Annotated in this window: 50 protein-coding genes, 1 tRNA gene and 1 riboswitch (2 of these 52 cut by a window edge); of the genes, 31 read left to right on the forward strand and 20 right to left on the reverse strand. The window is 69.1% G+C overall.

Features of this window, described 5'->3' with window-relative positions; all coding sequences use genetic code 11:
• From pknB to AB0B61_RS10930, 7 genes are all read right to left on the reverse strand, one after another.
• Positions 1-901: the 5' portion of a Stk1 family PASTA domain-containing Ser/Thr kinase gene (gene pknB, locus AB0B61_RS10900; protein WP_358430673.1), read on the reverse strand. Its footprint begins 965 nt before the window's first position; the window shows 901 of its 1,866 coding nt (coding positions 1-901); it begins with the start codon at positions 899-901; the stop codon falls past the left edge of the window.
• 82 nt (positions 902-983) lie between these two features.
• Positions 984-2,465, reverse strand: coding sequence for a serine/threonine-protein kinase (locus tag AB0B61_RS10905; protein ID WP_358430676.1), 1,482 nt, complete (start codon positions 2,463-2,465; stop codon positions 984-986).
• Between the two features lie 21 nt (positions 2,466-2,486).
• A complete protein-coding gene (locus AB0B61_RS10910) occupies positions 2,487-3,950 on the reverse strand; it encodes a penicillin-binding protein 2 (RefSeq protein WP_358430678.1) in 1,464 nt (487 codons plus the stop codon).
• On the reverse strand, positions 3,947-5,365 hold the full coding sequence (locus tag AB0B61_RS10915; RefSeq protein ID WP_358430680.1) for an FtsW/RodA/SpoVE family cell cycle protein: 1,419 nt from the start codon (positions 5,363-5,365) through the stop codon (positions 3,947-3,949). The genes AB0B61_RS10910 and AB0B61_RS10915 overlap by 4 nt, the downstream gene beginning before the upstream one ends.
• On the reverse strand, positions 5,366-6,667 hold the full coding sequence (locus tag AB0B61_RS10920; RefSeq protein ID WP_358430682.1) for a Stp1/IreP family PP2C-type Ser/Thr phosphatase: 1,302 nt from the start codon (positions 6,665-6,667) through the stop codon (positions 5,366-5,368).
• Positions 6,664-7,134, reverse strand: coding sequence for an FHA domain-containing protein (locus AB0B61_RS10925; protein ID WP_214635377.1), 471 nt, complete (start codon positions 7,132-7,134; stop codon positions 6,664-6,666). Before AB0B61_RS10925 ends, AB0B61_RS10920 begins: the two co-directional genes overlap by 4 nt.
• Positions 7,135-7,151: 17 nt before the next feature.
• Positions 7,152-7,892, reverse strand: a complete 741-nt coding sequence (locus AB0B61_RS10930) for a DUF3662 and FHA domain-containing protein (RefSeq protein ID WP_214635378.1) — start codon at positions 7,890-7,892, stop codon at positions 7,152-7,154.
• Positions 7,893-8,091: 199 nt separating this feature from the next.
• Here AB0B61_RS10930 and AB0B61_RS10935 point away from each other — a divergent pair.
• Positions 8,092-8,174 (forward strand) — tRNA-Leu (locus AB0B61_RS10935).
• A gap of 453 nt (positions 8,175-8,627) precedes the next feature.
• Here the strand turns inward: AB0B61_RS10935 and AB0B61_RS10940 are convergent.
• Together AB0B61_RS10940 and AB0B61_RS10945 are read right to left on the reverse strand one after the other, a co-directional pair.
• Positions 8,628-9,644 (reverse strand): hemolysin family protein, encoded by a 1,017-nt coding sequence (locus AB0B61_RS10940; RefSeq protein WP_358430684.1) that lies wholly within the window; start codon positions 9,642-9,644, stop codon positions 8,628-8,630.
• Positions 9,641-10,987: a hemolysin family protein gene (locus tag AB0B61_RS10945; RefSeq protein ID WP_358430685.1), complete on the reverse strand. Its 1,347-nt coding sequence runs from the start codon at positions 10,985-10,987 to the stop codon at positions 9,641-9,643. The genes AB0B61_RS10940 and AB0B61_RS10945 overlap by 4 nt, the downstream gene beginning before the upstream one ends.
• 260 nt (positions 10,988-11,247) lie before the next feature.
• Here AB0B61_RS10945 and AB0B61_RS10950 point away from each other — a divergent pair, with 260 nt between their 5' ends.
• Positions 11,248-12,510 (forward strand): LCP family protein, encoded by a 1,263-nt coding sequence (locus AB0B61_RS10950; RefSeq protein WP_358430688.1) that lies wholly within the window; start codon positions 11,248-11,250, stop codon positions 12,508-12,510.
• 7 nt (positions 12,511-12,517) lie between these two features.
• On the opposite strand, the gene AB0B61_RS10955 is transcribed toward AB0B61_RS10950, so the two are convergent.
• Complete coding sequence (locus tag AB0B61_RS10955; protein WP_358430690.1) at positions 12,518-13,171, reverse strand: GPP34 family phosphoprotein; 654 nt, start codon at positions 13,169-13,171, stop codon at positions 12,518-12,520.
• Between the two features lie 23 nt (positions 13,172-13,194).
• Here AB0B61_RS10955 and AB0B61_RS10960 point away from each other — a divergent pair, with 23 nt between their 5' ends.
• The 5 genes from AB0B61_RS10960 (at position 13,195) to AB0B61_RS10980 (ending at position 17,148) form a co-directional block, all read left to right on the forward strand.
• Positions 13,195-13,800 (forward strand): transcriptional regulator, encoded by a 606-nt coding sequence (locus tag AB0B61_RS10960; RefSeq protein WP_358430693.1) that lies wholly within the window; start codon positions 13,195-13,197, stop codon positions 13,798-13,800.
• Positions 13,801-13,843: 43 nt separating this feature from the next.
• Entirely contained in the window at positions 13,844-14,722 is an 879-nt protein-coding gene (locus AB0B61_RS10965) for a DNA-formamidopyrimidine glycosylase family protein (RefSeq protein ID WP_358176594.1), read from the forward strand.
• A gap of 199 nt (positions 14,723-14,921) precedes the next feature.
• On the forward strand, positions 14,922-15,356 hold the full coding sequence (locus tag AB0B61_RS10970) for a helix-turn-helix domain-containing protein (RefSeq protein ID WP_358430696.1): 435 nt from the start codon (positions 14,922-14,924) through the stop codon (positions 15,354-15,356).
• Positions 15,353-15,676, forward strand: a complete 324-nt coding sequence (locus AB0B61_RS10975) for a rhodanese-like domain-containing protein (protein WP_358430698.1) — start codon at positions 15,353-15,355, stop codon at positions 15,674-15,676. Before AB0B61_RS10970 ends, AB0B61_RS10975 begins: the two co-directional genes overlap by 4 nt.
• Before the next feature lie 25 nt (positions 15,677-15,701).
• Positions 15,702-15,814, forward strand: a riboswitch (TPP riboswitch).
• Positions 15,805-17,148: a cytosine permease gene (locus AB0B61_RS10980; RefSeq protein ID WP_358430700.1), complete on the forward strand. Its 1,344-nt coding sequence runs from the start codon at positions 15,805-15,807 to the stop codon at positions 17,146-17,148. It overlaps the preceding riboswitch by 10 nt.
• 9 nt (positions 17,149-17,157) lie before the next feature.
• Here the strand turns inward: AB0B61_RS10980 and AB0B61_RS10985 are convergent, their stop codons facing one another.
• Positions 17,158-17,724 carry a methylated-DNA--[protein]-cysteine S-methyltransferase gene (locus AB0B61_RS10985; protein ID WP_358430702.1) on the reverse strand — a complete coding sequence of 189 codons (567 nt, stop codon included), beginning with the start codon at positions 17,722-17,724 and terminating at the stop codon, positions 17,158-17,160.
• 96 nt (positions 17,725-17,820) lie between these two features.
• Between AB0B61_RS10985 and AB0B61_RS10990 the strand changes: the two genes are divergently transcribed.
• Both AB0B61_RS10990 and AB0B61_RS10995 read left to right on the forward strand, forming a co-directional pair.
• A complete protein-coding gene (locus AB0B61_RS10990) occupies positions 17,821-19,689 on the forward strand; it encodes a PAS domain-containing sensor histidine kinase (protein WP_358430704.1) in 1,869 nt (622 codons plus the stop codon).
• A gap of 142 nt (positions 19,690-19,831) precedes the next feature.
• Positions 19,832-20,263 carry an ATP-binding protein gene (locus AB0B61_RS10995; protein WP_357938397.1) on the forward strand — a complete coding sequence of 144 codons (432 nt, stop codon included), beginning with the start codon at positions 19,832-19,834 and terminating at the stop codon, positions 20,261-20,263.
• Between the two features lie 3 nt (positions 20,264-20,266).
• Here AB0B61_RS10995 and yidC read toward each other — a convergent pair whose 3' ends face one another.
• The 3 genes from yidC to AB0B61_RS11010 are packed head-to-tail and all read right to left on the reverse strand — an operon-like array spanning position 20,267 to position 21,364.
• Positions 20,267-20,920, reverse strand: coding sequence for a membrane protein insertase YidC (yidC, locus tag AB0B61_RS11000; RefSeq protein ID WP_358430707.1), 654 nt, complete (start codon positions 20,918-20,920; stop codon positions 20,267-20,269).
• 52 nt (positions 20,921-20,972) lie between these two features.
• On the reverse strand, positions 20,973-21,194 hold the full coding sequence (locus AB0B61_RS11005) for a DUF6412 domain-containing protein (protein ID WP_357938401.1): 222 nt from the start codon (positions 21,192-21,194) through the stop codon (positions 20,973-20,975).
• Positions 21,191-21,364 carry a hypothetical protein gene (locus tag AB0B61_RS11010; protein ID WP_358430709.1) on the reverse strand — a complete coding sequence of 58 codons (174 nt, stop codon included), beginning with the start codon at positions 21,362-21,364 and terminating at the stop codon, positions 21,191-21,193. Before AB0B61_RS11010 ends, AB0B61_RS11005 begins: the two co-directional genes overlap by 4 nt.
• Before the next feature lie 94 nt (positions 21,365-21,458).
• On the opposite strand from AB0B61_RS11010, the gene AB0B61_RS11015 reads away from it, so the two are divergent.
• Together AB0B61_RS11015 and AB0B61_RS11020 are read left to right on the forward strand one after the other, a co-directional pair.
• Positions 21,459-22,169, forward strand: coding sequence for a response regulator transcription factor (locus tag AB0B61_RS11015; RefSeq protein WP_358430711.1), 711 nt, complete (start codon positions 21,459-21,461; stop codon positions 22,167-22,169).
• Positions 22,166-23,278: a HAMP domain-containing sensor histidine kinase gene (locus AB0B61_RS11020; RefSeq protein ID WP_358430713.1), complete on the forward strand. Its 1,113-nt coding sequence runs from the start codon at positions 22,166-22,168 to the stop codon at positions 23,276-23,278. The genes AB0B61_RS11015 and AB0B61_RS11020 overlap by 4 nt, the downstream gene beginning before the upstream one ends.
• A 55-nt stretch (positions 23,279-23,333) precedes the next feature.
• Here the strand turns inward: AB0B61_RS11020 and AB0B61_RS11025 are convergent, their stop codons facing one another.
• Positions 23,334-23,633: a hypothetical protein gene (locus AB0B61_RS11025; RefSeq protein ID WP_358430715.1), complete on the reverse strand. Its 300-nt coding sequence runs from the start codon at positions 23,631-23,633 to the stop codon at positions 23,334-23,336.
• A gap of 325 nt (positions 23,634-23,958) precedes the next feature.
• On the opposite strand from AB0B61_RS11025, the gene AB0B61_RS11030 reads away from it, so the two are divergent.
• From AB0B61_RS11030 to AB0B61_RS11075, 10 genes are all read left to right on the forward strand, one after another.
• Complete coding sequence (locus AB0B61_RS11030) at positions 23,959-24,306, forward strand: STAS domain-containing protein (protein WP_214635395.1); 348 nt, start codon at positions 23,959-23,961, stop codon at positions 24,304-24,306.
• Entirely contained in the window at positions 24,303-25,025 is a 723-nt protein-coding gene (locus AB0B61_RS11035; RefSeq protein ID WP_225301800.1) for a glycosyltransferase family 2 protein, read from the forward strand. Before AB0B61_RS11030 ends, AB0B61_RS11035 begins: the two co-directional genes overlap by 4 nt.
• A gap of 368 nt (positions 25,026-25,393) precedes the next feature.
• Positions 25,394-25,834 carry a PaaI family thioesterase gene (locus AB0B61_RS11040; protein WP_358430717.1) on the forward strand — a complete coding sequence of 147 codons (441 nt, stop codon included), beginning with the start codon at positions 25,394-25,396 and terminating at the stop codon, positions 25,832-25,834.
• Positions 25,835-26,233: 399 nt separating this feature from the next.
• Positions 26,234-27,049, forward strand: coding sequence for an SAM-dependent methyltransferase (locus tag AB0B61_RS11045; RefSeq protein WP_358430719.1), 816 nt, complete (start codon positions 26,234-26,236; stop codon positions 27,047-27,049).
• A gap of 471 nt (positions 27,050-27,520) precedes the next feature.
• The gene (gene sigK, locus AB0B61_RS11050; protein WP_358431379.1) at positions 27,521-28,048 is read left to right on the forward strand and encodes an ECF RNA polymerase sigma factor SigK; all 528 of its coding nucleotides are present in this window, start codon (positions 27,521-27,523) and stop codon (positions 28,046-28,048) included.
• On the forward strand, positions 28,045-28,860 hold the full coding sequence (locus AB0B61_RS11055; RefSeq protein WP_358430721.1) for an anti-sigma factor: 816 nt from the start codon (positions 28,045-28,047) through the stop codon (positions 28,858-28,860). The genes sigK and AB0B61_RS11055 overlap by 4 nt, the downstream gene beginning before the upstream one ends.
• 177 nt (positions 28,861-29,037) lie before the next feature.
• Positions 29,038-29,559, forward strand: coding sequence for a DUF305 domain-containing protein (locus AB0B61_RS11060; protein ID WP_358430723.1), 522 nt, complete (start codon positions 29,038-29,040; stop codon positions 29,557-29,559).
• 2 nt (positions 29,560-29,561) lie between these two features.
• Positions 29,562-30,140: an MFS transporter gene (locus AB0B61_RS11065; RefSeq protein ID WP_358430725.1), complete on the forward strand. Its 579-nt coding sequence runs from the start codon at positions 29,562-29,564 to the stop codon at positions 30,138-30,140.
• 65 nt (positions 30,141-30,205) lie between these two features.
• On the forward strand, positions 30,206-30,940 hold the full coding sequence (locus AB0B61_RS11070; protein ID WP_358430728.1) for a YcnI family protein: 735 nt from the start codon (positions 30,206-30,208) through the stop codon (positions 30,938-30,940).
• Between the two features lie 171 nt (positions 30,941-31,111).
• Positions 31,112-33,346: a polysaccharide lyase 8 family protein gene (locus AB0B61_RS11075; RefSeq protein ID WP_358430730.1), complete on the forward strand. Its 2,235-nt coding sequence runs from the start codon at positions 31,112-31,114 to the stop codon at positions 33,344-33,346.
• Between the two features lie 32 nt (positions 33,347-33,378).
• On the opposite strand, the gene asnB is transcribed toward AB0B61_RS11075, so the two are convergent.
• Complete coding sequence (gene asnB / locus AB0B61_RS11080; RefSeq protein WP_358430731.1) at positions 33,379-35,193, reverse strand: asparagine synthase (glutamine-hydrolyzing); 1,815 nt, start codon at positions 35,191-35,193, stop codon at positions 33,379-33,381.
• A 144-nt stretch (positions 35,194-35,337) separates the two neighbouring features.
• A complete protein-coding gene (locus AB0B61_RS11085) occupies positions 35,338-35,706 on the reverse strand; it encodes a hypothetical protein (RefSeq protein WP_357938432.1) in 369 nt (122 codons plus the stop codon).
• Between the two features lie 135 nt (positions 35,707-35,841).
• Between AB0B61_RS11085 and AB0B61_RS11090 the strand changes: the two genes are divergently transcribed.
• Positions 35,842-37,962 carry a tetratricopeptide repeat protein gene (locus tag AB0B61_RS11090; protein WP_358430733.1) on the forward strand — a complete coding sequence of 707 codons (2,121 nt, stop codon included), beginning with the start codon at positions 35,842-35,844 and terminating at the stop codon, positions 37,960-37,962.
• On the opposite strand, the gene AB0B61_RS11095 is transcribed toward AB0B61_RS11090, so the two are convergent.
• Entirely contained in the window at positions 37,959-39,524 is a 1,566-nt protein-coding gene (locus AB0B61_RS11095) for a hypothetical protein (RefSeq protein ID WP_358430735.1), read from the reverse strand. The genes AB0B61_RS11090 and AB0B61_RS11095 overlap by 4 nt on opposite strands.
• A 572-nt stretch (positions 39,525-40,096) precedes the next feature.
• Here AB0B61_RS11095 and AB0B61_RS11100 point away from each other — a divergent pair.
• On the forward strand, positions 40,097-40,426 hold the full coding sequence (locus tag AB0B61_RS11100; protein ID WP_358430737.1) for a hypothetical protein: 330 nt from the start codon (positions 40,097-40,099) through the stop codon (positions 40,424-40,426).
• A gap of 147 nt (positions 40,427-40,573) precedes the next feature.
• Here AB0B61_RS11100 and AB0B61_RS11105 read toward each other — a convergent pair whose 3' ends face one another.
• Positions 40,574-41,191 (reverse strand): TetR/AcrR family transcriptional regulator, encoded by a 618-nt coding sequence (locus AB0B61_RS11105; RefSeq protein WP_358430738.1) that lies wholly within the window; start codon positions 41,189-41,191, stop codon positions 40,574-40,576.
• Between the two features lie 130 nt (positions 41,192-41,321).
• Here AB0B61_RS11105 and AB0B61_RS11110 point away from each other — a divergent pair, with 130 nt between their 5' ends.
• The 6 genes from AB0B61_RS11110 (at position 41,322) to AB0B61_RS11135 (ending at position 55,112) form a co-directional block, all read left to right on the forward strand.
• Positions 41,322-42,296, forward strand: a complete 975-nt coding sequence (locus AB0B61_RS11110) for a Gfo/Idh/MocA family oxidoreductase (protein WP_358430740.1) — start codon at positions 41,322-41,324, stop codon at positions 42,294-42,296.
• Positions 42,297-42,443: 147 nt separating this feature from the next.
• The gene (locus tag AB0B61_RS11115) at positions 42,444-43,394 is read left to right on the forward strand and encodes a hypothetical protein (RefSeq protein WP_358430743.1); all 951 of its coding nucleotides are present in this window, start codon (positions 42,444-42,446) and stop codon (positions 43,392-43,394) included.
• Positions 43,387-52,500 (forward strand): fibronectin type III domain-containing protein, encoded by a 9,114-nt coding sequence (locus tag AB0B61_RS11120; protein ID WP_358430745.1) that lies wholly within the window; start codon positions 43,387-43,389, stop codon positions 52,498-52,500. Before AB0B61_RS11115 ends, AB0B61_RS11120 begins: the two co-directional genes overlap by 8 nt.
• A 91-nt stretch (positions 52,501-52,591) precedes the next feature.
• Entirely contained in the window at positions 52,592-53,131 is a 540-nt protein-coding gene (locus AB0B61_RS11125) for a hypothetical protein (protein WP_358430747.1), read from the forward strand.
• A 140-nt stretch (positions 53,132-53,271) separates the two neighbouring features.
• On the forward strand, positions 53,272-53,940 hold the full coding sequence (locus tag AB0B61_RS11130) for a hypothetical protein (RefSeq protein ID WP_358430750.1): 669 nt from the start codon (positions 53,272-53,274) through the stop codon (positions 53,938-53,940).
• A gap of 209 nt (positions 53,941-54,149) precedes the next feature.
• The gene (locus AB0B61_RS11135; protein WP_358430753.1) at positions 54,150-55,112 is read left to right on the forward strand and encodes a sulfotransferase; all 963 of its coding nucleotides are present in this window, start codon (positions 54,150-54,152) and stop codon (positions 55,110-55,112) included.
• 68 nt (positions 55,113-55,180) lie between these two features.
• Here the strand turns inward: AB0B61_RS11135 and AB0B61_RS11140 are convergent, their stop codons facing one another.
• Positions 55,181-56,086, reverse strand: a complete 906-nt coding sequence (locus AB0B61_RS11140; protein WP_358430756.1) for a hypothetical protein — start codon at positions 56,084-56,086, stop codon at positions 55,181-55,183.
• A 260-nt stretch (positions 56,087-56,346) separates the two neighbouring features.
• On the opposite strand from AB0B61_RS11140, the gene AB0B61_RS11145 reads away from it, so the two are divergent.
• Positions 56,347-57,387 carry a hydrogenase expression protein HypE gene (locus AB0B61_RS11145; RefSeq protein WP_358430759.1) on the forward strand — a complete coding sequence of 347 codons (1,041 nt, stop codon included), beginning with the start codon at positions 56,347-56,349 and terminating at the stop codon, positions 57,385-57,387.
• 18 nt (positions 57,388-57,405) lie between these two features.
• Positions 57,406-57,671: the 5' portion of a nickel-dependent hydrogenase large subunit gene (locus AB0B61_RS11150; RefSeq protein WP_358430762.1), read on the forward strand. Its footprint extends 1,528 nt past the window's final position; 266 of the gene's 1,794 nt are visible here — the first part of the coding sequence; it begins with the start codon at positions 57,406-57,408; its stop codon lies off the right edge, out of view.

Consider the following 57,671-nt stretch of genomic DNA (forward strand, 5'->3'; position numbering starts at 1 on the left):
TCATCATGCGGGTGCCCGCGCCGTAGTTGCTGGTCATCGCCATCGTCTGGGCGTCGACCGGCATGCCGGACATCGCCCGCTGGATGTCGGCCCGCATCTCGCCCGCGTTCTGGTAGCGGTGCGCGGGGTCCTTGGCCATGGCCTTCAGGACGATCGCGTCGCACCACGCGGGGATCTCGGGGTCGATCTGCGACGGCGGGATGGGCTCTTCGCGTACGTGCTGGTAGGCGATCGCCACAGGGGAGTCGCCGGTGAACGGCGGCTGGCCGGTGAGCAGCTCGTAGAACACGCACCCGGTGGAGTAGATGTCGCTGCGGGCGTCGACCCGCTCACCGCGCGCCTGCTCGGGCGACAGGTATTGGGCGGTCCCTATCACCTGCGCCGTCTGCGTCATCGTCGCGGCCGAGTCGGCCATCGCGCGGGCGATGCCGAAGTCCATCACCTTGACGTCGCCGGCCCGGGTGATCATGACGTTGGCCGGCTTGATGTCGCGGTGGACGATGCCGCCGCGGTGGCTGTAGTCGAGCGCCCGCAGGATGCCGTCGACCAGCTCGGCCGCCCGCTCCGGCAACAGCCGCCGGTCGGCCCGCAGCAGGTCGCGCAGCGTCCTGCCGTCGACGTACTCCATCACGATGTAGGGCACCGGGGCGCCCTCGCTGACGTCCTCGCCGGTGTCGTAGACCGCGACGACCGCCGGGTGGTTCAGCGAAGCCGCGGACTGCGCCTCACGGCGGAAACGGGCCTGGAAGGTGTGGTCCCGCGCCAAGTCAGAGCGGAGGGTCTTGATCGCGACTATGCGGTCCAGCCGGATGTCTCGGGCGCGATAGACCTCGGCCATGCCGCCACGCCCGACGACGCCGTCGAGCTCGTAACGACCTCCGAGTCGCCGAGGCTGAGTCATTTCCTGCACTGTCCCTTACCGTTCATCTTGGGTACCGGCCTGCTCGCGGGCCGCCGGTGTCCATCATCGACCCCGTGGCGCATCACGTCTCCTCCTTCGGCGGGTTTGTGACACCCGGGTCAGGCGAAGCACTTGGTGTCGGACTTGTCGGTGTAGTGGTGCGCCTGGGGGTCGGTGTAGGAGTCGGGGTACGGGTTGTCGGGGTGGACTTCGGGGTTGGCTTCCTGGTTGGAATTGCCGTCACGCTTACCGTAGCCGAACGTGAGGGTACCGGCCTCTTCGACTTCCCCGTAACGACGGGAGGTCGGCGTGTGTGAGGCGTCTTGGCCCGGGACGGCTTCCATATCGGGGTCACACTCACCGACTCCGACGGGTCGGTGATGCCGGCCGGGCCGGGCACCGGCTCGCGATCCATGTAAGTGAAGGCGCTGAGCCCGACGGCGGCGGCGCAGCCCGCGCTGGCGAACAGCGCCAGCGTCAGCCTGCCCCTGCGGCGCCGGGGTCTGACGGGCGGCCTGGCGGGTGCCGCACCGGGCCGCCCGGCGAGCGAGCCGGGGGACGGCGAGCGCAGCGTCGTGGCCGTCGGCGCGGCGAGGTCGTCGGTGACGGCCCCCTCATTCCGCCCCCGAAAGCCCTTCTGCTGCCGCCGCTCCTGGAAGCCCTCCTGCTGCTGCCGTCCTCGGAAGCCCTCAGCCTGCTGGCGTACGCGGAAGCCCGCCGGGTCGGTGAGCATGCTGAGCTCGGCACCCGACTTGTTGGCGGCCAGCGACTGGCGCAGCCGCTGGGAGCGGTCGGCGACCTCCATGGCCGAGGCGGGCCGCTGCCGCGGATCCTTGGACAGCAGCACCATGACCAGCTCGCGTACCGCCGCGGGCACGTCGACGCCGAGCGGTGGGGGCGGCTCGTTGAGGTGCATGAGCGCGATGGCCACCGGACCTTCGGCCTGGAACGGCGTGCGCCCCGACAGGCACTCGTAGGCCACCACGCCCAGCGAGTAGAGGTCGGTCGACGGGGTGAGCGGCAGCCCCTGCGCCTGCTCCGGGCTGACGTATTGGGCCGTGCCGAGCACGGTGCCCGTCAGCGTCACCGGCGCCGACTCCATGGCGCGGGCGATGCCGAAGTCGGTCACCTTGATGATGCCCTCGGGCGTCACGAGCAGGTTGCCCGGCTTGATGTCGCGGTGGATGACCCCAGCCGAGTGGGCGGCGTGCAGCGCCTTGGCCGTCTGGTGCACGACGTCGAGCGTCACTTCGGGCATGAGCGAGCCGTTGCGGGTCAGGATGGCGGACAGCGGCTCGCCGTGCACCAGCTCCATCACCAGATAGGCCAGGTCGCGCTGCTCGCCGTAGTCGAAGATCTGCGCGATGCCCGGGTCGGCCAGTGCGGCCGTGATCCTGGCCTCGTTGCGGAAGCGGCCGCGGAAGGACTGGTCGTCCTGGATGTGGCTGCGCAGCACCTTGACCGCGACCTCACGGCCGAGCAATTCATCACGAGCACGCCAGACATCCCCCATACCGCCCGAGGCGATGCGGGAGAGCAAGAGGTAGCGGTTACCGAGCCGCATGGTCCAGCAGAGTAGCGGTCATCACTTGTTCAGCACCGCCTCCATCACGGCTTTGCCGATCGGCGCGGCGGTGTGGCCGCCCGTCGCCTCGGCGCCGACGTTGGCCGCGCCCGACTCGACGATGATCGCGACCGCGACCTTCGGGTCGTTGGCCGGCGCGAAACTGATGAACCAGGCGTGCGGCGGCTGGCCGTTGGACGTCTCAGCGGTGCCGGTCTTGCCCGCCACGTCGACGCCGGGGATCTGCGCCAGGTTGGCGGTGCCGTTGTTGACGACGCTGACCATCATCTCGCGCAGCTTGCCCGCCGTCTCGGAGCTGACCGCCTCCGACAGCTCCTCCGGCTTGGCGTCCTCGACCGAGTCGCCCTTGGAGTCAGTGATCTTGTTGACCAGGTACGGCTTCATGACCTTGCCGTCGTTGGCGATGCCCGCGGCGATCATGGCCATCTGCAGCGGCGTCATCTGGTTGCTGCGCTGGCCGATGGAGGACATGGCGATGGCCGCCTTGTCCTCCTTGGGGCCGAAGGAGCTCTGGGCCACCGACATCGGAATGCCGATCTGCGTCCCCATGCCGAACTTCTCCGCCTGCTTCTGCATCTTGTCGTAGCCGAGGTCCATGCCGATCTGACCGAACGGCGTGTTGCAGGACTTCTCCAGCGCGTAGACCAGCGGGACCTTCCCGGCTCCGCAGGCCGCGCCGCCGTAGTTGGGCAGGCTGATGTTGGTGCCGGGCAGCGGGAGGCGCTGCGGGGCGTCCACGACCGTCTGGGGGCCGCGGCTGGAGTCGTCTTCGAGGTAGGCCGCCGCGGTCACCACCTTGAACGTGGAGCCGGGCGGGTAGGTGCGGTCGATGTTGCGGTTGAGCAGCGGCTGGCCCTTGTCCTTGGCCAACTTGTCGTAGAGGGGGAAGACCTTGCCCTTGTCGGTGCCCGACAGCTCGGCCGGGTCGTAGGTGGGCAGCGACACCATCGCCAGGATCGCCCCGGTCTTCGGGTCGAGCGCGACGACCGCGCCGCGCTTGCCGCTCTCGCGCAGCGCGTCGTAGGCCGCCTTCTGGGCCTTGGGGTTGATCGTCACGTCGACGTTGGCACCCCTGGTGGGCTCACCGGTGAACAGGTCGATGCTCCGGCGCAGCAGCAGGTCGGAGCTGGAGCCGTCGAGCAGTTTGTTCTCGGACCGCTCGATGTTGGACTCGCTCTCCGGCGAGAAGAAGCCGGTGATATGCGCGTAGAGCTTGCCATCGGGGTATTCCCTGAGGAAGCGGAAGTCGCCGCCCTTCTTCTCCACCGACTGCGCCAGGATCACCTTGCCACCGGCGGTGATGCGACCGCGCTCCACGGCGTAGCGCGCGTAGTAGTTGCGCTGGTTACGGGAGTCTGCGCTGTATTGCTCTGCTTTTACGGCCTGCACGTAGTTCACGTTGATCATCAGAAGTGCGAACATGGCCAGGCAGGCCACGGCCGCACGCTTCAGAGTGCCGTTCATCGCTGGAACACCTGCGTCATTCCCTCGTTCTGGATCGCCTGGGGCGGAGGTCGCCGTGCCGAGTCTGACATGCGTACCAATAGCGCGATAAGGATCCAGTTAGCCAGCAATGCCGAGCCACCCTGGGACATGAACGGGGTGACCAGACCGGTCAGGGGGATGAGGTTCGTCACGCCGCCGACGATGATGAACACCTGCCAGGCCAGGATGAACGACAGGCCGCCCGCCAGCAGCTTGGAGTAGGGGTCGCGGGCCGCGAGCGCGGTGCGCAGGCCGCGCTGGACCAGCAGGGCGTACATCATGAGCAACGCCATCAGCCCGGTCAGGCCCAGCTCCTCGCCGGCCGCCGCGAAGATGAAGTCGGAGAACGCCAGCGGGATCAGGTAAGGGTGGCCCTGGCTGAGCCCGGTGCCCAGGATGCCGCCCGCGCCGAACCCGAACATGCCCTGCATGATCTGGAAGCTCTTGCCGCACATTGGGTCGCCCGGAGGATCCTGCTGGCAGATGTCGGCGTTGCCGTAGTAGACCGTGTTGGTGGGGTCGAGCCAGACGTCGAAGCGGGCGCCCACGTGGTCGAAGATCTGCCCGGCGAGGAAGGCGCCGCCGACGAAGAGCAGGATGCCGATCAGCACCCACGACGTGCGCTGGGTCGCGATGTAGAGCATCGCGATGAACGTGCCGAATATCAGCAGCGACGTGCCGAGGTCCTTCTCGAAGACCAGCACCAGCAGGCTGAAACCCCAGGTGAGGAGGACCGGACCGAGGTCCCTGGCCCTGGGCAGGTCGATGAAGAGCAGCCGCCGCCCGGCCAGGGCCAGAACGTCGCGCTTGGCCACCAGGTAACCGGCGAAGAAGACGACCAGCGCCAGCTTGGCGAACTCGCCGGGCTGGATGGAGAAGCCGCCGATGCGGATCCAGATCTTGGCGCCCTGCACCTCGCTGAGGCTGCCGGGCAGCATCGCGGGGATGGCGAGCAGGACCAGGCCGACGGCGCCCGCGGTGTAGGTCAGCCGCTGGAGCATGCGGTGGTCGCGCAGCACGATCAGAGTGATCGAGAACATGACGACGCCGAGACCGGTCCACATGATCTGGTTGGCGGTGGACGCGCCGCGCATCCCGGAGGCCTCGAGGCGGTAGATCGTCACCAGGCCGAGGCCGTTGATCAGGGTCACCAGCGGCAGGATCAGGGGATCGGCCCAGGGCGCGAACTTGGCCAGGACGAGGTAGGCGGCCAGCATCAGACCGCCCAGCCCCAGGCCGTACGTCAGCGTCCCGGAAGGGATCGCGCCGTCGAGAGCCAGCCCGACATTGGCATAGGCGCCCATGACGATCACGACCGCGAATGCGAGCATGGCCAGCTGGGCCCCACGCCGTTTGGCCGGCATGAGGACGGGGGCTTCCGCCACTTCACTCATTTACTGCGGTTTCGCCTTCGTCTTCGTCGCGCTCGCGCTGGGCGAGGCGGTCGCGGTCGGGGTGGCGGCCTTCTGGTCGGTCGGCTCCGCGGTGGCCTTGAAACCGTTGATCTTCGTCATGCCCTCCGCCAAGGTCGTGACCTCGATGCCGCCCTTGATCAGCGCCTGGTCGGGCTCGGAGAGCTGGGAGAGCGGCTTGCCGGTGTGCTGGGCGACCGAGAAGAACTGGAACGGCCCCACCTCCTGGCGGATGCCCCGGAACACGACCACCTCGTCGCCCTTGGCCCCGACGAAGAACTGGTCCTGGGTCCACTGCCAGCCGAAATAGCCGCCGGCGCCAATGGCGACGACGGCCACACCCAAGACCGAGACCAGCATGGGCCAGGCCCGGCGCCGCTTGACCGGCCGCCGGGCCGCCTGCGGGCCCGGCTCGTCGAAGTCGTCGTCGGTGAGCACCGGCTGGGGCGCGGTCACCGCACCCGGCCGCCCTGGCGAGGTGTCGTGCGCTTCGAGCCGCAGGCGCGTCATGCCCGCCGCCCCGACGGTCGCCGACTCGGTGGTGGGCGCCTGCTGCCCCTCGGCGAGCTCCAGCACGTCGGCCAGGACGCAGGTGATGTTGTCGGGCCCACCACCCCGGTTGGCCAGGTCGATCAGCTGGCGCACGACCTCTTCCGGGTCGTCGATGTTGGTCAGCGTGGCATGCAGGGTCTCCGCGCTCACCACTCCGGACAGGCCGTCGGAGCAGAGGAGATAACGGTCGCCCACCTGCGCCTCGCGCAACGTGAGGTCGGGATCGACCTCGCCGCTCCCGTCGAGTGCCCGCAGCAGGATCGAGCGCTGCGGGTGTGTCGCGGCCTCCTCCGGCGTGATGCGCCCGTCGTCGACCAACTGCTGCACCAGCGTGTGGTCGTGGGTGATCTGGTAGAGCTCCCCGCGTCTGAGCAGGTAGGCGCGCGAGTCGCCGACGTGCACCAGGGCCACCGAGGTGCCGTTCCAGAGCATGGCGGTCAGCGTGGTGCCCATGCCCTTGAGGCTGGGGTCCCGGCCCACCATCTCGTGCAGCTTGCGGTTGGCGTCGCGTACGGCTGCCTCGATGGCGTTGAGCAGGTCACCACTCTGCTGGGCCTCGTCGAGAGAGGCCATTGCGGCGATGGCGACAGAACTCGCCACCTCACCGTGTGCGTGTCCGCCCATACCGTCTGCGACGGCTAGCAGACGGCCGCTTGCGTACGCCGAGTCCTCGTTTCCTTCGCGGAGGAGGCCGACGTCCGAGCGGGCGGCGTAGCGGAGTGCGATGGTCATTTGCGCAATTCAATGACTGTCTTGCCGACGCGGATCGGAACACCGAGCGGCACCGGGGTCGGGCGGGTGACTTTTGAGCGGTCGAGGTATGTGCCGTTGGTCGAACCGAGATCTTCCACGATCCACTGACCGTCCTGAGGGAAGAGCCGGGCATGCCGGCTGGAAGCGTAGTCGTCGGTGACTACCAGCGTGGCGTCGTTCGCCCGGCCAATGGTGATGGGCGTCTCCGTGAGATTAATGGTGGTGCCTTGCAGCGGGCCACCCGTCACAACGAGCTGGCGTGGCTCGCCCTTCTTATTCTTCGGCTTAGCCGCCGGTTTGGTGGGCTTGATGCCCTTGCGTGGACCCGCGGGGGCCGTACGTGATCCGAACAAGTCAGTCCGGATCACGCCGACTGCGGCAATGACGAAGAACCACAGCACAGCCAGGAAGGCGAGCCGGATCAGCAGCAGCGTGAGCTCGGACATGGACCGTCTGTCTACCCCTAATCGCGCCGGAACACCAGTGTCGTACGCCCCAGGGTCACTCGCGTGCCGTTCTGGAGCTCGACTCTGCGTACCGGCTGGCCATTGACGAACGTGCCGTTCGTCGATCCGAGATCGACTAGGGCGACAAGCTGACCCTCGACGCGCAACTCCGCGTGGTGGCGAGAGACGCCGGGGTCTACGAGACGAAGATCGCAGTCGGTGCCCCTGCCCAGCAAGGTCACCGGAGTGGTGAGCTCGTAGGAGCGGTCGCCCTGCGGATCGTCCTGAGTGGACACGAGCAGCCGGGGCCGCCCGTTGAACGCGTTGGGCCTGGATGGTGGCAGATCACTCGCCGGCTGGCGAATCTCGTCCTGCTCCACCGTGGCGCCGCGGATGACTCCCGACCTGATGCGGAACAACCCCACTGCCAGGTCGGCGGCGGTTTCGAAACGAACCCGGACCGGTCCCACGAAGGAGTAGCCCTGTTCTTTGGCGTACTCCCTGGCGAGGTTGGCCAGCTCGTGGCTGATGCTGTCGGCATAGACCTCAAGCCGCTCGCTGTCGGTCGTGGACAGTTCAACCACGAAGTCGTTGGGCACGAGCGTCCGACCTTGAGCGACGATCGCCGCACGCTCATCCATCTCCCGCTGAACCGCGCTGGCGACCTCGACCGGCTGAAGGTCAGATTTGAACGCCCGCGCAAAGGCCCCCTCAACCAAGCCTTCGAGCCTTCGCTCGAAGCGCTGAAGGACTCCCACCGGGTACCTCCCTTCCTCCGTGCATATGATCGCGGCCACCAAACGCGCACCGCGCCTGGCCTCCGCTCCTCCCACGTCGCGGGTGGTCCCGGCGCTCGTCGGCTGTCGCGCCCAGCTCCTCCGCTCCCGTGTCTTATGCGATCGTATCCGGGTTCAGTACCAGCGGCTGTTCCGTGCTACTGTTTCTCCGCACCCACAAGGGCGGGTGGCGGAACGGCAGACGCGCACGGTTCAGGTCCGTGTGTCCGAAAGGACGTGAGGGTTCAAATCCCTCCTCGCCCACTCGTTGACGGGGACCCTATGGTCGCCAGCCCCTCTGGGGCTTGCTTCCCTCGGGTCCCCTCGTCGTTTACACCGGGGGGCGACCCCCGGACCCCCAGCAGGAAACCCGCTGGTGGTTGCTCACCGGTTGAATCCTCGCCTTAACCCGCTGGTGTTTGGCCACCGGCCGGTTTCTTGCGTTAAACCGTCTGTGGTGCTCTTCGGGCGGTTCCTCGCCTTCACCTGCCTTGGCGGCGGGTTCTTGCGTTAAACCGCATGTCGTGCTCTTGGGGCTTGAATCCTTGTGTACGCGGCAGACCCACAGTGGCGAAAGAGGGGCCGGATCGCAAGGGGCGGGGACTCCTGTTTTTGGGAACCTTGTGGGCCGCGTTGGGAACGGTAGGCCCGGCCGGTTGCAGATCGCTTTCGGATGGCTTTCCGGCCGGGCGTGTGTTATTGCCCACACTCGTGGGGTTAGGCGGCCATTGCTCGGGTGTCGAGGAGTTCGCCCACCAGGTCGGTCAGGCTGACCATGCCGATGACCGTGCCGGCCTGGTCCGTGACCAGCGCCAGGTGGGCGTGGGCCTCCTGGAGTGCGGTCACCGCCTCGGGGACCTGGGTGACGCAGGGCAGGCGGGGGACCGGGCGGGCCAGGTCGCCCGCTGCGCGGTTGGGATTGATCAGGGCGTCTCGGGCATGCAGCACGCCCTGTACGTCCTCTGGAGCGCCCACCAGGAGGCGTAGGTGGCCGCTCTCCGCCGCCGCCTGCTTGATGCGCGCGGCGTCGGCCGACGCCGGGACGGTGATCACCCGGTCGATGGGGACCATGAGGCGCTCGATGCCTTCCGCCTGGAGGCGGAGGGCTCTTGTGAGCAGGTCATGCTCCTCTCTGTCCAGGAGGCCCATCCGGCCCGACTCTCCTACGAGCATGGCGAGCTGGCGCGGGGTTCTGGTGGTGGCCAGTTCGTCACGGGGGACCACGCCGAACAGGCGCAGTATCACGTTGGTCAGGCCGTTGAGCGTTGACAGAAGTGGGCTCATCAGCGACGTGAAGCCGCGGAAGGGCAGCGTCAGCACCAGGGCGGCCCGCTCGGGGTGGGTCAGCGCCCAGGACTTGGGCGCCATCTCGCCCACCACCATGTGGAGGAACGTCACCAAGGCCAGCGCGATGGTCAGCGCGATCGGCATCCGCATCGACTCGGGCACGCCGACGGCGGCGAAGACCGGCTCCAGGTAGTGCTCGATCGCGGGCTCGGTGACCTGGCCCAGGCCCAGCGTGCAGAGCGTGATGCCGAGCTGCGCGCCGGCCAGCATCAGGGACAGCCGGCGGCCGCCGCCCACCGCCGACTTCGCGGTGATCCGCACCAGGCGGTTGCCGTTGGCGGCCATCTCCTCCAGGCGGTGCCGCTTGGCGGAGACGAAGGCGAACTCGGCCGCCACGAACAGCGCGTTCAGCAGGAGCAGAGCCAGGCTGATCAGGATCATCGTCATCGGACGGCCTCCGCGTGCTGGACCGGTGCCAGCCGTACCCATTCGGGCACGCGGCGGTTGAGGGACATGACGGTGAGTTCGGCCTTGTGCTCCTGTTCGTCCTCGGCGAACGGGTCCGCCTCCGGAATGACGGGCACGGTCACGGTGTCACCGGGGTCCGGCATGCGTCCCAGCCTGGCGAGGACCAGCCCGGCGAGCGTGTCGTAGTCGTCGCTCTCGGGCAGTGAGACGCCGGTGGCCCGCTCGACCTCGTCGAGCCTGAACCGGCCAGGCACCTCCCAGATGCCGCCCGGCCGCTCGACCGCGCCGTCGGGCTCCGGGTCGTTCTCGTCGATGAGCTCGCCGACCAGCTCCTCCGCCAGGTCCTCGACGGTGATGACGCCGGCGAGGTCGCCGTACTCGTCGATCACGCATACCAAGTCGTCCTTGGCCGAGCGCATCTGGTTCAGTACGGCGGGCAGCGGCAGCGAGTCGGGCACCAGCACCGCGGGACGGGTGATGCCGATGATCGCGCCGTCTTCGAGACCGGAGGTGATCAGCTCGCGCACGCCCGTCACGCCCACCACGTCGCCGTCGGCGCCGAGCACCGGGTAGCGGGAGTGGCCGCACTCGCGGATGACCTCCACGAGGTCGGAGATCGGCTGGGAGTCGCGGAGCACGACCACGCGCGGGCGCGGGACCATGATCTCCTCCGCGTTGCGGTCGCCGAACTCCAGCGCCCGCTCCAGCAGCTCCGACAGGCGCGGGGGCAGCTCGCCCGCCAGGGTGGACTCGGCGATGATCCGCGAGAGCTCCTCGGGGGTCGCGCCGTGCTCCACCTCCTCGACGGGCTCGATGCCGATGCGCCTGAGCAGTCCCGTGGCCGCCGAGTCGAACAGGCGGACCACCGGGCCGACCACGGCCAGATAGACCAGCGTCGATCCTGCGAGGAACTTGGCGACCGGCTCCGGCCTGGCGATGCCGAGATTCTTGGGCGCCAGCTCGCCGAGGACCATCTGGACGACGGTCGCGGCGAACACGCCGATGGCCACGGACAGGCCGGTGACGACACCGCCGGGCATGCCGGTGTCCGTCAGCCACGGACGAACGAGCGTCGCTATGGCGGGTTCGGCCAGGAAGCCGACCAGCAGCGCGGTGACGGTGATGCCGAGCTGCGCGCCGGAGAGCATGAAAGACAGGCGGGAGGTCACCTGGAGGGCCTTCTCCGCGGCCTGGTCGCCGGCGGCGGCCTGCTCGCGCAGGAGGCCCCGGTCAGCGGCCACGAAGGCGAACTCCTGCGCGACGAAGTAACCGGTCGCGGCGGTGAGCAGGAAGAGGGCGAGCAGCCCGAGGTAGGCGCTCACCGTGACAAGCTCCGAAGAGGTGAGCTATCAGGGGATCCCGTGCGTGTGCACGGGCGAATATTCCAAGGGTCCGGGGCGGACACGATCATCCTTTCGATGGCGGAAGTCCATAAACCGTAACGATGCAGATGGCAGCAATGTTTCCGACGTGACGCTCCGCTAGTTCTGCGTACTTTTCCGTGGGAAAACCTTGGCGAGACGTCTTCACTGGTGGGGGGTTGGACGTAGCGTCTATGACAACCGAAGGGGAAAGAGGCCAAGTGTCTGAGGAAGACCGGACGCGAGCCATGCGCTCGCCGGGCGATGGCCGCCCGCTGCCCGGCAGGAACGGCGACGGTCCGCGGTCGGGCGGTGCCCCCGCGCATCGGATTCCGTCGACGCAGCAGGTCCCGCCGCCGGTTCAGCAGGCGCCGCCGACGCACCAGCAGCCCGCCGAGTCGCCCTCCGACGCGCCGCGCGCCGGCAGTTCGCGCGTGTACGGCCGGGAGCGCTCAGGCGGCAGCCCGATCAAGCCGTTCACGCCCAAGGCGGAGGCCGGCCCGTCGGGGCCCAAGCCGCCGCGCGGGCGGATCAAGGGCCGCACCATCCTGAAGATCGTCGCCGCCGTGGTGGCGCTGCTGCTCGTGGTGGCCGTGGGCCTGTTCTTCTGGATCGACTCGCGGCTGACCGGGATCCCCGGCGTGCTCGACGACTACCAGGGGCGTCCCGCCGACTCCCCGGGCACCAACTGGCTGCTCGTCGGCTCCGACAGCCGCAAGGGGCTGTCGGCGGCCGACCGCAAGAAGCTCGCCACCGGTAAGGCGGCCGGCCAGCGCACCGACTCGATGATGTTGCTGCACATCCCGGCGGGTAGCGACAAGCCGACCCTCGTCAGCCTGCCGCGCGACTCCGCGGTGACCATCCCCGGCAAGGGCCGCAACAAGCTCAACGCCGCGTACGCCATCGGCGGCCCCAAGCTGCTCGCCCAGACGATCGAGACCGTCACCGGGGTGCGCGTCGACAACTACATGGAGATTGGTTTCGCCGGGTTCGTGGACATCGTCGACGCGGTCGGCGGTGTCGAGATCAACGTCCGCGCCGCGGTCGACGACCCCAAGGCGGGGCTGAAGCTCAAGAAGGGCGTCCAGACGCTGACCGGCGCGCAGGCGCTCGGCTACGTCCGTACCCGTAAGGGCGGCGCGCTGCCCGACTTCGAGCGGACCAAGCGGCAGCGCCAGTTCCTCGGCGCGGTCGTGAAGAAGGCGGCCAGCCCCGGCACGCTGATCAATCCGTTCACCTCGATCCCGCTGGCCATGAGCGCCACCGACGCGGTGGCCGTCGATTCGAGCACGGGCGCGTTCGACATGCTCTCGCTGGGCCTGGCCATGGGCGACAGCCCGGTGACCACGGTCGTGCCGTTCGGCGGCAACGAGATCGCGGGCGGCGGCAGCGCGGTCAAGTGGGACAGGGAGAAGGCCACCGCCCTGTTCAACGCGATCAAGGAGGACAAGCCGGTGCCGAAGGAGATCCTCGACGCCGGCTGATCCGGCACTAACTGCCTGTGGTGCTGGCGCCGATGGCGGCGCTGGTGGCGGCGATCATGATGACCGAGTTGATCGCCGCGATCGTCTTGGCCACCGCGTCGCCCGCCCAGTCGCCCTCGGCGATCTCCTTGATGCGGGCCTTGTCCGCGCCGGGGAACGCCTTGCGGTCGAGCTTGGCGGCGTGCATGACGGCGATGAGCACCGCGGTGCGCCCGTCGGGGTCGGCGCCCGCCAGGACGCCGCTCACGCGCTGCCTGACCTCCGCCTCGACGCTGCCGTCGGCCTCCGGCCAGCGGGTGGTGGGGAAGATGCCGAGCACCTTGCCGCGCTCCTCGGCCAGCACACCCGTCTCGGCGAGCCGGGTGAGCAGGCGCCGGCGCAGCTTGGTGGAGTGGAGCCGCTGGACCCACCAGTCGGGCTTGCGCTCCTTGCCCTCCTCCGCGATGCGGGTCAGCGCGGCGTCGAGTTCGTCGTCGCCCAGCGGCGTGGCGTCCTCGACGGACACCTTCTTGCCGGACAGGGCCACCCGTTCGTTGATCGCCAGCTCCGCGAGGATCGCGCCGCCGAGCGCCGGATCGAGTTGGGTGCCGCTGATGAGCTGCTTGCCCTCCTCCTCGCTGTAGGCGAGCAGGAGGAGTTCTTCCGCGATCGTCACACTCATTCCCTGACACTAACCTGCCGCTCATGGGTATCTCCGAGAAGTTGCACGCGGCCGGGCGTCCCCTCCTCGAGGCGCAGCTCGCGCATCCCACGGTCGTCGGCATCGGGCGCGGCGATCTGGCGGAGCCGGTGTTCCGGTCGTGGCTGGAGCAGGATTATCTGTTCCTGCTGGACTATGTGCGGGTGTTCGCGCGGTTGGCCTGGCAGGCGCCGGCCGCGCATCTGGGCGACCTCGTGGACCTGGCGCACACGACCTTCCATGACGAGCTGAGCCTGCACCGGGAGCTGTCGGCCTCGTTCGGGGCGGACCTGGAAGGCGCGCGGAAGGGGCCGGCGTGTGCGGGCTATACGGCGTTCCTGCTGGAGTCGGCCGCTGACTACGGCGAAGGGTTGGCCGCGCTCTATCCCTGCATGTGGGGATATTCGCAGCTTGGTCAGCAGCTGGCGGCTCATTTGCCCGCCGAGCCGCGTTATCGGAGGTGGGTGGAGACGTACGCCGATCCTGGCTTCGCGGCGCTGACCGTGCGGATCGCCGAGATGATCGATCAGGCCGATCCCGAGCCCGCGCGGGCGGAGGCGTTGTTCCGTGAGGGGATGGCGCACGAGCTGGCGTTCTGGGATGTCTCATAGTTATCCACAGGCTGTGGATGAAGGTGCGTCGTACCCTGGTGGCATGCCTGAACTCCCCGAAGTGGAATCGCTCGCCGGTTTCCTGCGCGAGCGGGCGGTCGGTCGCACGCTCCTGGGCGTCGACGTGGTCGCCTTCTCGGCGCTCAAGACGTTCGACCCGCCGGTCACCGCGCTCGGCGGGCTGACCATCACGGGCGTGGCCAGGCACGGCAAGTTCCTCGACTTCGACTGCGACGGCCTGCACCTGGTCATCCACCTGGCCCGCGCGGGGTGGCTGCGCTGGCGCGAGGACCTCTCGGGCGCGAAGCCGGTCCGTCCGGGCAAGGGCCCGCTGGCGGTACGGGTACGCCTGGCGCCCGATGACGAGGGCCTGGCGCCCGGGTTCGAGCTGACCGAGGCGGGAACGCAGAAGCGCCTCGCCGTCTATGTCACGAAAAATCCGGATGACGTGCCGGGTGTCGCCGCCCTCGGCCCCGACCCCCTCGACGACGCCTTCACCGTGGCCACGCTCAAGGCCATCCTGAACGGCAGCCGCACCCAGGTGAAGGGCCTGCTGCGCGACCAGAAGGTGATCGCGGGCATCGGCAACGCCTACTCCGACGAGGTGCTGCACGCGGCCAAGATGTCACCGTTCAAGATCGCCTCGACCCTCACCGACGCCCAGATCGCCGACCTGCACGAGGCCATCGTCACCACGCTGCGCGAGGCGGTCGAGCGGGCGCACGGCCTGGCCGCCAAGGACCTCAAGGCGGAGAAGAAGTCCGGCCTTCGTGTCCACAACCGTGCCGGCCAGCCGTGCGATGTGTGCGGTGACACGATCCGCGAGGTGTCTTTCGCGGATTCCTCGCTTCAGTACTGCCCCACCTGCCAGACGGGCGGCAAGCCGCTGGCCGACCGCCGCCTGTCCCGCCTGCTGAAGTAACACCTGCTGATGTCAGGCCTCCGCGCCGGTGGTCACGCTTTGAGCTTCTCATCGCCACGTCGGTGCCCTCGATGAAGATGGCCCCGCACAGCACGATCAGCATGCCCCAAGCGCGCCTGGACGTGGTCAACTCCCGGTTACTTATCGATATTCGGTTATTCCTGGTAACCGCCCAAATCATCCGGCAGTATGAAATGTCATGGAAGACGGCACTTCTAAGCCACCCGGTTACTGCGAGAGCACCGTGGACGACGACTACGACGTGTGGCAGTGGGACACCAGGGAGGACTGCGAGGTCCGGCAGATACTCGACCGCGTCGCCGACAAGTGGTCGCTGCTGGTCATCGCGCTGCTCGACTGCCAGAGCCTGCGCTTCACCCAGTTGCGCCGCGAGATCGACGGGGTCAGCCAGCGGATGCTCAGCGTGACCCTGCGCCACCTGGAGCGCGACGGCCTGGTCAGCCGCACGGTCCACCCCGTCGTGCCGCCGCGGGTCGACTACGCGCTCACGCCGCTCGGCCGGACCCTGCACCAGACGATCAAGAGCCTGGTCACCTGGACCGAGGAGCACCGGCAGGAGATCGCCACCGCGCGTGCTGCCTACGACCAGCGACGCGAGATGATGGAGGCATGACGGTTCCAGAGATCCCGGCAAACGACGTTCCCGCCGACGGCTACCTGCTCGACGTGCGCGAACAGGAGGAATGGGTGGCCGGGCACGCCCCCGAGGCGGTGCACATCCCGATGTCGCAGATCCAGGGGCGGGTCGAGGAGGTGCCGGGCGACCGGACCGTCTACGTGGTCTGCCGGGTCGGCGGCCGGTCGTTCCAGGTCGCGGCCTGGCTCAACCAGCTCGGGCGCGAGGCGGTCAACGTCGACGGCGGCATGCAGTTGTGGGCGGCCGCGAGCCGCCCGATGGTCAGCGAGACGGGGCACCCGCCGTTCGTCGCCTGACGGATGGCATAATCCGCTCGACAACTACACAAACCGCGGGAGCTCGGGGTGCACCGGGCTGAGAGGGCGACTGACCTGTCGCCGACCGCATGAACCTGTCCGGGTAATGCCGGCGTAGGGAGTGTGAGATGACGCATGTCGTCGACGAAGTCCCGCTGACCCTCGAAGGGACGCCCCCCAAGACGCTCGGGCTGCTCGACCAGGGCGCCCTGTGGGCGAACCTGGCCGTGAGCCTGCTGGGGTTCAGCGGCGCGCTGTTCCTGCTCGACCCGCTCGGCGGGAGGCCGCTCAGCCTGACCGCCGCCCTGCTCGCGGCCCTCGTCGGCAGCCTGGTCGGCACGGCCATGGTGGGGCTGTCGGCCATCCCGGGCACGCAGACCGGGCGGCCGGCGATGGTGCTGCTGCGCGGGTTGTTCGGGGCACGGCTGTCCTACATCCCGACCGTGCTCAACATCGTCCAGATGATCGGGTGGGGCGCCTTCGAGCTGTGGGTGATCGCCAAGGGCGCGATGGCCATCTTCGGCGCCGTGGTGCCGTACCAGGTGTGGGTGGTGGCGGCGGGGGTGCTGACCACGTCGCTGACCATCTGGCCGCTCGGGTCGGTCCGGCTGCTGCGGCGCTACGTCACCATCGGGGTGATCATCTCGCTGGTCTGGTTCGCGGTGGCGTTCCTGTCGAAGGCTCCGCCGCAGGGCGGCGGGTCGTGGACGGCGTTCGCGCCCGCGGTCGACTACGTCATCGCGCTGTCGGTCTCGTGGGTGCCGATCGCCGCCGACTTCGCCCGGCACTCCAGGTCGAGCCGGGCGGCCTTCGCGGGCGTGGTCGGCGGCTACACGCTGGCCCAGGTCGCCTGTCTGGGGCTGGGCGTCTACGCGGTGGCGATCGCCGGGTCCGCGGCGGTGGCCGCCGACGGTACGGCCGTGTTCGGGGCGTTCGTCGCGGTGCCGCTGGGCGCGCTGTTCTTCGCGATCCTGGTGCTGCGGGAGGCCGACCAGTCGTTCGCGAACGTCTACTCCACGACCATGTCCCTGCAGAACCTCATGCCGCGCGTCGACCGGCGGGTCTTCTCGATCGCCATCGGCGTGCTGACCACCGCCATCGCGCTGGTGGTCGACGTGAACTCGTACGGGGCGTTCCTGGGGGTGATCGGGGCGGTGTTCGTGCCGATGTTCGCGGTGCTGGCGGTCGACTACTTCCTGCTCGGCGGATCCTCGGGGTGGAACACCGACGAGGACGCGCCGGCCCGCTGGTCCATGCTGGTGCCCTGGGCGCTCGGCTTCGTGGCCTACTGGATGACCACCTCCACGCCCACGGTCGAGCGGTGGGACGGCCTCTGGGCGGCCGTGCGCGAGGCCATCGGGTTCACCAGGCAGCCGTGGATGAACGGGGCCCTGGGCGCGGCTCTGGTGGCGGCTCTGGTGACGCTGGTGATCGGCTGGGCGACCCGGCGCGCGTCGATCACGCGTCGTTGAGTACGTACCTCAGGCCCGTGAGCGTTTTTCGATGGTGAGGAGATGACGCTTGGCGGCCTGGCCGCCCGCGTAGTCGCCGAGTTCGCCGTCAGCCGGCACGATCCGGTGGCACGGCACGACCACGCAGACGGGGTTGGCGTTGAGCGCGTTGCCGACCGCGCGCAGGGCGCGCGGCCGGCCGATGCTCTCGCCGATCTCGTCGAGGGTCGCCGTCTCCCCGTAGGGCACGGCCATCGTCTTCTGCAGCACCGTGCGGGCGAACGTCGTGGCGATGGACAGGTCGACCGGCGTGGCGAAGGTCCGCAGGCGCCCGGAGAAGTAGGCGTCGAGCTCCCTGCGCACCGGGTCGAGACGCCCGGGGTCGGGCCCGACGAAGGCGCCCACATGCCGGACGACCAGTTCGAAGACGGTGTCCTCCGACTCGAAGCTGCACGCCACGATGCCCTTGCCGCTCACCGCCAGCACCAGCCGGCCGACCGCGCCGTCATAGGTGCCGAACGCCACATCGGGCGGCACCTCGCCGCGATAAGTGGCGGAAGTCACCCGCAGCAGGGCATCGAGGTCTCCACTGGACATACCCGCCACCCTCTTCCGCCGCCCTGAAAGGCCGTGCCCGCAGCGTATCGGACGGATCGCCCGACGAACGCCGCACGCCACAGGCACTATGGAGGTGTGGGTGACGACAGAGCAGGCAGTGACGATGAGATCGCTCGCGCGGTGCTCGCCAGCTCGCCCAACGCCGTGGTCGCGCTCGACAGGGACCAGACCGTACTCGTCTGGAACCGGGCGGCTGAGCGGCTCTTCGGCTGGTCGGCCGAGGAGATGCTGGGCCGCAGGGCGCCGATCGTGCCGGGGGAGCTGACAGCGGAGCACAACGCGGTGCTCGAACGGGTGCGTACGGGCGGCCAGGTGTCGCTGCGCACCAAGCGGTTGCGCAGGGACGGCACCGTGCTCGACCTGAGGGTCGACACCAGCGCGCTGCTCACGGGCAGCGCCGTGGCGGGCTACGTCTTCGTGCACCATCTGACCGAGGCCGACGAGGCCGCCAGGAACCGTATGGCGCGGCGGGCCAGGCTGGTACGCCGGCTCACCGACGTGGTCGGCGACATCAACGCCGAGCTGGAGCTGTCCACGGTGCTCGACCGCATCGCGGCCAGCCTGACCGAGCTGACCGGCGCCGACGCGGGCGGCTTCGTGCTCATCGAGGGCGAGCGGCTGCGGCTGGTGAGCGCGCACCAGTTGCCCGACTCGCTCAAGGACGTGACGGCCGACCTGCGTACCAGCCTGGTCGGCAAGCTCTTACGCACCGGGAAGACGGTGATGCTGGAGTCGCAGGGCCTCGGCGACCTGGTGTGGGCCGAGCTCGACGGGCTGCACACGATCGCGCTCGGGCTGGCCGCGGTCGGCGGCCGGCCCTACGGGGCGCTGTATGCGCTGTTCGCCGAGCGCAAACCCGGCCACCTGGAGCTCGAGCTCCTGGAGCTGCTGGCCGGGCACGCCGGCATCGCGGTCGGCAACGCGGTGGCCTATCAGGAGGCCGTACGGCAGCGGGCGCACGAGCGCGCGGTGTTCGACGCCAGCGCCGACGGCATCGCCGTGCTCGACCGCGCCGGGCGGGTCAGCCAGTGGAACCCGGCCGCCGCCGAGCTCACCGCGACACCGGGAGAGGCCGTCATCGGCGGGCCGCTGCCCTTCCCGCTGCCCAGCCCGGGCGAGAAGCTCACCTACCAGCTGGAGAGCGGGCGCTGGCTGGACGTGGTCAGCGCCAAGATCGAGGAGACCGGAGAAGTGGTCGTCGACTTCCGTGACGTCACCACGGCCAAGGAGCTGGAGGAGGCCAAGGACCTGTTCCTGGCCACGACCAGCCATGAGTTGCGCACGCCCATCACGATCGTGCGCGGGTTCGCCAGCACGCTCGACGCGCGCTGGGACAAGCTGAACGACACCGAGCGGCGCTCCGCCGTCCACACGATCGCCGAGCGGGCCAGGTCGCTCGGGCAGCTCATGGATCATCTGCTGCTCGGCGCCCGGGCGGGCGCCGACGAGCCGCCGGTACGCATCGAGGCGTTCGATCTGGCCGAGCGGATCCACGCGGCCACCCTCGGGCTGCCCGTGCTGTCCGACAGGCACCGGGTGGAGGTGGCCATCCCCGACGCGCTGCCGTACGTCAGAGGCGACGCGCTGGCCACCGACATCATCCTCGGCCAGCTGCTGGAGAACGCCTTCAAGTACTCGCCGACGGGCGGCCTGATCAGCGTGGGCGCCTGGCCCGAGGACGACGCCGTGGTCGTGGTGGTGGACGATGAGGGCGTCGGCATCGCCGCACCGGACCGGGAGCGGGTCTTCGAGCGGTTCGTCCAGGTCGACAGCGGTGACCGCCGCAGGTTCGGCGGAGTCGGCCTCGGGCTCTACATCGTGCGCAGTCTGGCCAGGGCTCAGGGCGGTGATGTGAGTGCCCATCCGCGACCCGGTGGAGGCACTCGAATGCGGCTCGTGTTGGGCAACGCTTCCCCTATCCGATCCGACACACCGATGCGGTAACGAGGTGGTAACGGTTACGCTGATCTATCGTCCGATGTGTACAAGCTGTGATCGAGATGCGGTTTCTGGGATCGAGTAACGGGGCATTTCGGTCGTACCGGGGAGTGTTCCCGTGGGGGGCACTGGGAGCGGGGAGGTGGGTGTGTCAAGCGTGGTGCTACTGCCGTACGCGCCGTCCAGTGTCGCCGTCGCCCGCCAGCGTCTGAGCACTGACCTGCAGGATCGCGGGGTTTTCGCCACCGCGATCGACGATGCCGTCCTCGTGGTGAGCGAGTTGCTGAGCAACGCGCTACGGCATGCGCATCCGCTGCCGTCGGGCATGGTCAGGGTGGCCTGGCTGCGGAGCGACGAACACATCGAGGTCGCTGTGAGCGATGGCGGCGCGGCCACCGAGCCCCGCGCCGGCCGGCCGACTCTGTCGTCGCTCGGGGGCAGGGGGCTCGGCATCGTCGAGTACGTCGCGGAGAGCTGGGGAGTCCGCCACGACGGTGACATCACGACGGTGTGGGCGATCTTGCACGCCCCCAACGGATTGATGAACGGGCAGGTCCACGCCCTGCGAGAGGCTGGATAGCGGCTACGCGCTCAGCGGCCGGGTGGCCAGGATCGCGCGTTCTCCCACGGTCCACGCCGTGCTGATCAGCAGGTAGAGCGCCGCGGCCAGCGGCAGCACCGCGGCGGCCAGCACCGTGCCGAACGGCATCAGCGGCGTGATCCTGCGTATCAGCGCGGGCTGCTCGTCGGGCAGCGTGGCGGTGATTTTGCGGGCCGAAAGCCACGCCACGACCGCGATCAGCACGATGACCACGGCAAAGACCAAAAATGGCACACTAACCAGACCGTAATTGGTGACAATTCCCGCGACATGCTGCCCCAGAGGGGCGCCCAGCAGGTCATGGCCCAGGAAAGCGGTCGGGTGCGTGGCGACCCGATACATCACCCACATGAACGGAAGCTGCCCCAATCCCGGCAGGATCGTGGCCAGAGGCGAGGTGCCTTCCTTCGCGTACAGCTTGGTGGTCTCCTTGGCCAGTCGCTCGGGGTTGCGCGACCACCGCTTCCGCAACTCGGCCAGCTTGGGCGCCAGGCGCTTCTGGACCTGTGTGGCGCGGGCCTGGCGGATGCTGAGCGGCAGCAGCAGGAGGCGTACGGCCACGGTGAACAGCACGATGGCCACGGCGGCGTTGTCGCCGGACACGGCCAGCAGAAATGACACGAAAGAGTCGAACATGAGCCCTTCAATCAAAGAGAGATGAATCAGGGCTCACTGAAGAGAGCCCCGCTTAGCCGGAAGCGGGGCGCGATGACGGAGCTCGTGGCCGTGGCCGGCCTGCCGCCGCGGGATGGCGCTGGCGCTGGAAGGCCGTGCGCCGGGCGTACATCAGCGGGAAGCCGGGCGCGTCGCCGCCGATGGCGGGCAGCAGCCGGGCGGCCCAGGTGGCGAGCAGCAGGATCGCCACCATGGTCACGCCGATGAGCCAGGGGTCGAACAGGAAAAGCGTCACCGTGACGAGGACGACTTCCCGACCAAGGTGACGGCGATGAACACCAGAAGGGCGACCACACCGATGATGAGGGCGACCTTGAGCAGCCCCATGATCATGGGGATCACGAAATTGAACAGCACGAAGAGGGCAAGGAGGGCCCCCAATACGAGCATGACGACGCGACTCATGCGCCCACCGTACGTCCTGCGAGCATGATCCGCGAGGCTTACGAAGCAATGACGTAGGTGTCGATTCGGCATGCTCCCGCCGTACGGTGAAAGGGTGAACACGCGCATCCTGGTGGTCGACGACGACCCGACCGTGGCCGAGGTGGTGGCGCGATATCTGGAGCGCGACGGGCACGAGGTCGAGTGCGTGGGCGACGGCGCCGAGGCGCTGCGGCGGGCGCTGGCCAGCCCGCCCGATCTGATGGTGCTCGACCTGATGCTGCCGAAGATCGACGGGCTGCAGGTGTGCAGGAAGCTCAGGGAGCGCTGGCCGGTCCCGGTGATCATGCTGACCGCGCTCGGCGAGGAGATCGACCGCGTGGTCGGGCTCGAAACCGGCGCCGACGACTACGTGACCAAGCCCTTCAGCCCGCGAGAGCTGGCGCTGCGCGTCCAGTCGGTGCTGCGCCGTGCCCGCGGCGCCTCGGTCACGGGTGGCACGGGCGTGCTGCGTGACGGCGATCTGGTGGTCGACGTAGGGGCCCACGAGGTACGGCTGGGCGGGGCTGAGGTGATGCTCACCGCCCGCGAGTTCGACCTGCTGGCCTACCTCGTACGCAACCCTCGGCAGGCGTTCAGCCGGTCGGCGCTGCTCAACCAGGTGTGGGGCTGGTCGTTCGGGGACTCCTCCACGGTGACCGTGCACGTCCGGCGGCTACGGGAGAAGATCGAGCCGGATCCGACCGCGCCGCGGCGGATCGTCACGGTCTGGGGCGTGGGGTACCGGTACGAACCGCTCGAACCCGCCGGCGAAGGTACGCCATGACTCCCCATCCAGCGGTGATGAGCGATCTGGGGATGATCGTGGCGGTCACGGCGGGGCTGGGGCTGCTGGTGGGGATCCTGGGCGTGGCCGTCATGTGGCGGCTGCGTACCCGCTCGATCGGGGTCATGCTGGCCGTCGTCATGGTGGTCGCGATCGTGGCGACACTGGCCGGCGTGGTGGCGATCACGCTCAAGATGATCATCGAGGGCGCGGTCAGGGACATCGTGCTCAGCGTGGTGGCCGTCGGCGGGCTGGTCGGGCTGGGGGTGGCGTTCGTCCTGGCCAGGCGGGTCGTGGGCGAGAGCAGGCGGCTGGTGGCCGCCGTACGCGACCTGCCGTTCACCGCGCCCAAGGGGCTGCCGTCGGAGCTGCAGACGATCGCGAACACGCTGGAGGAGGCGTACGAGCGGGAGCGCGCCCTGGAAGGGGCGCGGCGCGAGCTGGTCGCCTGGGTGAGCCACGACCTGCGCACCCCGCTCGCCGGGCTGCGGGCGATGGCCGAGGCGCTCGAAGACGGCGTGGTGTCCGACCGCCGGACCGTCGCGCGCTACCACGGCCAGATCAAGCTGGAGGTGGAGCGGCTGTCGGCGATGGTCGACGACCTGTTCGAGCTGTCGCGGATCCACGCCGGGGCGCTGCGGCTCACTCCTGCCCGGATCGGGCTCGCCGACCTGGTCGCCGACACGCTCGCCGGGGCCGAGCCGCTGGCCCGCGCCAAGGGGGTGCGGCTGACCGCCGAGGCCGCCGAGGCGGTCCCCGTGCGGGCGGACCCGAACGCGCTGAGCCGGGCGCTGGGCAACCTCGTCGTGAACGCGATCAGGCACACGCCGTCGGACCGCACGGTCGTGCTGCGGGCGGCCGTCGACGCGGGCATGGCGTGCCTGTCGGTCAGCGACTGCTGCGGAGGGATCCCCGATGAGGACCTGCACCGGGTGTTCGAGGTGGCCTTCAGAGGCGAGGCGGCCCGGACCCCGACCAAAGACGGCGGGGCCGGGCTCGGCCTGGCGATCGCGCAGGGCATCGTGGAGGCGCACGACGGGGTGATCGGTGTGGTCAACGACGGGCCGGGCTGCCGCTTCGAGATCCGGCTGCCGCTGGTCTCGGGATAGCGCGTCCGTCAGGTTTGGACTTCAACCGGACTCCGGAACGGCTCAGGTCGGGACCTCAACCGGACTCCGGGAGTGCGCTCTCGTGACCGGCGCCGAACGACTCCGACATCGCGCGGAACGTCGGGCACGGCCAGCGCCACATGCAACTCCGGCACCGCAGGATGGGGTGCTCGGCGTCGCTCGTGATGCCGCCCGCGTCGCGCGGCTGGTGGAGGTCGAACAGCCGCAGCCCGAGCTCGGAGAATCTGAGCAGGTCGTCGCGGGCGTCGGCGAGGAAGTCGAGGTCTTCGCCGGCGAGTTTCGTGTGTACGGGCACGAAGCCTTCGTGATTGATCAGGCTACGCAGGCGCCCCACTCTGTCATGCCACGAGGTGGCCTTCTCTGTGCGGATGAGGATGGCTTCCAGTCGTTCGCGGAGCCGTCGTCGGTGCGGGTCTTCGGGTTTCTCAGTTCTCATGAATGCTCGGGCCCGTGGGTCTCGCCCGGCCCCTCCTTCTCAAGTGAAGTAGTGACCAGAAGCGAGGTGCCGGGCCGCCCCCCTCTCCGGCCATGCCGGTGTCACACAGTCAAGCTTCGCGTACTCTCTGTTTTCATGGAGTCCAAACGGAGGACAAAATCCTGAGGTTGCCCTATCGGCGTGACAACGTGACCGGAAGCCTCCGCGCCGCTAGCCTGCCCATGTGGAGCTCAAGGTCTCGACTCGATCACATGCCGGCCATGCGCTAGTCGCCATCACCGGTGAAATCGACCTCTATACGGCACCCCACCTGCAGGCGGAGTTCGCTCGGCTGTTGCAGGACGGGCCCAGCCGCGTGGTCATCGACATGTCCGGCGTGGATTTCTGCGACTCCACGGGGATGAACGTCTTGCTGTCCGCGCTGAAACGCGTCAAGGAGCAGGGCGGGGCGCTCGACGTCGCCGCCCCACGGCCGGCCGTACGCAAGATTCTGCAGGTCACCGGTCTCGATTCGGTCTTCACCGTGCATGACGAGGTGCCGCAGGAGTTCCTCATCTCCGAGGGGTCATGAAGGATACGGCAGTCATCGTCCCGGCCAAGGACGAAGCCGACCGCATCGGTGCCACGGTCACCGCGGCCCTCGCCCTGCCCGGCGTCGATCTGGTCGTGGTCGTCGACGACGGCTCGACCGACCAGACCGGCCGGGTGGCGCGGGCGGCGGGGGCCAGGGTGGTGCGGCACAGCCGCAACCGCGGCAAGGCGGCGGCCATGGAGTCGGGCGCCGAAGCCGTGCGCCTGCTCGATGGTGAGACGCCGCACCACTTACTCTTCCTGGACGCCGACCTGGGCGACACCGCCCGGGCCGCCTCTCCGCTGATCGAGCCGGTGCGCGCCGGCAAGGCCGACATGACCATCGCGGTCTTCGTCACCCGCGTCAAGCTGGGGGGCCATGGCCTGGTCGTCCGCCTGTCCAGGGACGGCATCCGCAGGGCCACCGGCTTCGAGCCCGCGCAGCCGCTCAACGGCCAGCGCTGCATCACCAGAGACGCCTTCGAGGCCGCCCGGCCGCTGGCGCACGGGTTCGGCGTGGAGACGGCGCTGACGATCGACCTGCTGCGCAAGGGCTATCGAGTGGAGGAGGTCCAGGTGGAGATGGCTCATCGGGCCTCCGGCACGGACTGGCGGGCACAGGTGCATCGGGCCAGGCAGCTACGGGATGTGGCACGCGCGCTCGCCACTCGGGAGCCGCTAATCACCCAAAACCTCGACAAACTCTGGCCAAAGCGCTAGCCGCCTCTGCCCCTTTACCCGGCAAACTTCCCCAACTTTCCCGATCGGCCGGGAAATGTGCTGTTTTGCTGGCTTGTGGGCATCGGTGCTTGGGGCATCGAGGTGCGCTGGCGCCCACTTCGCCGACGGCAGCTCCGTGATCGACGACAGCACTGTGATCGGCGATGTGCTGGAAGCCGTTGGCGGCGTGACGGGCGCTGCCTCAGAGCTGCCGACCGCGGCCACCAGCACCGTGACCGACGGCAGCTCCGTGACTGGCGATGTGCTGGTGGCCGTTGGCGGCGTGATGCGCGCTGCCTTCGAGTGTCGGAGGGCTTGTTCGGGCTGCCGACTGCGGAACTGTCGGTGCGAGTCGGTTCACTGTGTTCATGGACACCGAACCGCGCAGGCGCGGGCCGTTCTGGGACGTGGTGGCCGGGCGGGTCCGGCCGCCCGCCGCGGCTGAAACCCTGGGCTGGCAGCTGATCGAGGTGGATCCCGACCAGGGCACCATCGAGGTGGCGTTCGAGGCGAGTGAGCGGTTCGTCAATCCCGTCGGCGTGATCCAGGGCGGTTTCCTCGCGGCGATGCTCGACGACACGCTGGGGCCGGCGCTGGTCGCGACGCTGCCAGAAGACCAGTTCGCGGTGACCCTCGACCTGCATGTCCAATACCTCCGCCCGGCCCGCCCGGGGCGCCTCACCGGTCGGGGGCGGGTGGTGAGGCGCGGCAGGGAGGTGTGCTTCCTGGCCGGCGAGCTCATCGCGCCCGACGGCAAGACCGTGGCCGTGGCGACCGCGACCGCCCACCTCCAGACCCGCCGGGACTGAGGGAGATATGGACCTTGTGCGGCGTGCGGTGAGCACATGTGGGGGGCACGTGTGGCCGGGGGTGCGCGCCGCCTCGCGTTGCGCCTGGCCCGCGGGCACGTGACCGTGAGATCGCTTGGTCGGGTGCCGGTGCTGGGGCTGGGGTCCGTCGTCCGGGGTTCGAAATCCGGGGCACGTCGTCTGGGGTCCGTCGTCCGGGGGTCCAGGGTCCGACGTCAGGAGTCCGGGATTCGGGGTCCGTCGTCAGGAGTTCGGGATCCGGGGTGCGACGTCCTGCATGTGCGTGGTGGACGGCGGCTTTGGCTGACATCTCGTACGCGTTATGCCCGAAGAGACCACTAAAGTGGCTCTTGGACGAGCGTGGCCGGGGGCTGCGGTCAACCTCAGGAATGGAGTGTCATGAGCGATGACAGCCTCGCCGCCCAGTCTGCCTGGGAGCGCATTGACACGACCATCCCCCATTCAGCCCGCGTGTGGAACTATCTGCTGGGCGGCAAGGACCACTTCGCGCCCGACCGCGAGGCCGGTGAGCTGCTGCTTCGGACATTTCCTGACTTCGCCGAGGTTGCTCGGCTGCAGCGGGAGTTCCTCATTCGCGCGGTCACGTACCTGGTGGAAGAGGCCGGAGTCCGGCAATTTCTGGACATCGGCACGGGCTTACCGACGGCCAACAACATTCACGAGGTCGCCCAGCGCACCGCCCCCGAGACCCGGGTCGTCTACGTCGACAACGATCCCATCGTGCTGGTCCACGCCCGTGCCCTGCTGACCAGCACCGAGCCGGGCGTCACCGCGTACATCGACGCCGACGTACGCAACCCCGACGTGATCCTCCAAGGCGCGGCCAAGACTCTCGACTTCAGCCAGCCGATTGCCCTGGTGATGCTGAGCATCGCCGGACAGGTGCCTGACGAGGACGACCCGTGGGGGATCGTCGACCGGCTGATGGCCGCGTTGCCGCCGGGCAGTTACCTCGTGCTCAGCGACGGCACCAACACCAACCCGGCCTTGATGGAGGCCGTCGCCGCCTACAACAAGGCGGCCGCCAACTCCTATCACCTGCGCAGTCCCGCCCAGATGGGCACGTTCTTCGAGGGTCTCGAGCTTGTCGAGCCCGGCGTCGTACCCACTCCCCAGTGGCGGCGGCCCACCGACGCGTGGGACGAGCCGTCCAAGCTGGTGAGCGCGGTGTGCGGGGTCGCGCGCAAGCCGTAGGAGCTCCAGGACATCCATCGCGCTCTCTGATCCGAACCACCTGTGGCCGGCGCCGCGCCGACCACGGCGGGAGGGTGCATGGAAGCGGGACGCGAACCGGGCCGCACCGAACCGGGACCCACGTCGGGCCGCATCGAACCAGGCCGTGCGTCGGGAGGGTTCGAAGCCCGGTATGGATCGTTGGGCCGCGACGACGCCGCACGCGGATCGGGGGGTATCGAGGCCCGCCATGGGCCGTCGGGCCCCGGCGAGACGGGACGCGGCCAGACGGGACGCGGCGAGACGGGACGCGGGCCGGGCGGTTTTGACGCCTGGCGTGAGTCGCCGGGCCGCGGCGAGGCAGGACGTACCTCGGGCCGTAGTGAGGCGGGACGTACCTCGGGCCGTAGTGAGGCGGGACGTGCCTCGGGCCGTGTCGGCGCGGGACGTGAGCCGGGCTGGGGAGGTGAGCGGGTCCCGGGGGTCGAGGAGTTGCTGGAGGACGTCGCGCGGGGCGACAGGGCGGCGTTCGAGCGGCTGTACGAGGTGGTGGCGCCGCGCGTGTTCGGGCTCGTGCTGCGGGTGCTCCGGGACCGGGCCCAGAGCGAGGAGGTGGCTCAGGAGGTTCTGGTGGAGGTGTGGCGCAACGCCGCGCGCTTCCAGTCGGGCCGGGGCTCGGGGATGGCGTGGGTGCTGACGATCGCGCATCGCCGGGCGATCGACCGGGTCCGCTCGGCTCAGGCGAGTATGGATCGCGAGGAACGGGCGGCCCGGATGGACGTGCACCGGCCCTTCGACGAGGTCGCCGAATCCGTCGAAGGCCGGCTCGAACGCGAGCGCCTGCGCCGCTGCCTGCAAGGTCTGACCGCGTTGCAGCGAGAGTCGGTCACCATCGCCTACTACGGCGGATATTCCTATCGTGAGGTCGCTGAGCTGGTCAAAGTCCCGCTCGCGACGGTGAAGACCAGGATGCGCGACGGGCTGATCCGGCTGCGCGACTGCCTGGGGGTGGAGCGATGAGAGGTATGACCGGCGGGCCCGATCCGCACACGCTGGTCGGCGCGTACGCGCTGGACGCCGTCGACGACGAGCTGGAGCGGCGCCACTTCGAGGACCATCTGACCGGGTGCGCCGAGTGCGCGCTGGAGGTCGCCGCGTTCGCCGAGACCGCGGCCCGGCTGGGTTCCGCCGTGGCCGTCGAGCCGCCGCCCGGCCTCAAGGAGCGGGTATTCGCCCAGATCGACCAGGTTCGGCAGGTCCCGCCGACCATCGACGTACCCGCTCAGGAAGACAGCTGGGGGACACAACGGCGCCCCGAGCGCCGGGCTGGGCAGCGCCCCGGGAGGCGGCCTCAGCGGCCCCGAAGGTGGCGGCCGCTGGTGGCGGCCGTGGGCGTCGCGGCCTGCCTGGCGGCGGTCGTCGTGTTCGGTGCCGGCGCCTTGCGGGCCCGTGACGAGCTGGACCAGGTACGGCGGATGAACCAGGAGGTCGCCGCGGTGCTGACCGCGCCGGACTCCCGCATCGCCACGGCCTCGGCCAAGCAGGGCGGTCGTGGCACGGTGGTCGTGTCGCGCTCGCGGGGCGAAATGGTGTTCCTGGCCGCCGACCTCGCCGACCTGCCGGAAGGCCAGGTCTATCAGCTCTGGCAGCTGGCCCCTGGGCGGATCAGGTCGGCCGGGCTGCTCAGCGCCGACGCCGCCGGCCGCACGCAGCCGGTGATCGCCGCGCCGGGGCCCGGGGTGGCCAAGCTCGGCGTCACCGTCGAACCGGCCGGCGGCTCCACACAGCCGACCACCCGGCCGCTGTTCCTGGTGAACCTGCCCGCCACCTGACCCCCGACCGTTGCCATCCATCCGGAGGGCGGCTTCGAATACCTGGTACGGCAGCGTCGGCGAGCGCGTCACTCTAGGCCATCTCGTGAGTGACGCGCCGACCGGCCCGTTGTTGAACTGTTATCCGGCGCACCGCGTATCTCCACGTGACCCATCCCCACACCCCCAAGGGGAAGCATGCGTTGGACCACGATCGTCGGCGCGCTGCTGTGCGCGACGCTGGCCGGTGGGTGTGCCGCGTCGGCGGCGGAAACGCCCGCCGCCATGACCGCCTACGACCAGCAGGACGTCACCTTCAGCCAGGAGATGATCACTCACCACCGGCAGACCATTCAGCTGGCCGAGCTGGTCGCGAAGCGCACCGACACGCCGTACGTGCGCGAACTGAGCCAGAAGCTGGAGACCAACGAGAAGGCCGACATCGAGAAGATGTCGTCGTGGCTGAAGTCCTGGCAGGTGGCCGTACCGGCCGAGGACACCAAGGGTGTCGCCCAGCAGGTCGCCCAGCTGACCCCCAAGTCCGGTAAGGCCTTCGACACCCTCTGGCTGTCGCTGATCTCGCAGCACCTCGACCACGGCGTCATGATGGCCTCCTCCGCCCAGAGCGGCGGGAAGCACGGTCCCACGATCGAGATGGCGGCCCGCCTCGTCAGCGAGCAGACCGCCCAGATCGCGGAGATCAAGGAGCACCAGGCCTGATCGTGACCCGCACACAGGACTCGCAGCGGCAGGTGGGCGCGACGCGCGCCAGGCTGCCGATGCGTCTTGCGCGGTCGGCCTCGTTCACGGTCGTCTGCGTGGCCCTGTCCGCCATCGGGCACTGGCTGGCGGGCGGTAACGCCCCAGGGCCGGCCATGGTCGCGGGCGCGGGCGCCGTCGTGCTGGTCGCGGCCACCGCGATGGCCGGCCGGGAGCGATCCCAGCCGATGATCATCGGGCTGCTCGGTACGGCGCAGGTGGGCCTGCACGTGCTGTTCGCCTCGACGGGCGAGTCCCCGCACCTGGCGGGTGTCCATGGCCAGAGCACCTGGCCCGGCATGTTCCTGTGTCACGCCGTCGCCACGCTGCTGACCGCGTGGTGGCTGGCCGGCGGCGAGGCCGCCCTCTGGTCGTTGCTGCGCCGTCTCGCCTCGCGGGCCGTACGGATCCTCACGCCCGTAGCCGGCCCTCTGTGGCCGCCCGCCGCCCCCGTGGCCGCGGATCTCGTTCCCGACCGGCCGCGCGAGCGCATGTTGCGGTACGCGGTCGTACGGCGCGGCCCACCACTTCGTTCTGCCTGACCCCCAACGACGCGAGCAGCCCAGCGCGTCGTGTCCGGCATTTCCGAAAACGAAGTGGAGACCCCATGCTTTACCGCCGAATCGGCACCGTAGCCGCGGCAGCCCTGGCCCTCACCGTGGGCCTCGCCCTCCCCGCCCTCGCACATGTCACGATCAACCCCGGTACCGCGGAGAAGGGCGGCTGGACCAAGCTCGCCTTCCGGGTGCCCAACGAGCGTGACGACGCCTCGACCACCAAGCTCGTCGTCACCTTCCCCACCGACCACCCCCTGCCCTTCGTCTCGGTCAAGCCGGTGCCCGGCTGGAAGGCCGAGCTGACCGAGGGCAAGCTGCCCGAGCCCGTGGTCGCCGACGACGGGGACAAGGTCACCGAATCCGTCCTGAAGGTCACGTGGACCGGTGGCAAGATCGAGCCGGGACAGTTCCAGGAGTTCGAGGTGTCGGTCGGGCCCCTGCCCAAGGATGTGGACGAGATCGCGTTCCCGACCGAGCAGACCTACACCGGCGGCGAGGTCGTCAAGTGGGCGGACGCGCCCAAGACCGACGGCACGGAGGCGGAGCACCCGATGCCCACGCTGAAGCTGGTGGCGGCGGCGTCCGGCGGGGAGCACGCCGGGATGGCCATGACCACGGCGGCACCGCCCGCCGCGCAGCAGACCGTCGCCTTGATGAAGCAGTCCGCCTCGTCGTCGGCTTCCGACGGCACCGCCCGGGTCATGGGCGTGGCGGGCATCATCGTCGGGCTCCTGGGCGGCGGCTTGGGTCTGGTGAGCCTCAGACGCCGCTCCCCGGCCGCCTGACGCGTCGCTGTCGCCCCTTCCCGATCAGTCGGCCGCTAGCCTTGTTCAGACCTGCGACAGCGGCAGGCGGAGGGGGAGCGGCGATGAGCGACATCCAGCAGCGGTTCTCGTACGGGGCAACGGCCGTGGTGACCACGAACCGGCCTACCGCAGCCGGCCGCTGATCCCTGCGTGAACGCGTACTCCAGGCGGTTGTTCCTCCGGCTCGGCGGTGCCGCCGTGACCGGCGGGCTGATCCCCACCACGCGGGGATCAGCCCGCCCGGCGGACTTCGCCCTCCTGCGCCGCCGGTGGCGGGACGTGACGGCGGGCACGGGGTTCGACGCGACCGCGGAGCCGTACCGGACCAGGCTCTTACAGCTGGGCGGCACGGCGGCCGGCTACCGGGACACCATGGCGCCGACCGGCACGTCGCTCTGGCCCGGCCTGGCGTTCCCGTCCTTCGTCCAGACCCCGGTGCGGCTGCAGGCCATGGCCCGCGCGTACGCGTTACCCGGGACCGATCTGACCGGCGACGCGAGCCTGGCCGCGGCCGTCGCCACCGGCCTCGACCACTACCGGCGGCAGGTGTACGCGGCGGGCGCCCGCCCGGTCGGCAACTGGTGGCCCTGGCAGATCGGCACCCCGAAGCGGCTCCTCGACGTGGCCCTGCTGATCGGCCCGCACCTGACGGACCAGCAGAGCCGGGCGCTGAGCGAGGCCGTGGACCACTTCGTACCCGAGTGGCGCCTGGACGACTACAGCGGCAACAGCACCGGAGCCAACCGGGTGGACCTGTGCACGGTGATGCTGCTGCGCGCCATCCTCAGATCCGACGTGGACAAGGCCGCGCTGGCCGTCTCGGCGCTGGCCCCGGTCTTCCCGTACGTCACCGAAGGTGATGGCTTCTACCGGGACGGCTCGTTCATCCAGCACACCTCCATCCCCTACCAGGGCGGATACGGAATGGTGATGCTGTCCGGCCTCGCGACGCTGTTCGCGGTGCTGCGCGGCACTCCGTGGGAGCTCACCGCCCCGAACCTCTTCGACATGGTCGAGCGGTCGTTCGCGCCGTTCGTCCACGACGGCTTCTGCATGGACCTGGTCAGCGGGCGGGGGATCGGCCGGGATCCGTACGGCGATCACAGGAGGGGACGGCTGATCGCCTCGGCGATCCTGCTGCTGGGGGACACGGCGCCCGTCGCGGCGCGGACCCGCTGGCAGGGCATGGTCAAGGGCTGGGCGGTACGTGACACGGTCCAGCCCATGCTCGAAGAGGCCGATCTCGGGTTCCATGCCCGCCTCGCCGCGATCCTGGACGACGAGACGATCCCCGCCGCGCCGGAACCGGCCGGGCACAGGTTGCTGCCGATGAGCGCTCGCGCCGTCCACCGGGGGCCGGGCTGGTGCGCGGGCCTCAGCATGGCCTCCTACCGGGTCGGCCACTACGAGCACGGCAACGGCGAGAACTTACGCGGCTGGCACACCGGCTCGGGAATGCTCTACTGGTGGGCCAAGGGCCACGGCGACCAGTACTCCGACTCCTTCTGGGCCACCGTCGACCCCTACCGGCTGCCGGGCACGACCGTCTCCACCAAGCGGCTGGCCGACGGCGCCGGCGCGGCGTGGGGTGACACCTGCCCGCCGGGCCGCTGGGTGGGCGGCGCCACCGACGGCAGGTACGCGACGGTCGGCCAGCACCTGAACGGCCTCCAGAGCACGATGGAGGCGTTCAAGTCGTGGTTCTTCCTCGACGACGCCGTGGTCTGCCTGGGCGCCGGGATCACCGGGCGGGACGGTGTGCCGGTCGAGACCATCGTGGACAACCGCCGGACCGGGGCGCTGCTCACCCTCGACCAGAAGGCGGGCTGGGCGCACCTGGCGGGCCACGGCGGCTATGTCTTCCATGGCCTCCTGCGTACGCTGCGCGAGAACCGCGCCGCCGGTTCGGTGACCCGGAGCTATGTGACCCTCTGGCTCGACCATGGGACCGACCCGGACGCGGCCGGTTATTTCTACGTGCTCCTCCCGGGGGCGACCCCGGCGCGGACCCGCGCCCGCGCCACCGACCCGACCTGGTTACGCGTCCTGGCCAACACCGCGCGCCAGCAGGGTGTCCAGGTGCCGTCGCTCGGCCTGACCGCCGTCAACTTCTGGAACGCCGGAGCGGCCGGCGGCCTGACCGCCTCCGCTCCGTGCGCGGTCCTCGTCAAGGAGTGCGGCGACGGCACGGCCACGCTGACCGTGTCGGATCCCCGGCGCGACCTGAGCGAGCTGACCGTGACCTGGGACCGGCCGGTGACCCGGGTGCTGCGCGGCCATCCGCTCCTGGTGGGTGCCACGACGGGCGCGCGGCTCACCCTCCGGTGGGGGCGGCTGTCGGACCGGGGCGGCAGCTCGAAGACGATCACCGTACGGGTGGGCTAGGCGTAACCCGAGCGTGGGCTAGGAGGCCCGGTCTACAGGTCCAGGCGGACGCCGTAGGACTCGAGCCAGACGTTCAGGTCCAGGGCCAGCTCCAGGCTCATCCGCGACATCGTCGTGGTCGTCTTGCCGACCGGGCCCGCGGTGATCTCCCTGACGGCCGCCGCGTCGAGCAGCGGCAGGACCGGCGCCTTCCCGGCGCGGACGAGGTCGGCCAACGTGTCGCGCAGTGCCTGCTCGTAGGCGACGTCCTGGGTCGCCGGGTAGGGGCTCTTGACCCGCCGCAGGATCGACTCGGGCACCAGGTCGCCGGCGGCGGCGCGGAGCAGGCTCTTCTCCCGGCCGTCGAAGGTCTTCATCGCCCACGGCGTGTTGAAGACGTACTCGACCAGCCGGTGGTCGCAGAACGGCACGCGTACCTCCAGGCCGACCGCCATGCTCAACCGGTCCTTGCGGTCCAGCAGGACCGGCAGGAACCGGGTCAGGTGCAGGTAGCAGACCTCCCGCATCCGCCGTTCGAGTCCGTTCTGACCAGGCAGGTACGGCACCTCGGCCAGCGCGCTCCGGTAAGTGTCGGCGGTGTACGACGACAGATCGAGCCGGTCGAACAGCGCCCGGTCGAGCAGATCGGCCGGATCGTGGTCACGCATCACCATCGCGAGCCACGGGAAGGTGTCGGCCTCGACCGCCTGCGGCAGGTGGAACCACGCGTACCCACCGAACAGCTCATCGGCCGACTCACCGGACAGGGCCACGGTGGAGTGCTCGCGGATCGCCCTGAACAGCATGTACAGGGAGCCGTTCATGTCACCGAGGAAGTTCGGGATGTCGAAGGCACGCACCACCGACGACCGCAGGCGCGGGTCGGTCAGCTCCGCGGTGTCGAGCGTGATGTCGGTGTGGTCGGAGTCGACGTAGCGCGCGAGCTCCTGGACGAACGGCGCGTCCGGATCACCGCGCAGCTCGTCGGGCTGGAACTTCTCCGCGTACCCGGCGAAGTCCACGGCGAAAGACCGGATCTGCCCGTGCTTCTTGGCCATCGCGGTGATGGTGCTGGAGTCCAGGCCGCCCGACAGCAGGCTGCACAGGGGCACGTCCGAGACGAGCTGGCGGCCCACGATGTCTTCGAGCAGGGCGCGAATCGTGTCGACGGTGCGGTCGAGGGCGTCGGTGTGCTCGCGCGGCTCCAGCGCCCAGTAGCGGCGGATGGCCAGCCCTTCCCGGCGTACCCGCAGCAGGTGGCCCGGGCGCAGCTCGCGCATGCCCTTGAAGACGGCCCGCTCCGGGCTCCTGCCCAAGGTGAGCAGCTCGCGCAGGCCGTCGGTGTCCACCACCGGCTCGGCCAGCGGGTTGGCGAGGATCGCCTTCGGCTCGGAGCCGAACAACACGCCGTCGCGCAGTGGGAAGTAGTAGAGCGGCTTGACGCCCAGGCGGTCGCGCACCAGCAGGAGCTCCTGGTCGCGGTCGTCCCAGATGGCGAAGGCGTACATGCCGTTGAGCCGGTCGGCGACGCCCGCACCCCATTCGAGATAGCCGTGGAGCACCACCTCGGTGTCGCTCCTGGTGCGGAAGCGGTGCCCCTTGGCCGCCAGCTCGGCCCGCAGCTCGACGAAGTTGTAGATCTCCCCGCTGTAGGTGATGACGACCGGGCCCTCGGCCGTCATGGGCATGTGGCCGCCCTCGACGTCGATGACCGCGAGCCGCCGGTTGCCGAGTATGGCGTGCGGTGACAGCCACAGGCCCCGATCGTCCGGGCCTCGGCAGCTCATGGTCTCGGTCATGGCCTGGGCGGTGCCTTGTTCACTGGCCAGGTCGCGGCTGAAGTCCACCCATCCGGCGATTCCGCACATGCGAGAGTCCTCCCAAGGGTTTGGGGGTGTCGTCATATCGGGATACGTGCAACGTATCCGCGCGTAGGCGGTTGGTCTATGGACGGGAACGGAAGGACTCGTACAAACCAACTGGAATAGCTGTCTTGGGCGGACCTTTCAGGCCTAACTGGATTTGCCGAAATTGATCGACCCGAAAATGTCACCTGCTTGGAGCACCGGGCCGGTGATCCGGGCGTCGCCGCTGATCGTGTTGGACACGTCGTGCTTGGTCTGGACGAGCCGGGCCGTCTCCGTGGTCCACGACGTCAGGTTCTGCCCGAATTCAGCGTCTTCCTGGGCGCGTTCGACCAGGCTTTTGGCGGTTTCCTCCGGGGTTTGCGCTGTTTCGATGGCGGCTACGGCGTCGTCGCCGAAACGGCGGCGTACGAGGCCTGTCAAAGAGGTCCAGGCATTCTTGCCGGCTTCGCCCGCGGCGCCGCCGACTATCGCGGAGATGACCGCCGCCAGCGCGGGAATGACGCTCGGATCCATCGCAGCTCTTTTCATCAGGACGTTCTTTCAGACTAGCGCTCCGCTTGCCACGATCCAGTGCGGCCGGAACACTACTGAACCGTGGCTGGGCCGGAGAGCGGTGGGCAGGCGAATGACGCTGATATACGCAACGAGGTGTCCGGACAGGTGTCCGGCGGGGTGGTGCAGGCCAGGGACATAGGGTCGGTGACCATAGGCGCCACGCCTCCGCCGCCCGTACGGATCCCCCGGCAGTTGCCCGCCGCGCCGCCCGGTTTCGTCAACAGGACCACGGAGCTGGCGCTGCTCGACCGCCTCCTTCTCCTTGAGGAGGGGCCCGTGATCGCGGTGGTCAGCGGTCTCAAGGGAGTCGGCAAGAGCGCGGTCAGCCGCCGCTGGGCACACCAGGTCCACGAGCGGTTCAGCGACGGCCAGCTGTACGCCGACTTCGGGGCGCTGCGGCACCGAGGCGGCACCGAGGTCAGCGACGTTCTCGGCGGGTTCCTGCGCGCGTTCGGCGTCCACGAGGAGTGGATCCCGGCGGAGCTGCCGGAACGGGCGGCCATGTTCCGGTCCATGACGGCCGACCTGCGGCTGCTCGTGCTGCTGGACGACGCCGAGCACGCCGCCGAGGTGACGCCGCTGTTCCCCGCCTCCGCCGCGAGCGCGGTCGTCGTGACCAGCCACCACCAGCTCGGCGAGCTGCTCGTCGCGGGCGCGCGGCCGGTCAGGGTCGCACCGCTCCAGGACGAGGAGGGGGTACGACTCCTGTCCGGCATGCTGGGCGAGGACCGGGTCGCCGCCGAGCGGGAGCGGGTGAGTGAGCTCGTACGGCTGTGCGGCGGCCTGCCGATCGCCCTGCGAGTGGCCGGGGCGCGGCTGGTCCAACGGCCGACGTGGACGGTCGATCGGCTGGTCGGCGAGCTGCGGGATGCCGAACGACGGCTGGACCACCTGATGACGGAGGGCAGAGCGATCGTCGAAGCGGTTTTCGACTCCGCGTACGCGGGGCTGCCGGAGCCGGCGGCCCGGCTCTACCGCCTGCTGGGCACGCTGCCCGGCCCCCGCTTCTCGGCCGGGGTGGCGCGGGCCGTCCTGGAGAGCGAGCCGGACCGCCTGCTGGACCTGCTGCTCGACGCGAGCCTCGTCGAGGAGCTCGACGACGACACGTACCGCTTCCACGACCTGGTCCGGCTGCACGCGGCCCGGTGCGCGCGGCGCGTGGACCCGCCCGAGGCACGGGAGGCGGCGCTGTGGCGGGTGGCGGAGTGGTACCTGGGGCAGGTGGCCGCCGCCGACGCCGCCATGGGTCCCCGGCTGCGCCTGGCCGACCATCGGGAGCGGCTGTCGGCCGTCGGCCTGCCGTTCGCCACACCCGGCGCGGCCCTCGACTGGCTGGAGAAGGAGCGCTCCAACATGCTCGCGCTGCTGCGCGCGGCGGCGGCACGTGAATGGGACGAGCTGGTCTGGCAACTGGCCGAGGCCCTGTGGCCGCTCTACCACGAGCGCAAGCACTACGCGGACTGGATCGAGACCAACCGGCTGGGCGTGGCCGCGGCGCTCCGCGTCGGGGACCGCGCCGTGGAGGCCAGGATGCGGAACCAGGTGGCCCGCGCCCACCTTGAGCTCGGCGAAACCGACCAGGCTCAGGCCGAGCTGGTCCACGCGCACCGGGCGGCCCGCGAGGCGGCTGACCCGAGGATGGAGGCGGTCGTCCTGGAGTCGCTCGGGCAGGCCGCCCTGGCCCAGGCGGTCGCTCTGGGATCGTTCGGGCAGGCTGCCCAGGCTCAGGGGGCCGCCCTGGAGCCGCTCGGCCAGGCCCGGGAGCTGATGGAGGATGCCGTCGCCCACTTCGCCGCCGCGCTGGCCATCCACGAGGGGTTGGGCAACACGCGGGGGATCGGCCTGCAGAGCTACCATCTCGGCCTGGTCCACAGCCGCGCTGGTCGGCACGAAGCGGCGATCGCTGTTTTCGACCGGGCCTTGGCTCTCATGATCTCGGCCGGTGACGAGCTCAGCCAGGGGAAGATCCACCTCGTCCTGGGCGAGGCCCACCGCGAGCTCGGCCACTCCGCGCAGGCGCTGCACTCGGCGCGGATCGCCGCGGACATCATGCGCGAGCGCCGCATTCCGGCCAAGGAGACGCGCGCCCTGGAACTGCTGGCCGACCTCGACCACGGGGACGCCGGGGGCTATCTGCGGCAGGCCATCGCGGTCTGCCTCGCCTCCGGCAACCTGCCCAAGGCCGAGGAGCTCCGCGCCCGCCTGGGCGGCTAAGCGAGGTGGATGGTCGCTTCCCGTTCGCCGACCCGGACGGTGGTCAGCGGGCCGTCGCCGTTGGCCAGCCAGCCGTACACCGCGGACGGCAGGCACTGGGGGTCGAGGTCGCCGCGCGCTCCGGCGGAGGCGGTGACGGCGAACCGCCGCCCGTCCCGCAGTGCCAGGCGGACCCGCCGCGCGCCGGTCACCTCGGCCGCCATGAGACAGCCGGGGTAGCGCCGCAGGGTCTCCGCCGCCCAGCCGTCGGCCGGGTCGCCGCGCACGATGATGGCGGCGGTCTCCAGCCGCCGCCGGTCCGGCTCCTCGGCGTCCACGACGAGATGCGGATCTCGTACGCGCTGTCCCTCGCCGGTCACGGAAAAGCGCTGCCCCGCGCCGGTCACCGGGAAACGGCGCAGGGACACGGCGCCGTCCTGGACCTCGGCTTCGACCAGGAACGAGAGCACCTCGCCACGCTCCCCCAGGGGATCGGGCAGCGCCGTGGCGGCGGGCTCGGGTCCGGGTTCGAGGTCCATCAGCCGGTACGCGACGTGCCGTAACAACGTGCCCGCCTGGCCGGACTCGCCCAGCGTCCGCCCGGTGACCTCGTCATAAGCGCCCGGCCGGTACGTGTCCATGATCCGCTCGATCTGCCCGGGCAGGTCCCGCCGCGGGTCGAGGCGGGGCAGTGCCCGGGACAATGCGGCCGTGGGGGAGGCCGGATCGAGCTCCTCCGCCTCGCGACCGGACGAGGCCAGGAGGGTGGGGCGGCCCAGCGCGGCGCCGTAGAAGGTGACCGACCCGTGATCGCCCACGACCACGTCCGCCGCCAGGAGCGCCGCCTGCCAGCCCCGCCGGGGAGGGAGCAGCACCAGGCCGGCGTCGAGGGCGTCCCCCAGCCACAGCCGGACCTGCAGGCCGCCGTGGCCGTACCAGACGTTCGGATGTGCGGCCAGGACCACCTGGTACTCGTCCACCGGCAACTCGGCAGTCAGGCGCGCGACCAGGTCGTCGTTGGCGCCGAGCAGGGAGTGTTCGCCCCAGGTGGAGCTGATCAGCACCAGCTTGCGGTCACCGGTGCCGAGGGCGCGCCGGTAGCGGTCGCGCCGCGCGGTGTTCGCCAGGATCTGGTCGAAGCACGGATCGCCGGTCACCACGGCCAAAGGCACCGCCTCCGGGCATTCGCCCGCCAACCGGGTCAGCTGCTCGTGGTGCGGCAGGGCGATGGCCGCCGGTACGAGCCGGCCGTCGTGCACCAGCTGGCGCCGGGCGAGGCCCGAGACGCCGCCCGCGGCGGGGAGCAGCCGGTTGTGCCCGGCGCCGTGCGGGACCAGCAGCAGCGGGGCCCTCAGCCGGTGCAGCTCGCCGTTGGCGCTGGCGGAGACGGCCAGGTCGAACGGCGTGTCCACGGCCTGCGCCCAGGAGACGACACGTGCCTCGACGTCCCGCAGATAGTCGCCGATCCCGTCGTCGAACGCCGAGCCCGCGGCGACGGTGAACAGCACCTGGACGCGAGGGTCCGAACGGAACAGCGGCAGCACGTCCAGCAGCCGGCTCGCCGAGGTGACCGTACGCGCCACCGCGAGGATGTTCCGGCTGGTGCCGACCGTGCGCCAACGACGAGACCCGGGACCGATCGGTACACGAAGCCAACCCTCGCCGCTCACCACCACTCCGACCGGCCCGATTCCTCAGTAAAAGCCCACCATATGACGCGGACCCGTCGTACAGGTACGCGGCCGCCCCATTCTCCGGGAGGTCCCGTCGGGCGGCCGGTCAGTGAGGGCCGCTCGCGGCCGAGCACCGGGTAATCACCTTTTCCGTCATTTACCATATTCCTGGCGTGTCGTTGAAGAGCCGGGGGAAGCGCCGATCACCTCTCCGGCGATGGCGAGGAATTCCCGGCACGATACTTTGGCGCGTCCCTCCCCACGCAATCCCGCATTTCACGACATATCCGGTGCATTCGTATTATTTGGCGGCATGTTGTGAAATGAGGTTTTGCCTGCCGCCGGGAGACCGGGCCGCTCGCCGCGATTATGGTGGGATATGTTCATGCCGTATCGGCGTATCCCGGGGAAACCGAATCCGGCGCTCTCATCCGATCCCCATCATCATCGGGGAACGATCGTCATTCAGGGAGTGATCTCTGGTGCTCAAGCGTCTGCTTCTCACCGCCGCCCTGGCGGCGTCCACCGTCATCGTCACCGGAACGGCCACCACGCAGGCCGCCAGCGCCGCGAGCGCCTGCCCGCCCACCGCCGAGCAGGTGACCACCACGCCGCTGAGCGCGGCCATGAACTGCAAGTGGAAGTGGGACAGCCACCACAACTGGTGCAAGTACTGCTGGAGCCACGGCCACTGGTCCAAGCAGTGGTGCAAGAGCGGCGGCGGCGGTGGCGGCATGGGCGGTCACGGCCACGGCCATGGTTGGTGGAATCACCACCACGACAATGGTTGGTGGGATCACAACAACCACTGACCCACCAGCACCGACCCACGCACAACGATCGCTCCGCGTGGCATCATCGCGCGGGGCGATCCCCCCATGTAAAGGCGCATTCTTCGGCGCGCTCGGTGGTGAATTCCGCAATCTCGCGTCGGCCGGAACCAGGCCCCTGCGGGGGAGTCAGGAAGTCGCGCTCGGAGGCGCCAGACCGAGCATCCGGGTGGTGATCCGGTGCAGGTGGACGCGGAAGCGGTCCACGCTCCTCTCGCCTTCGGAGAAGCTGGAAAGAGGCGTGCTCATCGTCGCGTAGCGCACGAAAATGATGACGGACCAGGCGATCGCTCGCACACAGAGCTCCACGTCGGCCTCGGAGTCCATGAGGCCCGCCTCGGCGGCGCTGTTGAACTTGCTGTAGACCGCATGGACCAACGGCTCGTTGTAGATCTGCTCCAGGTTCTGCAGATCAGCGGCGTCGCCCAGCCAGCGGTGCATCAGCAGTGCGGAGATGTCGGGGTTGTCGAGGCAGAAGTTCAGGTAGTCGTCGACCAGGGCGTGGACACTCGCCGCCAGCTGCGGCGCTCCCGACTCGTCCAAACGAGCGAGGGCGTGCTCCAACAAGGCCTTCTGCGAGGTGTAACCGCGCCCCATCACCGCCAGATAGAGCTCCCGCTTCGAACCGGCGAGTTCCATGACGGTCTCGATGTCCAGGTCGGCGGCCTCGGCGATCTGCCCCATCGTCGTCGCGTCGTACCCGAGGGCCGCGAACAACCGCGTCGCGGCCGGGATGATCCTGTCCACGCCGCTCCTTTCCTGCACACGCGATTCGTGCCTCGATACGCGAGGTCGGCTCACCCCGTCCACTCCAACAGATCGGCTGTCAAGCCCGGGCAAAACGACACGCGGCACGGCGGTCTGGCATCATGCGATCATGCGAATCGGGACGCTCGGCGCAGCTCGCATCACCCCCATGGCGCTCGTCAAGCCCGCCCGCGCCGTGCCCGAGGTCGAAGTGGCGGCGGTGGCCGCCCGGGATCGGTCGCGGGCGCAGAAGTTCGCGGCCAAGCACGGCATCCCGCTCGTCCACGACTCCTACGAGCGACTGATCGCCGACCCCTCCCTGGACGCCATCTACAACCCGCTGCCGAACGCCCTGCACGCCGAGTGGACGCTCAAGGCGATCGAGGCGGGCAAGCACGTGCTCGCCGAGAAGCCGTTCACCTCCAACGCCGCCGAGGCGCGGTCCGTCGCGGACGCCGCCGCGAAGGCCGGCGTGGTGGTGATGGAGGCGTTCCACTACCGCTACCACCCGCTGATGGAACGGGCGCTCGAGATCGTCGCCACCGAACTCGGCGAGGTCCGGCATGTCGAGACATGGATGTGCTTTCCGCTCCCCAAGTTCTCCGACATCCGCTACTCGCTGAAGCTCGGCGGCGGCGCGCTCATGGACGCGGGCTGCTACGCGGTGCACTGCCTGCGTACGCTCGGGCCGGGCGAGCCCTCGGTCGTGGGCGCGGCGGCCCTGCTGCGCTCGCCGGGCGTCGACCGGGCGATGGCCGCCGACCTGCGCTTCCCCACCGGCGCGACCGGGCGGATCCACGCCTCCATGTGGTCGGGAAACCTGCTCAAGATCGCCGCGCGGGTCGAGGGCGAACGCGGCTCGCTGCGCATCACGAACTTCATCGCCCCGCAGCTCTTCCACCGGATGACCGTGACCGTCGACGGCCATCGGCGCCGCGAGCGCGTCGCGGGCGACGCGACGTACACCTGCCAGCTGCGCGCCTTCGTGGCGGCGGTGGAGCAGGGCACCTCGCCGCTGACCCCGCCGGCGGACTCCGTCGCCAACATGACGGTCATCGACGACATCTATCGCAAGGCGGGACTCCCTCTCCGCGGCCCTGTTTAGCCGCAGAACCCGCGCGACCCGCCCATGAGCCCTACGGGCGACGATTCTTGACACTTGAAGTAACGGTCCAGATACTGTGCGCAATTGATCACTGTGCGTAGCGAGGACAGCGCGGATGAAACCGTTCGACTCCGGACAGGTGACACGGTGAACGGTGTCGTGTCCCGCCCGCTGCGGCAGGTGCTGGGCACTGTCATGGCCGTCCTGGGCCTTCTCTGGGCACAGTGCCCGGCCGTTTTCGCCGGGACGCAGCCGCCCACGCCGGGTTTCTCGCTGCAGGTGAGCCCGACGCGCCTGGTCGTCCCCGCAGGCACGATCTCCTCCGCCCAGCACTTCGAGGTGCGCAACGGAGGGCGGTCGTCGTACGACGTGACGGTCGAGAAGGCCGACTTCGTCACCGACGAGCACGGCGCGATGAACTTCCAGCCCCAGGCCCCCTATGCCGCGGCGGCCTGGGTGAGCGTCCGGCCGGCGCACTTTCGGCTGGTGGCCGGTGCGACGAAGACGGTGACAGTGCGGATCGCCATGCCCGATGAGCCAGAACCGGGGGACCATCAGCTCGCCCTGATCTTCAAGGTCCCGGCCGGCCGGAACGCGGACAACATCAAGATCAATCGTGGGATCGCCGCGCCGGTGTTCATCACCGTCCCAGGCCCCATCGACAGTTCGGTCGAGGTGACGGATCTGCAAGCGCCCGGCTTCGTCATGCACGGACTCGTGCCGATCACTACGAAGATCCATGATCTCGGCACGGTGCATCATGACTTCCGGGGCAGCAGGCGACTGCGGGTGCGGATCGGCAGCGAGGAGATCGCGTTCCCGGACTTCACCGTGCTGCGCGGTGCGACCCGCGAGGTCACCACCAACTGGGACCCACCGCTGATGTGCATCTGTCACGCGACCGTTTCCATCGTCGGCGCCGGTGGGCAGACGCACGGCGTCACCGTGCGGATCATCACCTTCCCCGTGCACCTCCTGGGGATCCTGCTTGCCACGATCGCGATGATTCTGCTGCTCGGCTGGTTCGTGCGGCGGCGATATCGGGCCAAGGTGCTGGCGGCGGCGGCCGCCATGCACGCGGACGGTCCCCATGCGTGAACTGCAGGTCTCCGCTGTCGGATCCGCGCAGCGAAGGCTGCGGGCGTGGGCGCCCCGAGTCCGCCGTCTGATCAGCCGGGTCGCGCTCGCGGGCATGCTCGGCGCCACCTTGGTCGTGTTCCCGTCACATACGGTCGCGTACGCGGCCGGTACCACGCTGTTCGACCAGCCCTTCAAGACCAGCACCGCGGATGCCGCCTATCCGGTGAACCTGCCGGCGCTGCCGGCCAGCGCGGGCGTGGCGAATGCCGCGTGCCTGACCGCGAGGGGGAACACCGGCACCGGCTTGCACACCTGCCCGACCAACACCGACGCTTCCGGATCCGGCGCGCTACGCCTCACCAACGCGACGGTCTCTCAGGAGGGTGGCCTGTTCGGGGCCACCAGCGTGCCCACGTCGCAAGGCTTGGACGTGACGTTCAACAGCTATCAGTATGGCGGTACCTCGGCCGACGGGATCGCTTTCGTGGTGGCCGCGGCGGATCCGGCCAACCCGCTACCACCGGCCACCATCGGGCAGCGTGGGGGAGCACTGGGCTACTCCTCCAGCAAAACGGGAAACCTCTCCGGCCTGGCCAACGCCTACATCGGGGTCGGGGTCGATGTCTTCGGAAACTTCAGCAACAGCGTCAACGAGGGAACCAACTGTACCGATCCCCCTTACATCGGCGGGCAGGTACCTGGGCAGGTGGTCGTCCGCGGTCCAGGAAGCGGTACCACCGGCTACTGCGCGATCAACAGCACTGCGACCACCACTTCCTCCCCCGCGCTCGCACTCCATTCGAGCGCGAACAGTCGCAGTAGTGCCCTGGTGCCGGTCGAGGTGGTCATCAATCCCACGGGGTCGAGCTTTGTCACGGCCTCCGGCCTCACGGTCGCCGCCGGCAGTTACAAGGTCGTGTTCACCCCGATCGGCGGCACACAGAAGACACTGCAGGGCACCCTGCCCGTGGTCCCGCCGACGTTGTACCCCTCGTCGACCTGGCTCAACGCGAACGGCATCCCCCGCCAGCTCTCGTTCGGCTGGGTGGGCTCCACCGGAGGGTCCACCGACTATCACGAGATCGACAACGCCAAGGTGGTCAGCTTCAGCACCGTTCCGAGCCTGAACGTGACCGAGACCAGCTACAACGGTTCCTCGCCGCAGCCCGGTGGGCCGGTGACCTACACCGTGGTCGCCAGCGTGGCGGCCTCGGGCAGCAGTGAGACCGCTCCGATCTCGGTCACCGACACGCTGCCGTCCGGGGTTGTACCGGTAGGGGCGTTCGGGACAGGCTGGGTGTGCGGGTCTCCCATCGGGCAGCAGATCACCTGCACCAACAGCAACACCCCCTTCGCCGCAGGGGCCGTCCTGCCGGCCATCACCGTCGTCGGTATCGTCACCGGCAGCAGTGTGACGCCCGCGCTGGTCCAGTCGTCGTCCACCGCCACGGCCTCGTCGAACGACGCCAACCCCGGCATCGCGACCACCACGATCGTCGGGACGATTCCAGCCGCCCCGTCCGGCATCACCCTCACCCCTGCCACCGGCACGATCGCCGGGGGGAACGCCGTCACGGTCAGCGGAAGCAATCTCATCGGCGCGAACGCGATCGAGATCGGCACCACCGCCGAGCAACAGGCAGGCACACCGGTCGTTCTGCTGCCTTGCGTCTCCGGGCCCGCGGCAGGATGTTTCACCGACAACGGCAACGGCACGCTCAGCATCTCCTCGATGCCGGTTCGAGCCGCGGCCACCACGGTGACCGTGACAGTGGTGACCGACGGTGTCGCTGGAGCGGCGAACTACGTCTACACCACCAAGCCGGCCACCCCGGCCGCTCCCACGGCCACCGCCGGTGCCGCCAGCGCCACCGTGACCTGGGTGGCTCCGGCCAACAACGGCAATGTCATCACCGGATACCTCGTGACGCCCTACCGCAACGGCGTCGCCCAGACGGTGCAGTCCTACGACGCCTCCACCCTCACCCGGACGCTGACCGGATTGACAGTCGGGGCCTCCTACACCTTCACCGTCGCGGCGGTGAACGCGATCGGCACCAGTACGGCCAGCCCGCAGTCCAACGCGGTGGTCCCGTACGCCGTGCCCGGTCAGCCCACCATCACCGCCGCCACCGCCGGGGACTCGTCGGCCACGCTGACCTGGACGGCCCCCGCTGACGGCGGGAGCCCCATCACCGGATACATCATCACGCCCTACATCGGCGCCGTGGCCCAGACACCCCAGACCTTCACCGGCACCGGGACCACCCAGACCGCCACCGGTCTGACACCCGGCACCGCGTACACCTTCACCGTCACCGCCCAGAACCTCGCGGGGCCCGGCCCCGCGTCGGCACACTCGACCGTGGTCACCCCGAACGCCTCGCCGACGTTGACCTTCCCGCCGCCGCCGGCCGGGCAGGTGGGAATCGCCTACAGCGTCCAGCTCACCATGAGTGGCGGTACGGGGCCGTTCGTCTGGTCGGTCAGTGTGGGGAGTCTGCCGCCCGGTCTCACGCTCAATGCCGCCACCGGATTGTTGTCCGGTACGCCGACGACCGGGGGAAGTTACCCCTTCACCGTGAAGGTCACCGACGCCAACAACCAGAGCGACACCAGGGCGGCGACCCTCGTCATCGCCGCCAGCCCGACGTTGACCTTCCCGCCGCCGCCTGCCGGGCAGGTGGGAATCGCCTACAGTGTCCAGCTCACCATGAGTGGGGGTACGGGGCCGTTCGTCTGGTCGGTCAGTGTGGGGAGTCTGCCGCCCGGTCTCACGCTCAATGCCGCCACCGGATTGTTGTCCGGTACGCCGACGACCGGGGGAAGTTACCCCTTCACCGTGAAGGTCACCGACGCCAACAACCAGAGCGACACCAGGGCGGCGACCCTCGTCATCGGGGCCGGGCCCATTGTCATCACCAAGACGGCCGACACGACGGCGGCAGCGCCGGGGGCGACCGTCCACTACACGGTCACCGTCCGCAACACCGGCACAGGCCCGTTCAACGGAATAAATTTCACCGATGCGCTCACGGAGGCGCTGGACGAGGCCACGTACAACGGTGACGTCGCCGCATCCTCGGGGGCGGTCGCCTACACCAGCCCGAACGTGACCTGGACCGGCAATCTGGCAGCCGGTGCCACGGCGACGATCACCTATTCGATGACCGTCAAGCCCGTGGGCTCGGGTGAGGGTGTCCTGTCCAACACCGTCACCTCCACCACCCTCGGTGCCAACTGCGCGGCGGGCGTCACCGACACCAGATGCACGGCAACGGTCAACCTGCTCGCCATGACGATCACCAAGACCGCGGACGTGGCCACGGCGACGCCAGGTGAGACCGTGCACTACACCATCACGGTCACCAACGTCGGCAAGGCCGCGTACGCGGCGGCGACGTTCTCCGACCCGCTGTCGAACGTGCTCGACGACGCGGTCTACAACTCCGACGCGTCCGCGACGTCGGGCACGGTCTCGTTCACGAGCCCGACGTTGACGTGGAGCGGGAACCTGTCGGTCGGTGGATCCGTCACGGTCACCTATTCGGTGACGGTGAACACCCCGGACACGGGTGACAAGAGCCTGACCAACACGGTGATCTCGGCCAGCGCGGGCAGCAACTGCCCGGCAGGGGGGAGTGACTCCCGCTGTACGGCGGCCGTCACCGCATTGATCCCCCAGCTGACGATCACCAGCTCGACCGATGTGAGCACCACTGTTCCGACCGGTGTGGTGCGTTACACGGTGCTGGTCGCCAACACCGGGCAGACGCCGTACACGAATGCCAGTTTCACCTTCGTCCTGGCCGGTGCCCTCGACAATGCCACCTACAACGGTGACGCCACGGTCAGCTCCGGCAGCCTGAACTTCAATCCGGACGGTTCGGTCACCTGGACCGGTGATGTGGCGATCGGGGCCACGGTGACGATGACCGCGTCGTTGACGGTCAACAACCCCCACACCGGGGGCAGCACGATGACCAGCTCCATCACCTCGGCGACGCCGGGCAACACCTGCCCGGTGGGCGGAACCAACCCGGCCTGCACCACCACGGTCACCATCCTCGATCCGGAGCTGAGCATCACAACGACGGCGAATGTGGCCACGATCAAACCCGGTGAGACGATCACCTACACGGTCGCCATCGCCAACACCGGCCCCACCGCCTACACCGGCGCGAGCATCACCGACTCCCTGTCCCGAGTGCTGAACGACGCCGTCTACAACAACGACGCCACTGCGACCACCGGCAGCCTCAGCTACACCAGTCCCGACCTGACCTGGACCGGTGACCTGGCCGTCGGGGCCTCGGCCACCATCACCTACACCGTCACCGTCAAGGACCCCGACCCCGGCGACAAGATCATCACCAACGCGACCACCTCGACCGCGCTGGGCAACAACTGCCCCACCGAAGGTGCCGCCCCAGCCTGCACCGCCACCGTCATCGTCCTGGTCCCGGGCCTCACCATCTCCAAGACCGCGGACACCGCGACCGTCGTGACCGGCGGCACCGTTCACTACACCGTCACCGTCGTCAACTCCGGTCAGACTCCCTACACCGGGGCCACGTTCACCGACTCCCTGACCGGGGTGCTGGACGACGCCAACTACAACGCCGACGCGTCCGCGACCTCAGGCGTGGTGTCCTACGCCGATCCCACCCTGACCTGGACCGGGAATTTGGCGGTAGGAGCCACCGCGACCATCACCTACACCGTCACGGTCCACACCCCCGACGACGGAGACGGCCTTCTCACCAACACGGCCGTCTCGGCCACTACCGGCAACAACTGCCCGGCCGGCGGCCAGGACGCTCGCTGCACGGTCACGGTCAAACTCTCCCGGCTGCTGCTCACTCAGAGCTACGAGGAGTCCAGCACGACACCGGGGTCGGTGGTGCATCTGTCCGCCACGTTCACCAACACCGGGCAGACCCCGTACACCGGGATCAGCGTCTCGGCCGGCACCGCGGGGACGATCGACGACGCCATCCCCAACGGTGACCAAGTCGCCAGTTCGGGCACGCTGGTGCTGAACGCCAGCAGCATCACCTGGACCGGCGACATCCCCGTCGGCGGCGTCGTCACCATCACCGGCACCCTCACCGTGCGGAATCCCGATCCAGGGAACAAGGTTCTCACCGGAACTCTGCTGTCCGCCGCCCCGGGCAACAACTGCCCCTCCGGCGGAACCGACCCCCAGTGCACCGCCCGGCTGGACGTCCTCCTGCCTGCCCTGACCATCACCAAGTCCGAGGACACCGGCACTCAGGTTCCCGGCGGGGTCGTCGGCTACACGGTCGTCGTCCACAACACGGGACAGACCGCGTACACCGGTGCGGTCGTGACCGACAGCCTGACCGGGGTGCTCGACGACGCGACCTACAACGCCGACGCCGCCGCCTCCAGCGGCATCGTCTCCTACGCCGCGCCTGTACTGACCTGGACCGGCGACCTGGCGGTCGGCGCCACCGCGACCATCACCTACAGCGTCACCGTTCTCGACCCCGACCCGGGGGACAAGCTGCTGACCAACACCGTCGCCTCCAGCGCCGTGGGCAGCACCTGCCCGCCCGGCAGCGGGAGCCCGGCTTGTACGGCGAACGCGGTCGTCCTCACCCCGGCCCTGGACATCCTCAAGACCGCCGACCAGACGACCGCGCTGGCCGGCTCCACCATCACCTACACGATCACGGTCACCAACACCGGGCAGATCCCGTACACCGGTGCCACCCTGATCGATGATCTGTCCGGGGTGCTCGACGACGCCGCGTACGGCAACGACGTCACCGCCACCTCTGGGACCGTCGGCTACACCGCGCCGAATGTGACCTGGACCGGGGATCTGGCCATCGGTGCGTCCGCGACCCTTACGTACACGATCGTCGTCGACAACCCCGTCCTCGGTGACCGCAGTCTGGTCAACGCGATGACCTCACCCACGTCCGGCAGCGACTGCCCGCCGGCGGCGCCGCACTCCAAGTGCACCGTGACCATCCCCATCACCGATACCACCGTGTTGACGTTCACCAAGACAGCCGGCGCGAGCTCCACCGTGCGGGGAGGGGTGGTCTCCTACACGGTCACCATCACCAACTCCGCGGCCACGCCGTACATAGGGGCGACCTTCACCGACCCGCTGTCGGACGTGCTCGACGACGCCACGTACAACGCTGACGCCGCCGCCACCAGTGGCACCGTCGGTTACACCGCGCCCAACCTCACCTGGACAGGCAATGTGCCCGCCTCGGGGTTGGTCACCGTCACCTATTCGGTGACCGTGCACGCCTCGCCCACCGGCGACGACATTCTGGCCAACACCCTCACGTCCAGTTCCCCCACCGGCAACTGCCTGGCCGGAGGTACCGACCCGCGCTGCGCTGCCAGGGTCACCGTCTCCAGCCTGACCATCGTCACCAGTTCGGACGTCTCGACCACGACACCGGGTGGGGTGATCCGCTTCACCAGCACCTTCACCAACACCGGCCAAACCCCGTACACGGACGTCAGCGTCTCTTTCGACGGTACTGAGCTGCTGGATGACGTGATCCCCAATGGGGACGAGACCGCCTCCTCGGGGACGATGTCGATCGGCCAGACCGGGTTGGTGTGGACGGGGGACGTCCCGATCGGAGGCCAGGTCGTGCTGTCGTCATCCTTCACGGTCAAGAATCCCGACACCGGTAACCGGACCATCAGCAGCACGACCGCTTCGAGCGCTCCGGGCAACAACTGCGCGGCCGGGAGCGGAGACCCACAGTGCACCGCGACAGTGACCGTTCTGCTGCCCGCACTCACCATCACCAAGACAGCGAGCGCGCCGGCGACGGTCCCCGGGGGCACGATCGGCTACACGATCACGGTCCACAACACCGGCGAGACTCCGTATGCCGGGATCGACGTCACCGACTCGCTGACGGGTGTGCTGGACGACGCGACCTACAACGCCAACGCCGCCGCGACGGCGGGGACGGTGTCGCTCTCCGGTGAGGTCCTGACCTGGACCGGTGACGTATCGGTCGGTGCCACCGTGACGATCACCTATTCGGTTCACGTCAACAATCCGGACCTAGGCGACAAGATCATGTCCAACGCGGTCTCCTCCACGGCGGTAGGCAGCAATTGCTCCGCCGCGGGTCGTACCGCGGCCTGCGGCGTCACGGTCGGCGTGCTCACCCCGGCTCTGACGATCGTGAAAACCGCGGACGCGGCCACCACGACCCCGGGTGCCACCGTGCACTACACGATCAAGGTGACCAACACCGGGCAGACCTCCTACCCGGCGGCGACGCTGACCGACTCGCTCTCGGGTGTGCTGGACGACGCGATTTACAACGCTGACGTCGCGGCGTCGACCGGCGCCGTCTCCTACTCAAGCCCCGATCTCACCTGGACCGGCGCGCTGGGCCCCACCGCCGTGGCGACCATCACCTACTCCGTCACGGTGAAGTCCCCGGATACGGGTGACAAGAGCCTCACGAATGCGGTGGTCTCCGCGACATCGGGCAGTAACTGCCCATCCGGCGGCCCCGACCCTCGATGTGCCACCACTGTCGGGGTCTCGGAGCTGACGATCGTCAGTGCGACCGATGTGAGCACCACCGTTCCGACCGGTGTGGTGCGTTACACGGTGCTGGTCGCCAACACCGGGCAGACGCCGTACACGAATGCGAGCTTCACCTTCGTTCTCGCGGGCGCTCTGGACAACGCGACCTACAACGGTGACGCCACGGTCAGCTCCGGCAGCCTGAACTTCAATCCGGACGGTTCGGTCACCTGGACCGGTGATGTGGCGATCGGGGCCACGGTGACGTTGACCGCCTCGTTGACGGTCAACAACCCCCACACCGGGGGCAGCACGATGACCAGCTCCATCACCTCGGCGACGCCGGGCAACACCTGCCCGGTGGGCGGAACCAACCCGGCCTGCACCACCACCGTCACCATCCTCGATCCACAACTCGCCATCACCAAGACCGCCGACACGGCGACCATCACACCCGGAGGAACGATCACCTACACGGTGACCGTCGCCAACACCGGGCCGACCTCCTATACCGGTACGAGCGTCACCGACTCGCTGTCCGGAGTGCTGACCGACGCCGTCTACAACAACGACGCCACCGCGACCACCGGCACCCTCAGCTACACCAGCCCCGACCTGACCTGGACCGGTGACCTGGCCATCGGAGCCACCGCTGTCATCACCTACACCATCACCGTGCGTGATCCGGATCCGGGCGACAAGAACCTCTACAACACGGTCACCTCAACGGCGCTCGGCAATAACTGCCCGGCCGGCAACACCGACCCGGCCTGCATCGCCAGGGTCACCGTTCTCGTCCCGGCCCTCACGATCACCAAGGTCGCCGACGTATCGGAGATCGTGGCCGGCGGCACCGTCCACTACACCATCACGGTCGCCAACACCGGACAGACCTCCTACAACCCGGCGACCTTCATCGACTCGCTGAGCGGTGTGCTGGACGACGCCACCTACAACGCCGACGCCTCCGCCACCTCGGGCATCGTCTCCTACGCCGCGCCCGATCTGACCTGGACCGGCGGCCTCGCCATCGGAGCCACCGCCACCATCGCCTACTCCGTCACCGCGGCCAACCCGGACAGCGGCAACGGCCTCCTCACCAACACCGCCGTCTCGACCGCCGTCGGCGCCAACTGCCCGACCGGCGGCACCGATGTCCGGTGCACCGCGAACACCGACGTCATCGCCCAGAGCATCGTCCTCAGCGACCTCACCAGCAGCTTCACGCTGACCGGTCTCCCGCACACCACGGTCCGCGGCGACGGCGCCGTGACGATGACCGTCGTCACCAACAGCCCCGCCGGCTACACCGTCACCGTCCGGAGTGCCGCCCCGGCACTCACAGCGCCGGGCACCGATGCCACCATCCCGATCTCCAACCTGAAGGTCCGTGAGAGCGGTACGTCCACCTTCCAGCCTCTCTCGGCCATCACCCGGGTTCCGGTCCACGACCAGTCCAGCCCCTCGGCGCAGAACGGCGACTCTCTCAGTAATGACTATGAGATAGATATCCCCTTTGTCCCGTCTGGTAGGTATTCGGGGGCGCTCGACTATATTGCCAGCACACAATGACATGGGGTGCTACCTGCCATTTGTGGGGTTTACTGGAAAGGCGGCATGGTGATTATAGTGAATAAACAATGTTATTTACATGGGGGGCGATATGTCCAGAATTCGAAAAGCAGGCATCGCATGCGCGTGCCTCGTGCTGGCGGGGACGGTCACGGCCGTCGGAATCCTGGCTTCTACTGCCGCACCCGCTCTGGCGGACACGGACACGGGCAGCACGGAGGCGCACGTCGACGTGTCCTCGTCGATCGTCCTGACGGATCTCACCCCGTCGTTCACCCTGAGCGGAGCGCCAGGGGAAACCGTCACCACGGGGGCGACTCCGGTCACCATGACGGTGACCACGAACAACTTCGCCGGCTACACCGTTACCGTCGTCCCGCGCACAGCCAACCTGACCCCGGCCATCGTGGGCAACACTGATGTCATCCCGGCGACCACCCTTGAGGTTCAAGGGCCCGCTCAGGGTGGCGCCTACGTCCATCTCACCCAAGGCCCGCTGGTCGTGGCCACCAAGGACACGGCGTCGTCCACGGACGGGGACAGCATCACCAACAACTATCGGATCACCATCCCATTCGTTCGTCCGGACATCTACTCCGGCGCTCTGGATTACGTCGCCACCACTCTCTAGCCGACTCTATGAACGGCTTGCGGCGTGTCGAGATGGAGCTGGCAGATGTGCGATCTTCCGGCTCTATCATTCGTGTATGCGGCGTTCATCTGATGATTTTGCGCAGGCATAAGAGTCTTTCCAGTAAAAAGGATTGATCTATGACCTTTCGCGTTACTCGTGTGCGGAAAGCCGACGCGTGCCACCATCGCCCACGGATCACCCATCTCCGTGCGGCGGTGGTCATGTCGCTGGCCGTGATGCCGCTCGGGATGCCCGCGGCACACGCCCACGCGCCACACCCGGCCGAGCCCGATCGATCGTTCGCGCTGCACATCGGCATCGACAACGGGCACAGCAGTGTGCAGCAGGGTGACCGGCTCACCTACACCATCAAGATCAGCAACACGGGTGCCGCCAAGACGCCCGCCCTGCTGCTCACGCAGACCTTGACGCCTGGCCTCAAGCTCGTCTCGTCAACGCCGCAAGGCAAGCTCTCGGCGGACCGGATCGCGTGGAGCAGGGCCTTGCCCCCCGGTAAGACGGACCAGTTCAGTGTGACCCTTCAGGTCGAACGGTTGCCCGCGCAGCTTCAGCGGCTGGCGGCCGTCGCCTGCGCCTCGGCCAAGGCCGGCAAGCGGCCCATCGTCTGCGCGACCGACTCCGACCGGTTGGCGGCCGCGCCGTCGGAGGGACTCCAGGGCCGGCCCGTCCCTGCTTACGGTGATGGCCTCTGGTACGCGATCGCCGGGGTCGGGGCACTGTCGACGGCCTCTCTGGCGCTGTACGCCCGCAGACGCAGACGCAGGTGGGCGACGGGCGAGAGATGAGAGCGAGTCGCGTCGGCGGACGGCGCGCTGTGGTTCACCGAGGCGGTCGGCAACAAGATCGGGCGGATCACCACCTCTGGGATCATCGCCGAACACACCCTGCCGATCATCACCTTTGCGCACGGTGAGCATGTCCTGGCCAAATCTCTACTTGCAACTTCCTATATAGTTGGTAGGAAATTGGATGTTAGACGTAGGGGTTTGGAGGGATGACCGTGCACATGCCGAACTTCCTGGTCGTAGGCGTCCCCAAGGCGGGAACGACGGCCTTGCACGCCGCGCTCCAGCGGCATCCACAGCTCTACCTGCCGCAGGTCAAGGAGCCCAAGTACTTCCTCACCGACGGCCCGCCGCCGACCAGGGGCGGGCCCGGCGACGTGGAGACGTACCGGGAGCACGTCTGGCGCCGCGAGGACTACGAGGCGCTCTTCGCCGCGGCGCCCGCCGGGACGCTGGCCGGCGAGTGCACGCCCTTCTACCTGTACGACCGGGACGCGCAGCGGCGTATCAAGGCGGCCCTCCCGCACGCCAAGCTCATCGTGATCGTGCGTGACCCGGTCGAGCGCGCCCACTCCAACTGGACCCACCTGTGGTCGGCCGGGCTCGAACCGATCGGCGACGTGGTGCGCGCCTGCGAGGCGGAGGGCAGGCGGATCGCGGCCGGGTGGGCGCACTTCTGGCACTACGTGGGACTCGGCCGGTACGGCGAGCAGCTGGCCGCCCTGTACGAGCTGTTCCCGCGCGAGCAGGTGCTGCTCTTCCGCTACCGGGACCTCGTCGACCGCCCGGCCGACACGCTCGACCGGATCTGCGGCTTCCTCGGGGTGGAGCGGGGGCTGCTGACCGAGATGCCGAGGGAGAACGTGACGGCCCATCCCGACGCGAGCCCGCGGCACGCGGTGCTGTCCTCGGTCCGGCGGCTCCTGCCCGGAACGCTGGCCGATCCCGTCGAGCAGCTGCTCCAGCGGCGGGCCGCCCCGCGCCGCCCCCTGACCTGGGAGCAGCGCCGGCAGCTCATCCCGTACTTCAGCGACGACATCCGGCTCCTGCAGCAGGTCACCGGCGAGGATTTCAGCGACTGGCTCAGGCCCAGGGAGCGTTCGGGCGGGCTGGTCGGCACCCGGCCGCCCGGCCAGCGGCAGTCCAAGAACGGGCGCCCGCACCCGTCCTGACGATCAGCGGCTTGGGTCCCAGGGGCAGGCGCCTCTGGGACCCACCCTCCGGAACCCCACCCTGACGATCAGCGCAGCTCGGTGCGCAGCTCGTGGGCTCCGTCGGCGCGGGTGTACTCGTAGTACAGCCGGATGCGGCCGTCCGGCAGGTCGACGATGTCGAGGTACCGCAGGCCGCCGCCCGCGTGCGGCGACATGGCCGCCGGGGCGGTCCCCACCGGGGTCAGCTCGCCGGGGTCGGGCCCTACGGCGATCCCGGTGCGCTCCTCGTAGTTCTCCGCCGCGCTGGCCCGGCCGTCATAGAAGGCCAGCACCCGGTCACCCTCGAAACGTACCGAGCTGATCCGTACGCCCCGCCCGTCCCACAGCCCCGGCCGCCCGCTCAGCGCCGTGCCGTGCCACGTCCACTCCAGGCCGTCGGCGCTGGTGGCGTAGTCGGTCACCATCCGGTCGGCCTCGTCGGAGTCGGCCAGCGGGTGGCAGGAGGCCCACAGGTGCCACTTCCCGTCGTGCCGGACGATCACCGAATCCTTCACGCCGGTCTTGGGGTCGCCGGGCAGGACGGTCTCGCGCGAGCGCGGGTCGAACCGGGCGGGGTCGTCGCTCTCCAGCACCTCCACCCGCCAGTGCTTGGTGCCCGGGGTGGCGCAGCTCAGGTACAGCCGCCAGCGCCCGTCCTCGGTACGTACCAGGGTGGGCCGTTCCAGGGACTCGGCGGCCATCTCCTCGCGGGTGATCGTCGTCAGAGTCTCGAACCGCTCACCGTCCACCGAACGGGCCACCACCACCGCGTACCCGCGTCCCTCCCCCACGGGGCGGCGCAGCCGGTAGGCGAGATAGATCAGCCCGTCCGCCGCGACCGCACTGGGGCCCCCTGCCCAGTGCCCTTCGCCCGCGATCGGTGGCGCGATCGCGACGGTCGCGCGGTCAGGGTCGGGGAGCAGGGCAGCGGGAGCGTCCGCGGGGTTCGACATGGAGACGAGGCTAGGCCACGACGTGGAGTGGGACACCGCTGCTCACCGACCCTTTGCATTCCCTTATTCCTACCTAAATAGTATGGATAATACACGCTCCCCGTCCACGCCGCGCATCATGCAGGAATCGGTAAGGGAAGTGACCTGGCCGTCCGCATTCCTCCATCGACGCGGTCACTATGTGTATCGAACGCTTACTCCTTGTCATTAGGGGCGATACCTACGGCATTCCCCCAGCTGCCGAGACGAGGGCCGGGTACATGAGCGAAACCACGACGAAAACCGCTGTGGACGAGGTTCACGTGCTGTGGACCTCGGAGGGCATGAGCTGCGACGGCGACACGGTCTCGGTGACGGCGGCCTCCAATCCGAGCCTCGAAGCGGTGCTGCTCGGCCTGGTGCCCGGACTGCCGAAGGTGCATCTGCACAACAAGGTGCTGGCGGCGGAGGTGGGCAAGGACTTCATGGCCCCCTTCCACCAGGCCGCGGAGGGCCAGCTACGCCCGTTCGTCTTCGTGGTCGAGGGGTCCATCCCCAACGAGCAGATCAACGGCGACGGTTACTGGACGTCGATGGGGAACGACCCGGTCACCGGGCAGCCGATCACCGTCAACCAGTGGATCGACCGGCTCGCGCCGCAGGCGTGGGCGGTGGTCGCGATCGGCACCTGCGCGACGTACGGCGGCATCCACGCCATGGCGGGCAACCCGACGGGAAGCATGGGACTCGGCGACTACCTGGGCCACGACTTCCGCTCGGCCGGCGGGCTGCCCATCATCAACGTGCCGGGCTGCCCGGTGCAGCCCGACAACTTCATGGAGACCCTGACCTGGCTGCTGTACCAGGCCGCGGGGCTGGCTCCCATGATCCCCCTGGACAAGGAGTTGCGACCGACCTGGCTGTTCGGCAAGACGGTGCACGAGGGGTGCGACCGCGCCGGCTACTACGAGCAGGGTGACTTCGCCAAGGACTACAACTCCCCCAAATGCCAGGTCAAGGTCGGCTGCTGGGGACCGGTGGTCAACTGCAACGTGCCCAAGCGCGGCTGGATGGGCGGGATCGGCGGCTGCCCCAATGTGGGCGGCATCTGCATCGGCTGCACGATGCCCGGGTTCCCGGACAAGTTCATGCCGTTCATGGACCAGCCACCCGGCGCGCTGGTGTCCTCCACCGCCACCGGAGCGTACGGGTCGGTCATCCGCAAGCTGCGCTCCATCACCAACAGGACGGTCAACAAGGAGCCGAAGTGGCGCCACAACCGGCCTGAGCTGACCAGCGGCTACCAACCGGACCATAGCTAGGGGAGAGGGAACGTCGCGGTGACCATCCGATCCAAGGAGGCTCAGGAGACTCGGCAGCTGGTCGAGATGTCCTGGGACCCGATCACCCGCATCATCGGCAACCTGGGGATCTACACGAAGATCGACTTCAACAACAAGGAAGTCGTCGAGTGCAAGAGCACCTCCTCGTTGTTCCGGGGCTACAGCGTGTTCATGCGCGGGAAGGACCCGCGGGACTCGCACTTCATCACCAGCCGCATCTGCGGTATCTGCGGCGACAACCACGCGACCTGCTCGGTCTACGC

It is taken from the genome of Nonomuraea sp. NPDC049158, from assembly GCF_040648335.1.
In the GTDB taxonomy this organism is placed as follows: Bacteria; Actinomycetota; Actinomycetes; order Streptosporangiales; family Streptosporangiaceae; genus Nonomuraea.

Excerpts from the sequence above, each read along its gene's own strand:
- AB0B61_RS10905 (WP_358430676.1), bottom strand. The coding sequence starts at position 2,465 with ATGCGGCTCGGTAACCGCTACCTCTTGCTCTCCCGCATCGCCTCGGGC.
- AB0B61_RS10910 (WP_358430678.1), bottom strand. The coding sequence starts at position 3,950 with ATGAACGGCACTCTGAAGCGTGCGGCCGTGGCCTGCCTGGCCATGTTC.
- AB0B61_RS10915 (WP_358430680.1), bottom strand. The coding sequence starts at position 5,365 with ATGAGTGAAGTGGCGGAAGCCCCCGTCCTCATGCCGGCCAAACGGCGT.
- AB0B61_RS10920 (WP_358430682.1), bottom strand. The coding sequence starts at position 6,667 with ATGACCATCGCACTCCGCTACGCCGCCCGCTCGGACGTCGGCCTCCTC.
- AB0B61_RS10925 (WP_214635377.1), bottom strand. The coding sequence starts at position 7,134 with ATGTCCGAGCTCACGCTGCTGCTGATCCGGCTCGCCTTCCTGGCTGTG.
- AB0B61_RS10940 (WP_358430684.1), bottom strand. The coding sequence starts at position 9,644 with ATGACGATGATCCTGATCAGCCTGGCTCTGCTCCTGCTGAACGCGCTG.
- AB0B61_RS10955 (WP_358430690.1), bottom strand. The coding sequence starts at position 13,171 with ATGAGTGTGACGATCGCGGAAGAACTCCTCCTGCTCGCCTACAGCGAG.
- AB0B61_RS10960 (WP_358430693.1), top strand. The coding sequence starts at position 13,195 with ATGGGTATCTCCGAGAAGTTGCACGCGGCCGGGCGTCCCCTCCTCGAG.
- AB0B61_RS10965 (WP_358176594.1), top strand. The coding sequence starts at position 13,844 with ATGCCTGAACTCCCCGAAGTGGAATCGCTCGCCGGTTTCCTGCGCGAG.
- AB0B61_RS10970 (WP_358430696.1), top strand. The coding sequence starts at position 14,922 with ATGGAAGACGGCACTTCTAAGCCACCCGGTTACTGCGAGAGCACCGTG.
- AB0B61_RS10975 (WP_358430698.1), top strand. The coding sequence starts at position 15,353 with ATGACGGTTCCAGAGATCCCGGCAAACGACGTTCCCGCCGACGGCTAC.
- AB0B61_RS10980 (WP_358430700.1), top strand. The coding sequence starts at position 15,805 with ATGACGCATGTCGTCGACGAAGTCCCGCTGACCCTCGAAGGGACGCCC.
- AB0B61_RS10985 (WP_358430702.1), bottom strand. The coding sequence starts at position 17,724 with ATGTCCAGTGGAGACCTCGATGCCCTGCTGCGGGTGACTTCCGCCACT.
- yidC (WP_358430707.1), bottom strand. The coding sequence starts at position 20,920 with ATGTTCGACTCTTTCGTGTCATTTCTGCTGGCCGTGTCCGGCGACAAC.
- AB0B61_RS11010 (WP_358430709.1), bottom strand. The coding sequence starts at position 21,364 with ATGAGTCGCGTCGTCATGCTCGTATTGGGGGCCCTCCTTGCCCTCTTC.
- AB0B61_RS11020 (WP_358430713.1), top strand. The coding sequence starts at position 22,166 with ATGACTCCCCATCCAGCGGTGATGAGCGATCTGGGGATGATCGTGGCG.
- AB0B61_RS11035 (WP_225301800.1), top strand. The coding sequence starts at position 24,303 with ATGAAGGATACGGCAGTCATCGTCCCGGCCAAGGACGAAGCCGACCGC.
- AB0B61_RS11040 (WP_358430717.1), top strand. The coding sequence starts at position 25,394 with ATGGACACCGAACCGCGCAGGCGCGGGCCGTTCTGGGACGTGGTGGCC.
- AB0B61_RS11045 (WP_358430719.1), top strand. The coding sequence starts at position 26,234 with ATGAGCGATGACAGCCTCGCCGCCCAGTCTGCCTGGGAGCGCATTGAC.
- AB0B61_RS11055 (WP_358430721.1), top strand. The coding sequence starts at position 28,045 with ATGAGAGGTATGACCGGCGGGCCCGATCCGCACACGCTGGTCGGCGCG.
- AB0B61_RS11060 (WP_358430723.1), top strand. The coding sequence starts at position 29,038 with ATGCGTTGGACCACGATCGTCGGCGCGCTGCTGTGCGCGACGCTGGCC.
- AB0B61_RS11070 (WP_358430728.1), top strand. The coding sequence starts at position 30,206 with ATGCTTTACCGCCGAATCGGCACCGTAGCCGCGGCAGCCCTGGCCCTC.
- asnB (WP_358430731.1), bottom strand. The coding sequence starts at position 35,193 with ATGTGCGGAATCGCCGGATGGGTGGACTTCAGCCGCGACCTGGCCAGT.
- AB0B61_RS11085 (WP_357938432.1), bottom strand. The coding sequence starts at position 35,706 with ATGGATCCGAGCGTCATTCCCGCGCTGGCGGCGGTCATCTCCGCGATA.
- AB0B61_RS11110 (WP_358430740.1), top strand. The coding sequence starts at position 41,322 with ATGCGAATCGGGACGCTCGGCGCAGCTCGCATCACCCCCATGGCGCTC.
- AB0B61_RS11120 (WP_358430745.1), top strand. The coding sequence starts at position 43,387 with ATGCGTGAACTGCAGGTCTCCGCTGTCGGATCCGCGCAGCGAAGGCTG.
- AB0B61_RS11125 (WP_358430747.1), top strand. The coding sequence starts at position 52,592 with ATGTCCAGAATTCGAAAAGCAGGCATCGCATGCGCGTGCCTCGTGCTG.
- AB0B61_RS11130 (WP_358430750.1), top strand. The coding sequence starts at position 53,272 with ATGACCTTTCGCGTTACTCGTGTGCGGAAAGCCGACGCGTGCCACCAT.
- AB0B61_RS11135 (WP_358430753.1), top strand. The coding sequence starts at position 54,150 with ATGACCGTGCACATGCCGAACTTCCTGGTCGTAGGCGTCCCCAAGGCG.
- AB0B61_RS11140 (WP_358430756.1), bottom strand. The coding sequence starts at position 56,086 with ATGTCGAACCCCGCGGACGCTCCCGCTGCCCTGCTCCCCGACCCTGAC.
- AB0B61_RS11145 (WP_358430759.1), top strand. The coding sequence starts at position 56,347 with ATGAGCGAAACCACGACGAAAACCGCTGTGGACGAGGTTCACGTGCTG.